The 55,058-nt window shown below is 70.1% G+C and carries 57 protein-coding genes (1 of these 57 running past the window's edge); 29 read left to right on the plus strand and 28 right to left on the minus strand.

Annotation, left to right across the window (positions count from 1 at the left end):
* Positions 1-79: 79 nt before the first annotated feature.
* The 3 genes from fbaA (at position 80) to AB0J69_RS00015 (ending at position 2,930) form a co-directional block, all read left to right on the plus strand.
* The gene (gene fbaA / locus AB0J69_RS00005) at positions 80-1,102 is read left to right on the plus strand and encodes a class II fructose-bisphosphate aldolase (protein WP_364111086.1); all 1,023 of its coding nucleotides are present in this window, start codon (positions 80-82) and stop codon (positions 1,100-1,102) included.
* A 34-nt stretch (positions 1,103-1,136) separates the two neighbouring features.
* A complete protein-coding gene (locus AB0J69_RS00010; RefSeq protein WP_364111088.1) occupies positions 1,137-1,547 on the plus strand; it encodes a DUF3151 domain-containing protein in 411 nt (136 codons plus the stop codon).
* A 99-nt stretch (positions 1,548-1,646) separates the two neighbouring features.
* Positions 1,647-2,930, plus strand: coding sequence for an adenylosuccinate synthase (locus AB0J69_RS00015; RefSeq protein WP_364111090.1), 1,284 nt, complete (start codon positions 1,647-1,649; stop codon positions 2,928-2,930).
* 10 nt (positions 2,931-2,940) lie between these two features.
* Here the strand turns inward: AB0J69_RS00015 and AB0J69_RS00020 are convergent, their stop codons facing one another.
* Complete coding sequence (locus AB0J69_RS00020) at positions 2,941-3,636, minus strand: GNAT family N-acetyltransferase (protein WP_364111092.1); 696 nt, start codon at positions 3,634-3,636, stop codon at positions 2,941-2,943.
* A gap of 109 nt (positions 3,637-3,745) precedes the next feature.
* Between AB0J69_RS00020 and AB0J69_RS00025 the strand changes: the two genes are divergently transcribed.
* Complete coding sequence (locus AB0J69_RS00025) at positions 3,746-4,651, plus strand: glycerophosphodiester phosphodiesterase family protein (RefSeq protein ID WP_364111094.1); 906 nt, start codon at positions 3,746-3,748, stop codon at positions 4,649-4,651.
* Here the strand turns inward: AB0J69_RS00025 and corA are convergent.
* Positions 4,648-5,715: a magnesium/cobalt transporter CorA gene (gene corA, locus AB0J69_RS00030; protein ID WP_364111096.1), complete on the minus strand. Its 1,068-nt coding sequence runs from the start codon at positions 5,713-5,715 to the stop codon at positions 4,648-4,650. The genes AB0J69_RS00025 and corA overlap by 4 nt on opposite strands.
* Positions 5,716-6,115: 400 nt before the next feature.
* Between corA and purD the strand changes: the two genes are divergently transcribed.
* From purD to AB0J69_RS00050, 4 genes are all read left to right on the plus strand, one after another.
* Positions 6,116-7,330 carry a phosphoribosylamine--glycine ligase gene (purD, locus tag AB0J69_RS00035; RefSeq protein ID WP_364111098.1) on the plus strand — a complete coding sequence of 405 codons (1,215 nt, stop codon included), beginning with the start codon at positions 6,116-6,118 and terminating at the stop codon, positions 7,328-7,330.
* The gene (locus AB0J69_RS00040; protein ID WP_364111100.1) at positions 7,327-8,163 is read left to right on the plus strand and encodes a phosphoribosylaminoimidazolesuccinocarboxamide synthase; all 837 of its coding nucleotides are present in this window, start codon (positions 7,327-7,329) and stop codon (positions 8,161-8,163) included. Before purD ends, AB0J69_RS00040 begins: the two co-directional genes overlap by 4 nt.
* Positions 8,164-8,240: 77 nt before the next feature.
* Complete coding sequence (murA, locus tag AB0J69_RS00045) at positions 8,241-9,506, plus strand: UDP-N-acetylglucosamine 1-carboxyvinyltransferase (RefSeq protein ID WP_364111102.1); 1,266 nt, start codon at positions 8,241-8,243, stop codon at positions 9,504-9,506.
* A gap of 201 nt (positions 9,507-9,707) precedes the next feature.
* Positions 9,708-10,997, plus strand: coding sequence for a GTP cyclohydrolase IIa (locus AB0J69_RS00050; RefSeq protein WP_364111104.1), 1,290 nt, complete (start codon positions 9,708-9,710; stop codon positions 10,995-10,997).
* Positions 10,998-11,420: 423 nt separating this feature from the next.
* On the opposite strand, the gene AB0J69_RS00055 is transcribed toward AB0J69_RS00050, so the two are convergent.
* Complete coding sequence (locus tag AB0J69_RS00055; protein WP_364111106.1) at positions 11,421-11,888, minus strand: rhodanese-like domain-containing protein; 468 nt, start codon at positions 11,886-11,888, stop codon at positions 11,421-11,423.
* Positions 11,889-12,092: 204 nt separating this feature from the next.
* Between AB0J69_RS00055 and AB0J69_RS00060 the strand changes: the two genes are divergently transcribed.
* A complete protein-coding gene (locus tag AB0J69_RS00060) occupies positions 12,093-13,001 on the plus strand; it encodes an EamA family transporter (RefSeq protein ID WP_364111108.1) in 909 nt (302 codons plus the stop codon).
* A 64-nt stretch (positions 13,002-13,065) separates the two neighbouring features.
* Here AB0J69_RS00060 and hisC read toward each other — a convergent pair whose 3' ends face one another.
* Both hisC and AB0J69_RS00070 read right to left on the minus strand, forming a co-directional pair.
* Positions 13,066-14,124 (minus strand): histidinol-phosphate transaminase, encoded by a 1,059-nt coding sequence (gene hisC, locus AB0J69_RS00065; RefSeq protein WP_364111110.1) that lies wholly within the window; start codon positions 14,122-14,124, stop codon positions 13,066-13,068.
* A gap of 57 nt (positions 14,125-14,181) precedes the next feature.
* The gene (locus tag AB0J69_RS00070; RefSeq protein WP_364111112.1) at positions 14,182-15,300 is read right to left on the minus strand and encodes an alpha/beta hydrolase; all 1,119 of its coding nucleotides are present in this window, start codon (positions 15,298-15,300) and stop codon (positions 14,182-14,184) included.
* Positions 15,301-15,414: 114 nt separating this feature from the next.
* Between AB0J69_RS00070 and AB0J69_RS00075 the strand changes: the two genes are divergently transcribed.
* The gene (locus AB0J69_RS00075; protein WP_364111114.1) at positions 15,415-16,095 is read left to right on the plus strand and encodes a hypothetical protein; all 681 of its coding nucleotides are present in this window, start codon (positions 15,415-15,417) and stop codon (positions 16,093-16,095) included.
* Between the two features lie 228 nt (positions 16,096-16,323).
* Positions 16,324-16,860, plus strand: a complete 537-nt coding sequence (gene cpt, locus AB0J69_RS00080) for a chloramphenicol phosphotransferase CPT (RefSeq protein ID WP_364111116.1) — start codon at positions 16,324-16,326, stop codon at positions 16,858-16,860.
* Here the strand turns inward: cpt and AB0J69_RS00085 are convergent.
* The 5 genes from AB0J69_RS00085 to AB0J69_RS00105 all read right to left on the minus strand — a co-directional run bounded on the left by AB0J69_RS00085 (position 16,850) and on the right by AB0J69_RS00105 (position 23,547).
* Positions 16,850-17,515, minus strand: a complete 666-nt coding sequence (locus AB0J69_RS00085) for an NUDIX domain-containing protein (RefSeq protein WP_364111118.1) — start codon at positions 17,513-17,515, stop codon at positions 16,850-16,852. The genes cpt and AB0J69_RS00085 overlap by 11 nt on opposite strands.
* Before the next feature lie 39 nt (positions 17,516-17,554).
* Entirely contained in the window at positions 17,555-19,348 is a 1,794-nt protein-coding gene (locus AB0J69_RS00090) for a DUF4434 domain-containing protein (RefSeq protein ID WP_364111120.1), read from the minus strand.
* A 27-nt stretch (positions 19,349-19,375) separates the two neighbouring features.
* The gene (locus AB0J69_RS00095) at positions 19,376-20,464 is read right to left on the minus strand and encodes a glycosyltransferase (RefSeq protein ID WP_364111122.1); all 1,089 of its coding nucleotides are present in this window, start codon (positions 20,462-20,464) and stop codon (positions 19,376-19,378) included.
* Between the two features lie 19 nt (positions 20,465-20,483).
* On the minus strand, positions 20,484-21,731 hold the full coding sequence (locus tag AB0J69_RS00100; protein ID WP_364111124.1) for a nucleotide sugar dehydrogenase: 1,248 nt from the start codon (positions 21,729-21,731) through the stop codon (positions 20,484-20,486).
* A 133-nt stretch (positions 21,732-21,864) separates the two neighbouring features.
* Complete coding sequence (locus AB0J69_RS00105) at positions 21,865-23,547, minus strand: glycosyltransferase family 4 protein (RefSeq protein WP_364111126.1); 1,683 nt, start codon at positions 23,545-23,547, stop codon at positions 21,865-21,867.
* Between the two features lie 56 nt (positions 23,548-23,603).
* On the opposite strand from AB0J69_RS00105, the gene wecB reads away from it, so the two are divergent.
* Together wecB and AB0J69_RS00115 are read left to right on the plus strand one after the other, a co-directional pair.
* Positions 23,604-24,734, plus strand: a complete 1,131-nt coding sequence (gene wecB, locus AB0J69_RS00110) for a UDP-N-acetylglucosamine 2-epimerase (non-hydrolyzing) (RefSeq protein ID WP_364111128.1) — start codon at positions 23,604-23,606, stop codon at positions 24,732-24,734.
* Positions 24,735-24,788: 54 nt separating this feature from the next.
* Complete coding sequence (locus AB0J69_RS00115) at positions 24,789-26,825, plus strand: glycosyltransferase (protein WP_364111130.1); 2,037 nt, start codon at positions 24,789-24,791, stop codon at positions 26,823-26,825.
* Between the two features lie 62 nt (positions 26,826-26,887).
* Here AB0J69_RS00115 and AB0J69_RS00120 read toward each other — a convergent pair whose 3' ends face one another.
* From AB0J69_RS00120 to AB0J69_RS00130, 3 genes are all read right to left on the minus strand, one after another.
* Entirely contained in the window at positions 26,888-27,562 is a 675-nt protein-coding gene (locus AB0J69_RS00120; RefSeq protein WP_364111132.1) for a hypothetical protein, read from the minus strand.
* Positions 27,563-27,637: 75 nt separating this feature from the next.
* Positions 27,638-29,125, minus strand: a complete 1,488-nt coding sequence (locus AB0J69_RS00125; protein WP_364111134.1) for an SPFH domain-containing protein — start codon at positions 29,123-29,125, stop codon at positions 27,638-27,640.
* Between the two features lie 10 nt (positions 29,126-29,135).
* Positions 29,136-29,336: a hypothetical protein gene (locus AB0J69_RS00130; RefSeq protein WP_364111136.1), complete on the minus strand. Its 201-nt coding sequence runs from the start codon at positions 29,334-29,336 to the stop codon at positions 29,136-29,138.
* A gap of 132 nt (positions 29,337-29,468) precedes the next feature.
* Between AB0J69_RS00130 and AB0J69_RS00135 the strand changes: the two genes are divergently transcribed.
* From AB0J69_RS00135 to AB0J69_RS00160, 6 genes are all read left to right on the plus strand, one after another.
* Positions 29,469-31,001, plus strand: a complete 1,533-nt coding sequence (locus AB0J69_RS00135) for an FAD-dependent oxidoreductase (protein ID WP_364111138.1) — start codon at positions 29,469-29,471, stop codon at positions 30,999-31,001.
* Positions 30,998-31,855, plus strand: a complete 858-nt coding sequence (locus AB0J69_RS00140) for a PrsW family glutamic-type intramembrane protease (RefSeq protein WP_364111140.1) — start codon at positions 30,998-31,000, stop codon at positions 31,853-31,855. Before AB0J69_RS00135 ends, AB0J69_RS00140 begins: the two co-directional genes overlap by 4 nt.
* Before the next feature lie 164 nt (positions 31,856-32,019).
* Complete coding sequence (locus AB0J69_RS00145; RefSeq protein ID WP_364111142.1) at positions 32,020-34,125, plus strand: nitrate- and nitrite sensing domain-containing protein; 2,106 nt, start codon at positions 32,020-32,022, stop codon at positions 34,123-34,125.
* A gap of 13 nt (positions 34,126-34,138) precedes the next feature.
* A complete protein-coding gene (locus AB0J69_RS00150) occupies positions 34,139-34,546 on the plus strand; it encodes a roadblock/LC7 domain-containing protein (RefSeq protein WP_364111144.1) in 408 nt (135 codons plus the stop codon).
* A complete protein-coding gene (locus AB0J69_RS00155) occupies positions 34,543-34,905 on the plus strand; it encodes a DUF742 domain-containing protein (protein ID WP_364111146.1) in 363 nt (120 codons plus the stop codon). The genes AB0J69_RS00150 and AB0J69_RS00155 overlap by 4 nt, the downstream gene beginning before the upstream one ends.
* Positions 34,886-35,458 carry an ATP/GTP-binding protein gene (locus AB0J69_RS00160; RefSeq protein ID WP_364111148.1) on the plus strand — a complete coding sequence of 191 codons (573 nt, stop codon included), beginning with the start codon at positions 34,886-34,888 and terminating at the stop codon, positions 35,456-35,458. The genes AB0J69_RS00155 and AB0J69_RS00160 overlap by 20 nt, the downstream gene beginning before the upstream one ends.
* A 16-nt stretch (positions 35,459-35,474) precedes the next feature.
* Here AB0J69_RS00160 and AB0J69_RS00165 read toward each other — a convergent pair whose 3' ends face one another.
* The 7 genes from AB0J69_RS00165 to AB0J69_RS00195 form a co-directional block, all read right to left on the minus strand.
* Entirely contained in the window at positions 35,475-35,849 is a 375-nt protein-coding gene (locus AB0J69_RS00165) for a DUF742 domain-containing protein (protein ID WP_364111150.1), read from the minus strand.
* Positions 35,846-38,125 carry a nitrate- and nitrite sensing domain-containing protein gene (locus tag AB0J69_RS00170; protein ID WP_364111152.1) on the minus strand — a complete coding sequence of 760 codons (2,280 nt, stop codon included), beginning with the start codon at positions 38,123-38,125 and terminating at the stop codon, positions 35,846-35,848. Before AB0J69_RS00170 ends, AB0J69_RS00165 begins: the two co-directional genes overlap by 4 nt.
* A gap of 56 nt (positions 38,126-38,181) precedes the next feature.
* On the minus strand, positions 38,182-38,856 hold the full coding sequence (locus AB0J69_RS00175; protein ID WP_364111154.1) for a DUF998 domain-containing protein: 675 nt from the start codon (positions 38,854-38,856) through the stop codon (positions 38,182-38,184).
* Between the two features lie 210 nt (positions 38,857-39,066).
* Complete coding sequence (locus AB0J69_RS00180) at positions 39,067-40,482, minus strand: FGGY family carbohydrate kinase (protein WP_364111156.1); 1,416 nt, start codon at positions 40,480-40,482, stop codon at positions 39,067-39,069.
* The gene (gene xylA, locus AB0J69_RS00185) at positions 40,479-41,624 is read right to left on the minus strand and encodes a xylose isomerase (protein WP_364111158.1); all 1,146 of its coding nucleotides are present in this window, start codon (positions 41,622-41,624) and stop codon (positions 40,479-40,481) included. The genes AB0J69_RS00180 and xylA overlap by 4 nt, the downstream gene beginning before the upstream one ends.
* A gap of 43 nt (positions 41,625-41,667) precedes the next feature.
* Complete coding sequence (locus AB0J69_RS00190) at positions 41,668-41,856, minus strand: hypothetical protein (RefSeq protein WP_043619667.1); 189 nt, start codon at positions 41,854-41,856, stop codon at positions 41,668-41,670.
* Between the two features lie 60 nt (positions 41,857-41,916).
* Positions 41,917-42,366 (minus strand): MarR family transcriptional regulator, encoded by a 450-nt coding sequence (locus tag AB0J69_RS00195; RefSeq protein WP_364111160.1) that lies wholly within the window; start codon positions 42,364-42,366, stop codon positions 41,917-41,919.
* Between the two features lie 62 nt (positions 42,367-42,428).
* Here AB0J69_RS00195 and AB0J69_RS00200 point away from each other — a divergent pair, with 62 nt between their 5' ends.
* The gene (locus AB0J69_RS00200; protein ID WP_364111162.1) at positions 42,429-42,938 is read left to right on the plus strand and encodes a VOC family protein; all 510 of its coding nucleotides are present in this window, start codon (positions 42,429-42,431) and stop codon (positions 42,936-42,938) included.
* 89 nt (positions 42,939-43,027) lie between these two features.
* Positions 43,028-43,249: a hypothetical protein gene (locus tag AB0J69_RS00205; RefSeq protein WP_364111164.1), complete on the plus strand. Its 222-nt coding sequence runs from the start codon at positions 43,028-43,030 to the stop codon at positions 43,247-43,249.
* 286 nt (positions 43,250-43,535) lie between these two features.
* Here AB0J69_RS00205 and AB0J69_RS00210 read toward each other — a convergent pair whose 3' ends face one another.
* Positions 43,536-44,816, minus strand: coding sequence for a TIGR04013 family B12-binding domain/radical SAM domain-containing protein (locus AB0J69_RS00210; RefSeq protein ID WP_364111166.1), 1,281 nt, complete (start codon positions 44,814-44,816; stop codon positions 43,536-43,538).
* A gap of 15 nt (positions 44,817-44,831) precedes the next feature.
* Positions 44,832-45,410, minus strand: a complete 579-nt coding sequence (locus tag AB0J69_RS00215; RefSeq protein WP_364111168.1) for an NAD(P)H-dependent oxidoreductase — start codon at positions 45,408-45,410, stop codon at positions 44,832-44,834.
* 84 nt (positions 45,411-45,494) lie between these two features.
* Between AB0J69_RS00215 and AB0J69_RS00220 the strand changes: the two genes are divergently transcribed.
* The 3 genes from AB0J69_RS00220 to AB0J69_RS00230 all read left to right on the plus strand — a co-directional run bounded on the left by AB0J69_RS00220 (position 45,495) and on the right by AB0J69_RS00230 (position 47,573).
* Positions 45,495-45,827 carry a helix-turn-helix domain-containing protein gene (locus AB0J69_RS00220; RefSeq protein WP_364111170.1) on the plus strand — a complete coding sequence of 111 codons (333 nt, stop codon included), beginning with the start codon at positions 45,495-45,497 and terminating at the stop codon, positions 45,825-45,827.
* A 27-nt stretch (positions 45,828-45,854) separates the two neighbouring features.
* A complete protein-coding gene (locus AB0J69_RS00225) occupies positions 45,855-46,307 on the plus strand; it encodes a MarR family transcriptional regulator (protein WP_364111172.1) in 453 nt (150 codons plus the stop codon).
* Between the two features lie 114 nt (positions 46,308-46,421).
* Complete coding sequence (locus AB0J69_RS00230) at positions 46,422-47,573, plus strand: MFS transporter (RefSeq protein WP_364111174.1); 1,152 nt, start codon at positions 46,422-46,424, stop codon at positions 47,571-47,573.
* On the opposite strand, the gene AB0J69_RS00235 is transcribed toward AB0J69_RS00230, so the two are convergent.
* Positions 47,567-48,031: a hypothetical protein gene (locus AB0J69_RS00235; protein ID WP_364111176.1), complete on the minus strand. Its 465-nt coding sequence runs from the start codon at positions 48,029-48,031 to the stop codon at positions 47,567-47,569. The two genes, AB0J69_RS00230 and AB0J69_RS00235, sit on opposite strands and share 7 nt — an antisense overlap.
* Positions 48,032-48,214: 183 nt before the next feature.
* On the opposite strand from AB0J69_RS00235, the gene AB0J69_RS00240 reads away from it, so the two are divergent.
* The 3 genes from AB0J69_RS00240 to AB0J69_RS00250 all read left to right on the plus strand — a co-directional run bounded on the left by AB0J69_RS00240 (position 48,215) and on the right by AB0J69_RS00250 (position 50,224).
* Positions 48,215-49,339: a S1 family peptidase gene (locus tag AB0J69_RS00240; RefSeq protein WP_364111178.1), complete on the plus strand. Its 1,125-nt coding sequence runs from the start codon at positions 48,215-48,217 to the stop codon at positions 49,337-49,339.
* A 133-nt stretch (positions 49,340-49,472) separates the two neighbouring features.
* Positions 49,473-49,850 (plus strand): VOC family protein, encoded by a 378-nt coding sequence (locus AB0J69_RS00245; protein ID WP_364111180.1) that lies wholly within the window; start codon positions 49,473-49,475, stop codon positions 49,848-49,850.
* 2 nt (positions 49,851-49,852) lie between these two features.
* The gene (locus AB0J69_RS00250) at positions 49,853-50,224 is read left to right on the plus strand and encodes a VOC family protein (RefSeq protein ID WP_364111182.1); all 372 of its coding nucleotides are present in this window, start codon (positions 49,853-49,855) and stop codon (positions 50,222-50,224) included.
* 81 nt (positions 50,225-50,305) lie between these two features.
* Here AB0J69_RS00250 and AB0J69_RS00255 read toward each other — a convergent pair whose 3' ends face one another.
* Positions 50,306-51,085, minus strand: coding sequence for a helix-turn-helix domain-containing protein (locus AB0J69_RS00255; protein ID WP_364111184.1), 780 nt, complete (start codon positions 51,083-51,085; stop codon positions 50,306-50,308).
* A gap of 145 nt (positions 51,086-51,230) precedes the next feature.
* Here AB0J69_RS00255 and AB0J69_RS00260 point away from each other — a divergent pair, with 145 nt between their 5' ends.
* On the plus strand, positions 51,231-51,716 hold the full coding sequence (locus AB0J69_RS00260; RefSeq protein ID WP_364111186.1) for a hypothetical protein: 486 nt from the start codon (positions 51,231-51,233) through the stop codon (positions 51,714-51,716).
* A gap of 39 nt (positions 51,717-51,755) precedes the next feature.
* On the opposite strand, the gene AB0J69_RS00265 is transcribed toward AB0J69_RS00260, so the two are convergent.
* Positions 51,756-52,700, minus strand: a complete 945-nt coding sequence (locus tag AB0J69_RS00265; RefSeq protein WP_364111188.1) for a hypothetical protein — start codon at positions 52,698-52,700, stop codon at positions 51,756-51,758.
* Positions 52,701-52,783: 83 nt separating this feature from the next.
* On the opposite strand from AB0J69_RS00265, the gene AB0J69_RS00270 reads away from it, so the two are divergent.
* Positions 52,784-53,215 carry a DUF6086 family protein gene (locus tag AB0J69_RS00270; RefSeq protein ID WP_364111190.1) on the plus strand — a complete coding sequence of 144 codons (432 nt, stop codon included), beginning with the start codon at positions 52,784-52,786 and terminating at the stop codon, positions 53,213-53,215.
* Positions 53,216-53,420: 205 nt separating this feature from the next.
* Here AB0J69_RS00270 and AB0J69_RS00275 read toward each other — a convergent pair whose 3' ends face one another.
* The 3 genes from AB0J69_RS00275 to AB0J69_RS00285 all read right to left on the minus strand — a co-directional run.
* Positions 53,421-53,858 carry a hypothetical protein gene (locus AB0J69_RS00275; protein ID WP_364111192.1) on the minus strand — a complete coding sequence of 146 codons (438 nt, stop codon included), beginning with the start codon at positions 53,856-53,858 and terminating at the stop codon, positions 53,421-53,423.
* A gap of 90 nt (positions 53,859-53,948) precedes the next feature.
* Positions 53,949-54,485 carry a hypothetical protein gene (locus AB0J69_RS00280; protein WP_364111194.1) on the minus strand — a complete coding sequence of 179 codons (537 nt, stop codon included), beginning with the start codon at positions 54,483-54,485 and terminating at the stop codon, positions 53,949-53,951.
* Positions 54,486-54,887: 402 nt separating this feature from the next.
* On the minus strand, positions 54,888-55,058 hold the final stretch of the coding sequence (locus tag AB0J69_RS00285) for a hypothetical protein (protein WP_364111196.1). Its footprint extends 426 nt past the window's final position; 171 of the gene's 597 nt are visible here — the last part of the coding sequence; its start codon lies off the right edge, out of view; the stop codon is at positions 54,888-54,890.

Raw genomic sequence — 55,058 nt, forward strand, 5'->3', positions numbered from 1 at the left:
CGTTGTCTCTACCACAGCGGGTAGTGAGCCGGGATACTGGGCCCTGGCGCGAAGCCGTAACTTCTCAGGGAGATGAATCATGCCTATTGCGACTCCAGAGGTCTACGCTGAGATGCTCGACCGGGCGAAGGCCGGCGGATTCGCCTACCCGGCGATCAACGTGACGTCCTCGCAGACGCTGAACGCCGCCCTGCGCGGCTTCGCCGAGGCCGAGAGCGACGGCATCGTGCAGGTATCCACCGGCGGTGCCGAGTTCCTCTCGGGGGCCACGGTCAAGGACATGGTCACGGGCGCGACGGCGCTGGCCGAGTACGCGAGGGTGGTGGCCGCCAAATATCCGGTCACGATCGCGCTGCACACCGACCACTGCCCGAAGGACAAGCTCGACGGCTTCATGCGGCCGTTGATCGACATCTCCCTGGAGCGGGTCGCCAAGGGCCTCGACCCGCTCTTCCAGTCGCACATGTGGGACGGCTCCGCCGTGCCGCTCGAGGAGAACCTGGAGATCGCCAAGGAGCTCATCGAGAAGTGCGCCAGGGCGCGGATCATCATGGAGATGGAGATCGGCGTGGTCGGCGGCGAGGAGGACGGCGTCGTCGGCGAGATCAACGAGAAGCTCTACACGACCGCCGAGGACGCGCTGGCCACGGCCGAGGCCGTGGGCATCGGCGACAAGGGCCGCTACATGCTGGCGGCCACGTTCGGCAACGTGCACGGCGTCTACAAGCCGGGTCACGTGAAGCTGCGGCCGAGCGTGCTGAAGGAGATCCAGGACGCGGTGGGCGCCAAGTACGGCAAGGACAAGCCGTTCGACCTGGTCTTCCACGGCGGCTCCGGCTCGCTGCTCGACGAGATCCACGAGGCCATCTCCTACGGCGTCGTCAAGATGAACGTCGACACCGACACGCAGTACGCCTTCACCCGCCCGATCGCGGAGCACATGTTCAAGAACTACGACGGCGTGCTCAAGGTGGACGGCGACGTGGGCAACAAGAAGACCTACGACCCGCGCTCCTACGGCAAGGCCGCGGAGGCCGGGATGGCCGCCCGCGTCGTGGAGGCATGCCAGAGCCTCAAGAGCGCTGGGACGAAGATCTCCTAGCCACTTCGGCGGCTCGGCGGGTATGACTTGTCCTATGGATAACCTTCTCGCCGGGCCGCCCCCGACTCACCTGCCGGACCTGCCCGAGGCCAGGGAGGCGCTCGAAGCCGGGGCCAAGGCCGCCGACGTGGCCGCCCGTTTCCCCGCCTACCCGACGGCGTGGGCCGTGCTCGCGGAGGAATACTTCGCCCAGGGGCACGCCGTGACCTCCTACGCCTTCGCCCGTACCGGCTACCACCGCGGGCTCGACCAGCTGCGGCGCAGCGGCTGGAAGGGGCACGGGCCCATCCCGTGGGAGCACGAGCCGAACCGGGGGTTCCTGCGCTGCCTCTACTCGCTGTCCAGGGCCGCCCAGGCGATCGGCGAGAAGGACGAGGCCGAGCGGTGCCTGCAGTTCCTCAAGGACAGCACGGAATCGGGCTACGACGCGCTGACCAAGGGCTAGCCCTTGGGACGAATAGGCACGTTCGGGTAGTCTCTCTACGCAAGAGCCCCTGTCGCGCTTGCGTCAGGGGTTTTCGTTTTGTGCTCGGGAGACTGAACCATGCCGGCTGCCGTTCTCGTTGGTGCCCAGTGGGGCGATGAGGGCAAGGGCAAGGCCACCGACCTGCTCGGTGGCGACGTCGACTACGTCGTCCGCTATCAGGGGGGCAACAACGCGGGACACACCGTGGTCATCGGTGATCAGAAATACGCGCTGCACCTGCTCCCCACGGGGATCCTGTCGCCGGAGGTGGTGCCGGTCATCGGCAACGGCGTGGTGATCGACCCGGGCGTGCTGCTCAGCGAGATCGACGGGCTGGCCGCGCGGGGCATCTCCGCCGAACGCCTGCTGATCTCGTCGAACGCGCACCTGATCATGCCGCACCACAAGGCCCTCGACAAGGTGACCGAACGCTACCTGGGCAAGGCCAGGATCGGCACCACGGGCCGCGGCATCGGGCCCGCGTACGGCGACAAGATCGCCCGTATGGGCGTGCGCGTGCAGGACCTGCTCGACCCCGGCATCCTGGCGAAGAAGATCGAGGTCGCGCTGACCGAGAAGAACCAGGTGCTGACCAAGGTCTACAACCGGCGCGGGATCGACCCCGCGGCGGTCCTGGACGAGTACCTGGCCTACGCCGAGCGCCTCAAGCCGCACATCGCCGACACCTCGCTGGTGCTGGCGAAGGCGCTGGACGAGGACAAGTTCGTGCTGCTTGAGGGCGGGCAGGGAACGCTGCTCGACATCGACCACGGCACCTACCCGTTCGTGACGTCGTCGTCGCCCACGGCGGGCGGCGCGTGCGCGGGGGCCGGCATCCCGCCGAACCGGCTCACGAAGATCATCGGGATCCTGAAGGCGTACACCACCCGTGTCGGTTCGGGCCCGTTCCCGACCGAGCTGACGGACGAGATGGGCGAGTGGCTGCGCCAGACCGGCGGCGAGTACGGCGTCACGACCGGCCGCAACCGGCGCTGCGGCTGGTTCGACGCGGTGATCGCCCGCTACGCCACCCGGATCAACGGCATCACCGACTACTTCCTGACCAAGCTCGACGTGCTGTCCGGCCTGGAGCGGATCCCGGTGTGCGTGGCCTACGAGGTCGACGGCGTGCGTCACGACGAGATCCCCATGACGCAGACCGACTTCCACCACGCCAAGCCGATCTACGAGGAGTTCCCCGGCTGGCAGGAGGACATCTCCAGCGCCAAGTCGTTCGAGGACCTGCCGCCGAACGCGCAGGCGTACGTGCGGACGCTGGAGGAGATGAGCGGGGCGCCGATCTCGGCCATCGGCGTCGGCCCGGGCCGCGACCAGACCATCGTGGTGCGCCCCCTGGTCTAGAGGCCACCGGTCAAGAGGTCAAGACGGCCGCCGTCATCGGGGTGTGCAGGGTCCAGCCCAGCGTCTCGTACAGGGCCTGGCCCTGGGCGGTGGCCACCAGGACGCCTGTGCGCGCCCCCATCGAGGCGGCCCCGGCCGCGATCGTCCTCATGACGACCGTGCCGAGGCCGCGGCGGCGGTGGTTGCCCGCCGTCTCGACCTGGTCCACGACCGCCGTCCGGCCCGCGACCGCGTACTGTCCCCGCGCCGCGACCTCGCCCGCCGCCGTGAGCAGCCGCACCGCCGTGACGCCCGACCGGGTGGTGACGGCCAGGGTGTAGCCGGACGGTGCCCCGGCGGTGGCCGCCGCGGCGGCTGACGTGTCGGCTGCTGGGGCGGCTGTCGTGGCGGCGCGGGTCAGGGGCGCGGTCATCATGAACTCCGGGTCCTGGACGGCCCAGCGCGGCGGCAGCAGCGGCGCGACGGCCTCGGGCGGCGCGCACAGCTTGAGCCAGGTGCCCGGGGTGGTGAGCGTGGCCGTCAGGTGCTGAAGGGTCTCGGGGGTGGGGGCGGCCACGACGTGGCGGGCCACGTGGCCGGGCAGGCCGACGTCCACGCGCAGGCCCCAGGGCTCGCGTACGGGGCTGGGAGCGTTGCGGGAGATGACCCATCCTTCGACCCATGCCCGAACTGTTGCGGAATGGGCCGTTTTGAGAACCTCCGTCATGGAGAACAGCCTATTGTCTGGCTGGAACCACACGACCGGGCGTAGCAGGATAAAAAGGACACGGCGTGGCACCGCCTAGACGTGCCTCCCGCCAGGTAGGGTCCCGGTTGTGCGCGTTGAGATTCATGGTCACCGAGGGGCTCGCGGCCTCTGGCCGGAGAACACCCTGCCGGGGATGAGCCGCACGATGGAGCTCGGCGTGCACGCGCTCGAGCTCGACGTCGCGCTCACCGCCGACCGCCGGCTCGTGCTCACGCACGATCTCACGGTCTCCGCCGTGACGAGCGCCGACAGGCGGCCGCTGCACGCCGGCGACCCGCTCTACCCGTATGTCGGCAAGCCGATCAACGCGCTGACCCTGGCGCAGCTGCGCACGCTCGACGTGGGCGTGCGGCTGCCTCGGCACCCAGACGACCCGTTCGCGCTGACACAGGTGCCCATGCCCGAGACCCGGATGCCGACGCTCGGCGCCGTGCTCGGACTGGTGAACGCCTACGAGGCGGAGGACGTCCGGCTGCACGTCGAGCTGAAGTCCGACCCGACGCGGCCGAAGCTCACGGCCGATCCCCGGCTCTTCACCGAGTTGGTCGTCGAGGAGCTCGACCGGCACGGCCGGCTCGGCAACGTGGCCATCCTCAGCTTCGACTGGCGCGTCATCACGCACGCCGCCGAGCTGGCCCCCGGCACGCGGCGCTTCGCGCTGATCGAGCTGGACACCCTGCACTGGAACGAGGGTGTGGACGACGACGTGCCCGCCGCGGCGCGCGACGCCGGTGCGACCACGCTCTCGCCCGAGCACGTCATGGTGGACGAGGCGCTGATGGCGCAGGCGGCGGCCGCCGGGCTCGACGTGGCGGTGTGGACCGTCAACGAGCCCGGGCTCGCGGCCAGGATGCTGGATCTGGGGGCGGCGGGGATCGTCACCGACTACCCCGACAGGATGCGGGAGCTGTGGCGGGAGCGGGGGCTGGACCTGCCCGAGCCGGTCGGCCCGCTCAGGCCCGTGGGGGTCTAGAGCCAGCCGTTGCGGCGGAAGCCACGATGCAGCAGGACACAGGCCGTGACCATGACGGCCAGCACCGCCGGATAGCCCCAGACCTGCTTGGTCTCCGGCATGAAGTCGAAGTTCATCCCGTAGATGCCGGCGATCATCGTGGGCACGGCCAGGATGGCCACCCAGGACGAGATCTTGCGCATGTCCTCGTTGGCCAGGGCGTTCGAGCGGGCCAGCGCAGCCTGCAGTATCGAGCTGCACAGCTCGTTGGAGGACTCGACCTGCTCGCACACGCGCGACAGGTGGTCGCCGACGTCACGGAAATACTCGCGCATCTCCGAGGGGATGACGCGGCGCTGGGGCAGCGCGGACAGCGGGGCCTGCAGCGGCATGATCCCCCGCTTCATCTCCAGCATCTCCCGCTTGAGCTGGTAGATCCGGTTGATGTCGCGGGAGCTGACGTCCGCGAACACCGTCGCCTCGACCTCTTCCAGCTCCAGCTGCATGAGGTCGGCCACCTGCAGGTACTGGTCGACCACGTGGTCGGAGATGGCGTGCAGGACACCCGCGGGGCCGCGGTTCATCAGCTTGGGCTTGTCCTCGAGGCGCTCGCGGACCACGGTGAGCGGGCAGTGCTCGCCGTGCCGCACGGTCACCACGAAGTCCACGCCGAGGAACACCATGATCTCGCCGGTGGCGGTGATCTCGCTGTTGGCGGTCAGCTCGTCGTGGTCGAGGTAGGCGATGGTCTTGAGCACCATGAACAGCGACTCGCCGTACCGCTCGACCTTGGGGCGCTGGTGGGCCTTGACGGCGTCCTCGACGGCCAGCGGGTGCAGGCCGAAGACCTCGGAGAGCCACTCCACCTCGGGGGCCGCCGGCTCGTGCAGGCCGACCCAGACGAAGGCGTTGGCGCCGTCGGAAGTCCTGTTGTGCTCGCGTACGAGGTCGAGCGCCTCGGTGATGCCCGACGCGGAGACCTTCTTGCCGAGGACGTAGGCGCCGAACTCGACTATGGAGTCCACGGGCGGCACGCAGACCTCACGCACCGGCTTCGGGAGCGAGTGCGCGACGCGCGGCTGCACAGGGTGACGGTTGATGCGACGGAAAAGCGTGGACGAGCGCATGGAAGTCCCTTTCCGCCCGACCTGGCACGCTCCACGCGCGACGAAAAGTCACCTCAATCAACATGCAAACGTGGAGGCACGATCAGGCTGCCGGATTGGAGTGGTCGGGGGTACGCAGGCCGTACGTGTGGAAGCACGTACTGCTGGGATCACCAGGATTCATCCCGGACCACCTCCAATCACAAGGGACGCCGCAAAGCCGCCCTAACTTACCACAGGCGGGTGAACCTTTCCGACCATACTCGTCCGGCGGCCTCGAGCTCAGGTAGAACTCCACAAAGTTTCCTGCCTGTTCCGGCATTTGGTGTCCTGGCCACCGGCGCCTGCGCCAGGCGGCGGGCCTGCGACAATGGAGCGCGTGCGCGTTCTAGTCATTGGTTCCGGAGGGCGTGAGCACGCCCTGTGCCGGTCACTCAGCCTCGATCCCCAGGTCAGCGAGCTCCACTGTGCGCCAGGCAACCCTGGCATAGAGGAGGTCGCGACCACCCACCCCGTCGACCCCCTCGACCCCGGCGAGGTGGCCGAGCTGGCCGAGCGCCTGCGGGTCGACCTCGTGGTGGTGGGTCCCGAGGCGCCCCTCGTGGCGGGGGTGAGCGACGCGGTGCGCGAGGCGGGCTTCGCCTGCTTCGGGCCGTCCCGCGACGCGGCCATGATCGAGGGGTCCAAGGCGTTCGCCAAGGAGATCATGCGCGCCGCCGACGTGCCGACCGCGCGGGCCAGGACGTGCGAGACCGAGGAGGAGGCCGCGGCGGCACTCGACGAGTTCGGAGCGCCCTACGTGGTCAAGGACGACGGGCTGGCCGCGGGTAAGGGCGTCGTCGTCACCGAGGACCGGGAGCAGGCGCTCGCGCACGCGCGGGCGTGCGATCGGGTGGTGATCGAGGAGTTCCTCGACGGGCCCGAGGTGTCGCTGTTCGCGCTGTGCGACGGGAGCACCGCCGTGCCGCTGCAATTGGCGCAGGACTTCAAGCGGGCCCACGACGGCGACGAGGGGCCCAACACCGGCGGCATGGGCTCCTACACGCCGCTCCCGTGGGCGCCCGAAGGGCTGACCGAGCAGGTCATGCGGGAGGTCGTGCACCCGACGATCGGTGAGCTGGCGCGGCGCGGGCTGCCGTACCAGGGGGTGCTCTACGTGGGGCTGGCCCTGACGACGAAGGGGCCGAAGGTCATCGAGTTCAACGCGCGGTTCGGCGACCCGGAGACGCAGGTGCTGCTCGACCGGCTGGAGACGCCGCTGGGCGGGCTGCTGATGGCCAGCGCGACCGGTGAGCTGGGGCTCGACCCGGTGTTCAAGGGCGGCTCGGCCGTGTGCGTGGTGATCGCCTCCGAGGGCTATCCGGAGTCGCCGGTCAAGGGCGACGTGATCACCGGGCTGCAGGAGACCGAGCACGCCTACGTGCTGCACGCCGGCACGAAGCGAGCCGGTGACGACGTGGTGTCCAGCGGCGGGCGGGTGCTCAGCGTGATCGGGCACGGGCCCGACCAGGAGAGCGCGCGCCGGGCGGCCTACGACCTCGCCGGCCGGATCGAGCTGCGCGGCTCCCACTACAGGACGGACATCGCCCCATGAAGCACGTTCACTCCGGCAAGGTCCGGGATCTGTACGAGACCGACGAGGGCCTGCTGCTCATGGTCGCCTCCGACCGGATCTCGGCCTTCGACTACGTCATGGAGCCTGACATCCCCGACAAGGGGGCCATCCTCACGCAGATGTCGCTGTGGTGGTTCGACCAGCTCAAGGACATCGTGCCCAACCACATCGTGGCGCGCGGCGACGACTCCCGCAGCGTGCTGTGCAAGCCGCTGCGGATGGTCCAGGTCGAGTGCGTGGCCAGGGGTTACCTGGCGGGCGGCGGGCTGAACGAATACCGCGCCGACGGCACGGTGTCCGGGGTCGCGCTGCCTCCGGGGCTGGAGGACGGGTCGCGGCTGCCCGAGCCGATCTTCACGCCGTCCTCCAAGGCGCCCGCGGGGCAGCACGACGAGCCGATCTCGTACGAGCAGGTCGTGGCCGAGGTCGGCGCGGAGACCGCGGCGGAGCTGCGGCGGATCACGCTGGCCGTCTACACGCGCGGCGCGGAGATCGCCCGCGAGCGGGGCATCATCCTGGCCGACACGAAAATCGAGCTGGGCTGGGACGCCGACGGCGTGCTGACGCTGGGGGACGAGGTGCTCACGCCCGACTCGTCGCGTTTCTGGCCGGCCGACGAATGGCAGCCGGGCCGTTCACAGACTTCTTTTGACAAGCAATTTGTACGCGATTGGTTGTTGTCGCCCGAATCCGGATGGGACAAATCCTCCGGAAACCCCCCACCTCGGCTTCCCGACGAGGTGGTCGAGCGCACCAGGCAGCGATACCTAGAAGCGTATGAGCGCGTCACGGGGGTTCCCTTTAGCGGATGATTCGGCTGGGTCATGTGGTGTGAGCGACTACTGTTGGCCCGATCGAGCCTCACCGTTGATTTCAAGGAGCCGCACGAATGGTCCGTTACCGCGTGCGCGGTGGCAACGCACTGCGTGGAACCGCGTTCATCCAGGGCGCGAAGAACGCCGTGCTGCCCATGATCGGTGCGGCTCTGCTCGCCCCGAAGGGCCGCACCGTCCTGCGCAACGTGCCGATCATCGAAGACGTCCGCCGCGCGGTCGAGCTGGCCGAGGCGATCGGGGCGTACGTCGAGCTGCACGAGTCCGAGCGCACGCTGGTCATCGACGCCTCCAGGGTGAACAGCCCCGTGCTGCCCGCCGAGATCGCCAGGCGGTTCCGCGGTTCGGTCCTGTTCACCCCCGCGCTGCTGCACCGCCTCGGCGAGGCGGTCGTGGAAGGGGTCGGCGGCTGCAACCTCGGCAGCCGCAACCTCGACTTCCACTACCTCGGCTACAAGCGGCTGGGCGCGATCGTGGACGAGGGCGAGACCGTCATCCACGTCAAGGCGTCCGGGCTGACCGGCGCCACGCTCTATCTCGACACCCCGTCCCACACCGGCACCGAGAACCTCATCATGGCCGCCGCCCTGGCCAAGGGCACCACCGTGATCGAGAACGCGGCGCTGGAGCCCGAGGTGCTCGACGTCATCGACATGCTCACCAAGATGGGCGCGCGCATCAGCGGCGGCGGCACCGGTTTCATCACCGTGGAAGGCGTCGAGGAGCTGCACGCGGTCGAGCACACGGTGATGCCCGACCGGCTCGACGCGGGCGTGTTCGCGATGGCGGCGGCGATCACCGGGGGCGAGGTCAGCCTCGTGGGCACCGGCCTCGACCTGGGCGTCGTCCGCTACAAGCTGGAGCAGATGGGCGTCGAGTTCCACCGCCAGGGCGCGGTGCTGCATGTGCGCTGCGAGGGCCCGCTGCGGCCGATCAACATCATCACCGACACCTATCCCGGGTTCGCCACCGACCTGCAGTCGCCGATGATGACCGTCGCGGCGCTCGCCGACGGCACCAGCTACATCCACGAGCGCATCTTCGACGGCCGGTTCGCGCTGGCCGGCGAGCTGAACAAGATGGGCGCGAACGTGGAGGTGGACGACAGCCGGGCGATCGTACGCGGCCGCACGCCGCTCACCGGCACCGAGGTGACGGCCCACGACCTTCGCTCGGGGATCGCGCTCGTGCTCGCCGGACTGGCGGCCGAAGGCGAGACCGTGATCGACTCGGGATACCTCATCGATCGCGGCCACGCGCATCTCGCCGCTCGAATGCGTGCGCTCGGCGCGGACATTACACGAGAGATTTCCGAGCGCTAAAAAACGCGAAGAATACCGCGTTGAGCTGCTAAGACATCTTGTCGGGCGGTCAACCAGAACGGCTTTCCGGAAAAGTCGGGCGTGACATTACGGCCCCCGCGAGCGATCGTTCCAAAAGAGAGCACTGCAACGGACGGCAGGATGGGACGAACATTGGTCGAGAGGGCCGAAGAAACTCCCCGAGTGTCACGCCCGGGCGCCATGACACCGGACCTCACCATCGGCGTGGTCGGACCCCACGACCTGGTCGAGCGAGTCATGCTGATGGGTCACGCCGCGGCACCGCTGCCGTGTCGCTTGGTGGCGGCCGCCTACCGCGATGAGCAGGAGGCGCCCGACAAGGTGACGAGGCTCGGTCCCGGTGTCGACGCATGCCTGTTCGCCAGCCCGGTTCCCTATGACCTGGCCAGGCGTTCCGGCGTGCTGACGATGCCCGCGACGTACGTGCAGCTCGGTGGAGCAGCACTGGTGGCGGCGCTGGCCAAGGCCGCGCTGGACACCCGCATGGATCCCCAGAAGGTCAGCATCGACGTGGTCAGCAGGGCCGATGTCGAGGAGGCGTACACCGACCTCGGCATCCCCGCCGCGGACGTGCACAGCCGCGACGAGCCGGGAGCCACCGGCACGATCGCGGCCTACCACGAACGCCTGGCCCGTCAGGGTGCGACCACGGGGGCTCTGACGTGCCTGCCCGCGGTGGCCGAACGCCTGCATGCCGCGGGCGTACCGGTCATCAGGATCAGGCCGACCTCGGGGGCGGTCCGTACGGCGCTGCACACAGCGGCGCTGCTCGGGGCGCACCACCGGCTGGAGGAGTCACAGCTCACCGTGGTGCTGGTGGAGGTGCCGACGCTGCGCGAACCCGTGCGCCGCGCCGCGCCCCGCTACTGGCGCGACGAGCTGCGGCTGTCGCTGCACCGGCTCCTGGTCCAGGAGGCGAACCGGATCAACGCCACCGTCTGGCCCATCGACGATCACAGCTACCTGGTGACGGCCACCAGGGGCTCGATCGCGGCGGCGACGGACGGGTTCAGGGTGTTGCCGTTCGCGGCCAGGATCAGGGACGAGCTGGGGCTGGCGGTCGAGGTCGGTGTGGGGATGGGACGCACGACGCACGACGCCGAGTCGCACGCCAGGGCCGCACTCGCCCGCACGCAGGCGGGCAAGCAGGCACAGGGATTCGCGGTGGACCGCGAGGGCCGGGCACTCATCCCGGCTCCGCGCATGCCGCCCACCGGGGCCACCGCCCTCAAGCCGAAGGGGGTGGAGGTGCTGGCCCGGCTGGCGGCCAAGCTCGAAGGAGGCGACACGGTCGTCGACGCGGAGGGCGCGGGCAAGATGCTCGGGGTCACACCGCGTACGGCCCGGCGGTTGCTGCGCACGTTGGTTGACGAGGGACTCGCGTGGCCGCTACCGCCGAACCGTACGCCTCAGCCCGGGCGACCACGGCAGCTCTACCGGCTGATCGTGGAGAAGCTCGGACCCCGCTGACCTGGCGGGGAAGGGACAGGCCCGCCGTGCTCGGCGCGGTGGGTCTGCCTCGGCGTGACGTTGGCATTGACCGAAGGTGTCAGCTTCGCGAACTTGAGCATTGACTCTTGTGAACTAATTGGTTGACCCGTGTAGATGGGGGTATGTTCACGGACGCCCCCGATCGATGGGATTCGGACGGGGGCACCAAATTTTCCGGCGCCAGCTCTCCGCCTGGGGTGCGTTGAGAGATGGCGTTCTTGATTGAACGGTTCCGTTGGGTTCCGGGCCGTTTCGAGCAGCCGGACCGCGTTCTTGGTACTGATCGATCGGGTTTCGGGCTGATTCGCGGGATATAGCGGGTCGTGTCCCCGTAGGAGAAGGGGGCTACGCGGGGCTGTAGGGGTGCAGGAAGCGTCTTTCGCGCAAGGGTGGAGCACCGGGTCAGCAGGCGCAGGCGATGCCGGATGTCGGAGCCGTGAGCGCGTCCACCTGGTGGCGGGTGACGCCCGACGCGGTCTCCACCGGGAACCCCTCCCTGGCCCAGTACTCGAAGCCGCCGATCATCTCCTTGACCCGGTAACCCAGCCTGGCGAACTCCAGGGCGGCCCGGGTGGCGCCGTTGCAGCCGGGACCCCAGCAGTACGTGACGACCATGGCGTCCGCGGGAACCGTCGTGGCGGCCCTGGCCGCGATCTCGGCCGTCGGGAGGTGTACTGCGCCCTGGACGTGGCCCTGGTCCCAGCTCTCCCGGCTGCGCGAGTCGACGACGACCAGGCCCGGGGTGGCGGCGGCCAGGTCGGCGGCCACGTCGGAGACGTCGGTCTCAAAAGACAGGCGGGCGGCGAAGTGCGCGACGGCGGCGGCGGGGTCAGCGGCCGGGGCCGACATGACGGCGGATGAGTGTGACATATCAGGCGTCTCCTTGAACGTCGGGATGACCGTGGGGATGCCGAGCATCCTGCCAAGCGCGCCCGGGGACCCGACAGCGGCGTGAAAGCCGCCTATCGATAATATCCCGCCATATCTCGAAGTCTGATACCCGCAGGCTTTTGTCGGAGTCGCCCGGTAGGGTCATGAGCCATGAGTGCAAACGCTACTGACAATCGTTCCCCCTTGTTGGTCTGGGGCGCTCTGGCGATCGTCTATGTGGTGTGGGGCTCGACGTACCTCGGCATCAGGATCGCCATCGAGACCATGCCGCCGCTGCTGCACGGCGCCTTCCGGTTCGTCACGGCCGCCCTGCTGCTCGCCGGTTTCCTGCTGATCAGGAAGGGGACGGCGGCGTTCCGGATGTCGCCGCGCCAGTTCGGTGGCGCCGCGCTCGTCGGGCTGCTGTTGCTGACCGGCGGGAACGGCATGGTCGCCGTGGCCGAGCAGCACATCTCCAGCGGCCTGGCCGCGCTGCTCGTGGCGTCGGTGCCGCTGTGGCTGGTGATCTTCAGGATCGCCGTCAGGGACCGGCCCGCCGTGCTGACGCTGGCCGGGGTGCTGGTCGGGTTCGGCGGTGTGGCGGCTTTGTCGCTGAACGGCGGGGGCGAGAGCGCCGGCACGACCGGCATCGTGGTGATCCTGGTGGCCTCGCTGTCGTGGTCGATCGGCTCGTTCCTGTCGGCGCGGATCCCGATGCCGCCCAACGTGTGGGCGGCCAGCACCGTCGAGATGCTGGTCGGCGGGGCCGGGCTGGCCCTGGTCGGCACCACGATCGGGGAGCGGGTCGACCTGGCCGCCATCTCGGGGCGGTCGTGGGCGGCGCTGGCGTACCTGGTGCTGGTGGGCTCGCTGGTCGGGTTCACCGCGTACACGTGGTTGCTGGGCAACGCGCCGATCTCGCTGGTGTCGACGTACGCGTACGTCAACCCGGTCGTGGCCGTGCTGCTCGGCGTGCTCGTGGTGAACGAGCACGTCACGGTGCAGATCATCCTCGGCGGGCTGGTGATCCTGGTCGGCGTCGCCCTGGTGGTGTCCACCGAGCGACGCGCGAAGTCCAGGGCTCCCGTCCCTGAAGAGGTCACGGTCTCCTAGCCCCGCTCCCCTCCCACCGCACTTCGGTGCGGTCCTTCGAGGAGGGACGCGGCGGGGAACGGGTCTAGTGAGGGAACTCCTTGGCGGCGGCCAGGAAGGCGTCGTTGGCCTCGGGTGAGCCGATCGACACGCGCACACCCTCCGGCGAGAACGGCCGCACGGCCACGCCCTCCACCGCGCAGGCGGCGGCGAAGTCGAGGGTGCGCTCACCGAGCCTGAGCCAGACGAAGTTCGCCTCGGTCGGCGGCACCGTCCAGCCCTGGGCGATGAGCGCCTCGCGGACGCGGGTGCGCTCCTTGACCACCCGCTCGACCCGCTCCAGCAGCTCGTCCTCGGCCTTCAGCGAGGCGATGGCCGCGACCTGGGCGAGGTGGTTGACCGCGAACGGGATGATCGTCTTGCGGACGGCGGTCGCCACCGGCTCGGGCGCGATCAGGTAGCCGACGCGCAGGCCCGCCAGCCCGTACGCCTTGGAGAAGGTGCGCAGGACGCAGACGTTGGGCCGGTCGCGGTAGAGGGTGAGGCCGTCGGGGACGTCCTCGTCGCGCACGTATTCGCGGTAGGCCTCGTCCAGCACCACCAGCACGTCCTCGGGCACCCGCGCCAGGAACGCCTCCAGCGCCCCCCGCCGGACGGCGGTGCTCGTGGGGTTGTTCGGGTTGCACACGAACACCATGCGGGTGCGATCGGTGATCGCGTCGGCCATGGCGTCCAGGTCGTGGTCCTCGCCCGCCAGGGGCACCATGACCGACTTCACACCGGCCAGGTCGGCGAGCAGCGGGTAGGCCTCGAAGGACCGCCAGGCGTAGACGACCTCGGCCCCCGGCTCCCCCACCGCCTCGAACAGCTGCTGCGCCACCGTGACCGACCCGGCCCCGAGCGCGACGTGCTCGGCCGGCACGCCGAAGCGCCCCGCGATGGCCTCGGTGAGCTGGACGGCGCCGGGGTCGGGATAGCGGTTGATCTGCCGCGCGCCCTCGGCGATGGCCTCGACCACGGAGGGCAGCGGGTCGTACGGGGATTCGTTGGACGACAGCTTGTACGACCGCCCGTCGGGGCCGGCGACCGCCTTGCCCGGCTTGTAGGCAGCCATGGTGTCCAGGATCTGGCGGAAACAAGGCATGCCATCACCTTAGAAGGCGCGGCGGGGTGAAGCATCACCCGGGAGCCCGCGTGGAGCTCACTTCCAGAACGCGACCTCGGGGAAGGCGGCGGAGGGCCCGTCCAGCAGCGGCTGGGCGCGGTCGCGCAGGTGCCGGTCCATGAAGGCGGCCACGTACGCACGGGTGATCTCCAGGTCCCTGGCCGACTGGTCGGTGAGCAGCGGGTAGTCCGTGAAGGAGGCGTGGTCACCGCCCTCCAGCGTGAGCCAGCGCTTCCAGTCCGTCATGCGCGCCCAGTCGCGGCCCCAGGTGAAGTCCTGGCCGCCCGGCTCGTGCACCTTGCCCGCGCCCATCACCATGAACGGCCGCGCCAGCCCCTGCTCGGGGACGGGCACGAAGAAGGTGCCGTCCATGTTGACGCCGGCCCGCACGCGCGAATCCTTCAGCATCGTCCACGACGTGCCGGCACCGCCGAGCGAGTGACCGGCCATGCCGACGCGCGAGCGGTCGATGAGCCTGGCACCCTGCCATACCGGGTGCCTCCCGAGCAACCGGTCGAGCACGAACGACACGTCCGCCTGCCGCCCCTTGACCGCCTTGGCGCCGAACGCCCACGGGTCGGCCTCCTGCTCCGCGCAGGCCGCGCAACCGGCCAGCCGGTCGCCGGGCAGGCTCGTCCCGTACGACTCGTGGACGTGGTCGATGCCGGCGGCCACGTAACCCCGGCTGGCCAGCTCCTCGGCGAGGCCGGTCAATGACGAGCGCGACATCGTGAACCCGGGTGAGAGCACGACCAGCGGCAGCGAGCCCTTGCGCCCGGCCGGACGGGCCCCGGTGACGGCGTGTGTCCTGGTGCCGCTGACCGCCTCCGCCGGGACGCCGGTCACGTTCTGGCCTTCCAGCAGGGCCGCGGCCTCCTCGCGGGTCATGTACGGAGCGGCCGGGCCGGTCCCCTTCCTCGCCGGGTACCACAGCGAGACCATGAGCTCCCTGGCCTTCGCCGCGGGCACCCAGGGGTCGGGGCGGTCGCGATCCACCAGGTGCAGGCTGACCGTACCCACGGGCCGGGAACCGGTCGGCGCGGGGAGCGCCAGGGCCTGGCCGGGAGCGGGTTCGGTGTGTGCCTGGGCCGGCGCGGTCGTGAGGAGGGCGAGCAGGCCGGCGACGCCGACGGCGTACATGATCTTGAATTTCATGCCGCCCATGCTCCCGGCACCCGCCCGGGTCCCGCCTCGGTCGAACGTCCAGCGTTCGTGTGCGACTTTCGGACAACCGGGTCCGCCTGGGGTCGCAATGACATGATCAGCTACGTGAGCACTGAGGTTTGGGACCCCTTCGGCACGCTTCGCCGGGTGTTGTGGATCGGTGGCGGGCAGTGGGCCGGGAAGTCCACCGTCGCCCGGCTGCTGGCCGTACGGTACGGGCTGACCGCCTACCACTACGACTACCACGACGCCCGCGGCCACAACGACCGCCGGATCGCCCGTCGCGTCGAGCTCGGCCGGCCACCCGAAGGCCCGGACCTCGAACAGGTCTGGGTGGACACCACTCCGGCGGACATGGCCGAGGAGACGCTGGCCGGCTTCCCCGTCCGGTTCGAATGGGCCCTGGACGATCTGCGCGCCCTGGTCTCCGGGCGGCCCGTCATCGCCGAGGGCTGGGGGCTGCGCCCCGAGCTGGTGGCCCCGATCGCCGGCTCGCTCGGGCAGATGGTCGTCATGGTGCCCGCCCCGGCCTTCCGCGACCGCCAGCTCCGCGAGCTCTCCCGGACCGCCTTCGGCCATGAGGTCAGCGACCCGGCCCGGGCCCAGCGCAACCGGCTGGAGCGGGACCGTCTCGTCGCCGAGGACGCCGTCCGCTCCGCCCGCCGCCTGGGCATCCGGGTGATCGAGGTCGACGGCTCCCAGGACGCCGGCGCCGTGGCCGACCTCGTGGCCGACCACTTCAGGCCCTACCTGCCCCCGCCGGAGGTCCACGACGGCATGTCATGATCCCTCCGTGGAACGGACGTGGACGCGTGTCCGCCTACCTGCGCGGGCAGAGCGTCCGCCGAGCGCGCGGGACGGCCCGCGCCGGAGGTCGTACGGCTGCCCGGCTCCGATCACACGCCGGTCCTCCGCGTGGGGGGCACCAGCCGCGTCCACCCGCTCTACGAGGAGACGCCGGTCGACTGGCGGACCCGGCCCGGGCTCCTCTCTCACCGTGGCTAGGGTGGTGCGGTGACAACTCAGGTGATCGTGCTGAATGGCGGGTCGAGCTCGGGCAAGTCGGGAATCCTGCGCTGCCTGCAGGCCGTCCTGCCGGACCCGTGGCTGGCCGCCGCGATCGACGCGTTCGTCGACTCGTTGCCCGCGTCCATGCGGAACTCGGACGGTGGGATCGAGTTCGCCCCGGACGGTGGGGTGAACGTCGGTCCGGAGTTCCGGACGCTGCAGAAGGCGTGGATGGAGGGCACGGCCGCGATGGTCCGAGCGGGCGCCCGGGTGATCATCGATGACGTCTTCCTCGGTGGAGCGCACTCCCAGGAGGGGTGGCAGAAGGTGCTCGCCGGGCTGGACGTGCTGTGGGTCGGCGTCCGGTGCGACGGGGCGGTGGCGGCGGGCCGCGAGATCGCCCGGGGCGACCGGGTCGCCGGGATGGCCGAGTCGCAGGCCGAGCTGGTGCACCGGGGCGTGTTCTACGACGTGGAGGTGGACACCACGCGCACCGAGTCCTTGGAGTGCGCGCGGATCATCGCCGGCCGGGTCACTCCTTGAGGCTGCGGAGCATGGGCGGGTGGAGCAGCTCGGCCGGGCCCCGGCAGTAGAGCTTGGCCGGGCGCCCGCCGTCCCTCGTCGTCGTGCCGCCGGTCTCCAGCAGGAAGCCCTCGGCCTTGGTGACCTTCCGGTGGAAGTTGCGCGGGTCCAGCGGCCGGCCCCACACGATCTCGTAGACCCGGCGCAGATCGGCCACGGTGAACTCCGGGGGGCAGAAGGCCGCGCCGAGCGAGGTGTATTCCAGCTTCGCCCTCGCCCGCTCGATCCCGTCCAGCATGATGCGCCGGTGGTCGAAGGCCATGGCGGCGAGCGCGCCGATCGGCTGCCAGCTCATGTGGGCCTTCTCCGAGGCCGGCAGGTCGGGGGCGAGGCCGAGGTAGGCGACGCTGAGCACGCGCTGCCTGGGGTCGCGGTCGGGGTAGCCGTACGTCTGGAGCTGCTCCAGGTGCACCGGCGCACCAGGGAGACCGGCCCGCTCGCCGAGGATGCGGTGGGCGGCGGCCGGGAGGTCCTCGTCGAGCTGGATGAACCCGCCGGGCAGCGACCAGCGGCGCAGGAACGGCGGGTTGTCGCGACGCCAGACGAGGGCGCACAACGCCTGGTTGCGTACGGTGAGCACGACCAGGTCGACACTGACCGGGACGCTCGGGACCATGGAGGGCACGTTACACGCAGTCGTACGCGCCCAGCGAACCTACGTGACGATGCGTACGTGGAGCGGCTCCGTCGTCGCCTTCCCCGAAGGCACCTTGACGCCGATCCTGACCCATTCCCCCGCCGGCACCAGGCTCCAGTCGAACGGCACCCACGCCGTCGCCATCCCCTCCGGCAGCTCCTCCTCGATCGGAGCCTCGTCCAGCGTCCCCACGGCCGACACCACCATCTCCTTGGTGCCCCCCGACCACTGGACGGTCACGGTGCCGTCCTTCAGGTTGTAGCCGCGCACCTCCAGCCCGTCCTGGACGTCGCGCGGCCGCCGGATCGCGTCCACCGCGATCGGCCGTTGCCAGTCCTGAGATATCTCCGTTTCGAGCGACGGCTGTCCACATGTCATGAAGTCGCTCCACATGTAGGAGACGATCTTCTGAACGTAACGGCCGGCCATCGTCACCGCCTGGTCCAGGCGCTCCTTGTCCGTCTTGCCGCGCGTGCCCTGTGGCGCGCAGGGCTCCTTGCCCGACGGCTCGAACGCCTCCACGTTCGCCCAGAGCTGCACCTGATGGCCGGATTCGAGCATCTCCTGCCGGGCCGCCGCCATCTCGCGGTAGTAGTCGCGCGTGGACCCGTGGTACGCCGTGTCGTACGTCGACTCGCCCACCACCGGCCGCAGCCGCTCGTCCACCTCGCTCTCACGCTCGTCCGGCCAGAACAGGCCGACCTTGCCCGTCCCCCGGCTGTCCTGCGGCGCGATGATCCCCACCCCGGTCTTCACCAGGGCCTTGAACCCCTCCGCCACCTGCTTCGGCGTCTGCCCGAACGCCACCCGCTTGCGCGCGTCGAGGTACGGGCTGATCAGGATGGGCTTGCCGGGCAACTCCTGCTCGACGATCGTGTGCTGGTCGGCGTACACCTCCAGCGTCGGGTTCGTGGCCAGCGTGGCGGCCATCTGGACCTCGAACGGCTGGTAGACGCCGCCGAGCGACTCCCGTTCGGCGAAGCGCACGCCGTAGTCCTGCAGGATGCGCCGCGTCAGCGTGGTCAGCGTGCCGAGGTGGCGCCGCTCGGCCCTGATCGGGGTCTTGGAGTCACGCGGGGCCAGCGGCAGCGCCGGGAAGACCCGCATGCCGAACTGGTCGCCCAGGTCGAGCAGCTCGCTCAGGCTGTCCTTGTCCGAGCCGGCCACCAGGATCATGTCGTACGACGTGGCCTTCCTGGTGAAGTCGCAGGTGGCGTCGTCGGAGCCGTCGGCCTGGGTGATGAGCCGGTAGTAGATCCGGTTGCCGGCCTCGATGGGGTGCTCCATCTCGGGGCACCGGAACAGGTTCGGGCCGAACGACTCGTCGGTCCGGTAGACGTACGTGCGGCCGATCCGGTTGCCGGGATGGGCCGCGCGCAGGTCCCGCTCGGCGGCGTCGTGGCAGGTGAGGCCGTCCTCCTCGCACGCCTTGTAGAGCGGGTCAAGGGTGCCGTCCTTGCCCAGGATCTCCCCGTCCTCGGAGACGGTGCGGAACTGCAGGCCGTAGCCGATCCTGATGATCGTGTCGCCGCCGACGCGGTGGATCTCCTGGAGCTGCTTGCGCCAGGTGCAGGGGTTCGACTTGGGGGTGATCCAGTAGCCGGTGACCGCGTAGGGGGCCGCCTCGCCGGTGTCGAACGTTCCACAGGGATCGGTGAACTCGCTGACCTTCGGCGTCGGCTCCGTGCTCGACGGCTTCGGCACGGGTGACTTGACGGCCACCGGGTCGGAGTCGCCGGACGGCAGCACGATGATCACCGTCGCGGCTATGGCCAGGATGGCTGCGCCCACGACCAGAAAGAGCCAGCGCACGTTCAGGAACCTACCCGCCCTCGAGAATTACGGCTTGACCCCGGCCCAGGACTCCAGCTGTGAGACGAACCGCTTGGCCGAGTTGGGCCAGTGGTGGTTCGCGCGGGCGGCGGCATAACCGCGCGCGCCCTGCGCCCGCCGCTCGCGTACGTCGTCCCGCAGGGTCAGTACGGCCTGCGCGACCGCCTTGGGATCCTCCCAGGGCACCACGACGCCGCTGTCATAACGCTCCACCAGTTCGACCGCCCGCGGCGACGGGGTCGTGATGACCGGGATGCCGTGCGCCATGTACTCGACGATCTTCGTGGGCATCGAATGCCGGTAGTTCGGCTCGTCGTGCAGCAGCGACAACCCGGCCAGCGCGCCGTCGAGCCGCTTGAGCGCCTCGTCGTTGGGCATGAAGTCGCGCCACTCCAGCAGGCCCTCGGTGACGGCCTGGTTGAGCATGGGGCGACTCTGCGGGTCGGCGTACCCGATCAGCTCCACGGCCACCCGGTACGGCTGCAGCAGCTTGGCCACCTCGACCGCCTCGTACACGCCCCGGGCCCTGGACAGCCACCCCAGATAGACCACCCGGTCGTCGCCGGGCGGCGTCACGGAGTCGGGCACCCAGGTCTCGTTCGGCACGATCAGGTGGGCGTCCTTGAACCTGCCCGCGTACGCCGTCTCGGCCAGCAGCAGGTGCATGTGCCGCTCGGCGGTGCCCTCCAGCATGCGTGCCAGGAAGCGCGCCGGCGGCCGCAGCGGAGCCGGGAGCCACGGCTTGAGCGACAGCGTGGCCGGGGTGTCCTCGTGCACGTCCCAGACCACGGGGGGCCTGTTGCGGACGCCCCACACGGCGAACAGCAGCTCGGGGTCGTGGATGAGGACGAGGTCGACCTTGTCGCGCATGCGCTTGAACAGCCGGCGCGCGGCCCACACCGCGGCCACCCGCTTGCGCTGGGCGGCGCGCGGAAGGTCCACGCCGGTGACCCAAGGTCTGGGGACGACGCCGTGCGCGGTGAACGAGGCGGCGTACGTGACCTCATGACCGGCATCCACAAGGGCACGGATCTGCCGATGCAGGATCCTCGCGTCCTCGGGGTTATGCACCACCGTCATGACGAGCACGTGCACTGCGCGCAGCCCTCCGTCGCTACAGCCGCTCGACGCGTTCACCCTCGGCGAGCACGCCTCGGGTGTCCAGCACGAGCCTGGCCTTCGCCTCGACCATGCCGAGGTCGAACGCGGCGTGCTGCTGCATGAGCAGCGTCACGTCCGCGTTGATCACGGCCTCGGCCAGATCCTCTTCACGCGGCACCGGGGTGCCGTCTACCGACCACTCCTTGACGTACGGGTCCGCGAACGAGAGCTCGGCACCCAGCTCCAGCAGCGCACGCGCCACCGGCAGGGCCGGAGTCTCACGCTCGTCTGCGATATCCGGTTTGTAGGTGACGCCGAGCATAACCACTCTGGCGCCGTTTACGGGCTTCTTATGCCTGTTCAGCAGTCGCTGCACGCGGGCCACCACGTACGACGGCATCCGCTCGTTGATCTCCTGCGCCAGCTCCACGAACCGGAACGGGTAACCGAGCTTGCGCACCGTGTACGACAGGTACGAGGGGTCGACGGGGATGCAGTGCCCGCCCACGCCCGGACCCGGCAGGAACTTCTGGAAGCCGAACGGCTTGGTGGCCGCCGCCTCGATGGCCTCCCACAGGTCGATCCCGAGCTCGTCGCAGAAGATCGCCATCTCGTTGACGAGGGCGATGTTGACGTGCCGGTAGGTGTTCTCCAGCAGCTTGGCCATCTCGGCCTCGCGGGTGCCGCTGACGGGCACCACCTGCTCGATGAACTGACCGTAGAACGCCGTCGCCCGGTCGCGGCAGGTCGGCGTGTAGCCGCCCACCACCTTGGGGGTGTTGCGCAGGCCGAACTTGGGGTTGCCCGGGTCGATGCGCTCGGGCGAGAAGGCCAGGTGGAAGCCGTCGCCCGCGACCAGCCCCGAGGTCTCCAGCAGCGGCCTGGCCACCTCGTCGGTGGTGCCGGGCCACGTGGTGGACTCGAGGACGACGAGCGTGCCCTTGCTGAGGTTGCGGGCGACGGTCCTGGTCGCACCCTCCACCGCGGACAGGTCCGGGCGGTGGTCCTCGTCCAGCGGCGTCGGCACGCATATGACGATCGTGTTGCTCCTGGCCAGCACGGTCTCGTCGAGCGTGGCGCTGAACCCGTTGGCCAGCATGTGCTCGAGGTCGGCGTCGGTCAGGTCGTCGATGTAGGACTGCCCGGAGTTGAGCGCGTCGACCTTGGCGGAGTCGACGTCCACGCCCACCACCCGCAGGCCGGCGGCCACCGCCTCCTTGGCGAGCGGCATGCCGACGTAGCCCAGACCGATGACAGCCAAGTCGATTTCTGTCACAGCTGTGCCTTTGGGAGCCGGAAACAACACTTCATGGTCGCAAAGGTTATCTCAAGTCCACCTAGCTCACGCCTAATGCGACCGAACCCGTCAGAAGAGACAGCCAACGTGAAGGTCATCATTCGGCAAGCGATCGGTATAGAGCTTGATAAGTCTCGGCAACGCGGCTCCAAGTGCGCTTGGCAGCCACTTCCGCCCGTCCTGCCTCACCCATCTCAGCACGCCTGGCCGGGTCCTCACGGAGCCCGGCGATCGCCTTGGCCAGCTCAGCCGGGTCGCCCGGCGGCACCAGCAGCCCGGCGCCGTCGGAGCCCACGAGCTCGGACAGCGCGGGCAGATCGCTGAGCACGACGGGCTTGCCGAGCGCCATCGCCTCGACGGGTTTCAATGGCGTAACAAGTCGGCAAACGCGCAGGTCCTCCCGCGGGCAGGCGAAGATGTCGATGGCGTCCTGCGCCTGCAGCGCCTCGTCGGGGCCGACCCGGCCGGGCAGGATGGCGTCCTTCAGGCCCAGCTCGTCGACCAGCGCCAGGAGGTTGTCGCGCTCGGTGCCGTCGCCGACGATGAGCACGCGTACGGGGGTGCCGTCGTCGCGCAGCAGCGCCGCGGCCCGCAGCAGGGTGGCGAAGCCCTCGTAGGCCACGATGCTGGACACCGAGCCGACGACGATCTCGCCGTCGGCGATACCGTACCGGTGCCGGAAGGAGGCCCCGTCGTAGTGGACCGACAGCAGCGAGTCGTCCACCGCGTTGGGCGCCAGGTGGATCTTCTCCCTGGGCACTCCGCGCTCGACGATCTCGGTGGCCATCGTCTCGGCCAGCGTGACGACCGCGTCCGCCGCACGCATGAGGAACGCCTCGCGGTCGCGCTGGAGCACGTGACGCTGGCTGCCGATGCGGATCGGGTCGCGCGAGGCCCAGGTCTCCTCCAGGAAGCCGCGCACCTCGTAGACGAACGGCGTGCCCGTCCTGTCGCGCACGGCGTGCGCGATCGAGCCGTTGCGGTGGTCGGTGGCGGCGTGCACGATCTGCGGCCGCAGCTGCGTCACCAGCTCGGTGACCCGGTCGGCGCCCCTGATGATGCGCCCCTGGGTCTCGAACGGCATCTCGCCGTGGCCGTCCGGCAGCAGCCGGTGGTAGGGGATGCCGTCGATCTCCTCGTACGGCGCCGCGTCCGCGTGCCCCTGCAACATCGGCCAGCCCCAGCTCGTGACCACGTGCGGGTCGATCCCGGCGGCCTTCTGCGAGGTGACGATGCGGTGGGTGCGCACGGTGTAGCCGGCCTGCGTGTACGGCAGCGCGTTCGTGACCACGTGCAGGACCCGGTTCTGGACCCGCTCCCGGATGGCCACCTTGGGCCCCGGCGGGATCGGGTCGGGACTGATCGCGGCCAGCTCGCCCCGGTAGTAGGCGGCCCTGCGCTTGACGAACGGGTATTTGGTGTGGGCCTCGAGCACGGCGGCGGCCTCGCTGACCCGGCCGGCGTCCCAGTGTTCCTTGGCCTCGTTCCACGGCCCCTTGACCACGCGCATGCCGAACTTGCGCACGATGCGCCGGGCCCGGCGGGCGGCCGGCCAGGCCACGCTGCCCACGATGGGACGCAGCCGGGGCGGGAGCGCGTCGGCGGCGGCCTGGGCCACTCGGACCGGGTCGGACTTGACCTTTGTCGCGACGACGCGGGAAACGATGATCGGGTGCTGGACGAAGCCCTTGAGAAGTCCACCGACGCCGGCACGGGCGGACTTCGCGGAGACCCCGTCAGATCTACGGGAGGAGTCTTGACGACTGGCGTCGGATGCCACGCAGGGACCGTACCATAGGCAGCGTTTTTTCCCTTCCGCTATGAAAGGCGAGGTCAATGAGGGAGAACCCCCTGGTCCTGCACGTATTGGGTGCTCGTCCCAATTTCGTGAAAGCGGCCCCGGTGGTGCGGGCACTCGGCGAGCTCGGTGTGCGGCAGGGCATCATCCACACTGGTCAGCACTATGACGCACTGATGTCCGACGTCTTCTTCGCCGATCTGGGCCTGCCCGAGCCGGTGGCGAACCTGGGGGTCGGCTCCGGCAGCCACGCCAAGCAGACGGCGGCCCTGCTCGTCGGCCTGGAGGAGGTCGTCCAGGAGCAGGAGCCCGACCTGGTCGTGGTGTACGGCGACGTCAACTCCACGCTGGCGGCGATCCTGGTCTGCGCCAAGCTCGGCGTGCCCACCGCGCACGTGGAGGCGGGGCTGCGCTCGTTCGACCGCGGCATGCCCGAGGAGGTCAACCGGGTCGTCACCGACGCGCTGGCCGACCTGCTCTTCGCCACCTCGCCGGAGGCGCTGGCGTTCCTGGCGAACGAGGGCGTGCCCGCGTCCAAGGTGCACCTGGTGGGCAACCCCATGATCGACAGCCTCTTCTCGGCGCTGCCGGCGCTGGACCCGGCGCCCGTGGTGGCGCGGCTTGGCCTGCCCGAGCGCTACGCGGTGGCCACCCTGCACCGCCCGGCGAACGTGGACACCCCCGAGGCCGCCAAGGAACTGGTCGACGCGGTGCTGGAGGTCTCCCGGCAGATCCCGATCGTGGTGCCGATCCACCCGCGCGGCAAGGCGCGGCTGGCCGAGGCCGGTCTCGTGGACGGCGGTCCGGTCCGGGTGGTGGACCCGCTGGGCTATGTGGACTTCCTCTCACTCGTACGCGGTGCCGCGCTGGTCGTCACGGACTCCGGCGGCGTCCAGGAGGAGACGACCATGCTGGGCGTCCCCTGCCTGACCGTCAGGCCCAACACCGAGCGGCCGATCACGATCACGCACGGCACGAACCGCCTGGTCACCCCGGCCCTGTTGCCCGCCGCGGCGGAGAAGGCGCTGGCCGACGGAGCCGCCACGCCGGCCGGCGAGCTGCCGGTGCTCTGGGACGGCAAGGCCGGGCCGCGGATCGCCACGGTGATCGCCGCCTGGCTGAAGGGCGACAACCTGGCCCCTGCCTCTCACGGCAAACGCCCCGAATAGCGGCTGTAATCGCCGTACTATGACATACCTCCGCTGAGCGATAGGCGTACCACCATGGCCGAAACCCCCGAAGAGCCCACCTTCCAGCGACTCGGGCCCGTCAACTGGCTGCCCGAGGAGCGCAAGCTCGTCGAGCGGTACGAGGCGGAGGTCACGGAGCTGCGCCGCCGCCTGGAGATCGCCGAGGCCAAGGCCGCGTACGCGAGCTGGAAGCTGGAGGCCACCCAGGCCAAGCGCACGTTCAAGCTGGGCGAGGCCCTGGGCTCGAAGAGCCCGGGGAAGATCGTCGAGGCGGTCCGGTCGAGGGAGCGGGCGCCCAAGCCGCCGACTCCGGTGAGCGAGGCCACGGAGCTGGCGAACCACCGGCCGCCGCGGGTCGAGGTGCCGCCGGCGAAGTGGCCGACCGGCCCGGTGAACAGGCCGGACCTGAAGGTCGCGGTGATCCTGGACGACTTCTCCAGGGCGGCCTTCCGCTACGAGTGGGACCAGATCGAGTTCGGGCTCAAGGACTGGCCGGAGATCTTCGCGGAGAAGCGGCCTGACCTGCTGTTCTGCGAGTCGGCCTGGCACGGGAACCAGGGCCGCTGGCGCTACCAGATGACCGGCACGAACGCTCCCAAGGAGCCGCTGCGCGACCTGGTGGCCTGGTGCCGGCAGGAGGGCATCCCGACGGTCTTCTGGAACAAGGAGGACCCGCCGAACTTCGACTTCTTCATCGACACGGCCAAGCTGTTCGACTACGTGTTCACCTGCGACGGTGACATGCTGCCGAAGTATCGGGAAATTTTGGGACACGACCGGGTGGACGTGCTGCAGTTCGCCGCCCAGCCCCGCGTGCACAACCCGATCCAGCAGAACAAGGGCCGCCTGCACGACGTGGTCTTCGCCGGGATGTACTTCCGGGACAAGCACCCCGAGCGCCGCGAGCAGATGGAGACCGTGCTCGACCCGGTCAGGGAGCTGGGCCTGCACATCTTCGCGCGCAACGGCGAGGTGGACGAGAAGTACGCCTGGCCGGAGAAGTACCGGCCGCACATCGTGGGCGAGCTGCCCTACGACCAGATGCTGGCCGCGTACCGGATGTACAAGGTCTTCCTCAACGTCAACTCCGTGCTCGACTCGCCGACCATGTGCGCCCGGCGCGTCTTCGAGCTGTCCGCCTGCGCGACCCCCGTCGTGTCGGGGTGGTCGCGGGCGATCGAGGAGACGTTCGGCGAGCTCGTCCCGATCGCGCGCGAGCCGATCGAGTCGTACAACCAGGTCCTGCACCTGATCAACAGCCCCGAGCTGCGGGCCAGGATGGGCCATCTGGCGATGCGCGAGGTGTTCGACAAGCACCTGTTCTCGCACCGCGTGGACCAGATCCTCCAGGACCTCGGGCACCACGTGACGCCCAGGTCCCGCTCGATCTCCGTCGTGCTGCCCACCAACCGCGCCGCGCAGATCGAGCACGCGATCTCCTCGGTGGCCAAGCAGATCCACCGCCCGCTGCAGCTCGTCATGGTGCTGCACGGCCTGGACATCGACCCGGTCGTAGTGGCCGACAAGGCTCGCATGGCGGGCATCACGGACGTCGTGGTCCTGCCCGCCGACGCCTCGCTGTCGCTCGGCGCGTGCATGAACCTGGGCATCGCCGCCGCGGAGGGCGAGCTGATCGCCAAGATGGACGACGACAACCTGTACGGGGAGCACTACCTGTCGGACCTGGTCCGCGCGTTCGACTACTCCGACGCCGAGCTGACCGGCAAGGGCGCGCACTACGCGTACTTCGAGGGCAGCAACACCACCATGCTCCGCCTGCCCGGCCTGGAGCACCGCTACTCGTGGCTGGTCCAGGGCGGCACGTTCCTCGGCAAGGCGGACCTCTTCCGCTCGTACCGCTTCGCCGACATCACCCGGGGCGAGGACACCCACCTCGTACGGCGGCTGAAGGAGGACTCCGTCAAGATCTACTCGGCGGACCGCTTCAACTTCGTCTACTGGCGCAGCGCCGACACCTCGATGCACACCTGGCAGGCCGACCACATCAAGCTGACCAGGAACGCCCAGTTCGCCTTCGTCGGCCGCCCCGACGACCACGTCCTCATCTGAGCGGTCCGGAGTGGCGCCCCGCCGGGGCGGGCCAGGGGCGCCCCGAGCCGTCGTGAAACGACCTATCCCTTGACCCGCGCCAGGTTCTGGTCGGCGAGGTTCGCCAGCGCGTACAGGCCCTGGGGCTTGACCCGCTGGCCGACCACGAGCATCGACATGATCAGCGTGCCCCGCCTGATCATCACCGAGCCGATCTGCGCATTGTTCTTGTCGCCCACGGCCGTGGTGAGGTAGGCCCGCGACTGGTCGCCCTTGGCCGGCATGTCCAGGGTGCGCGTCTTGTAGGTGACCTGGCTGCCGCCGACGTCGGCCGTGTAGGAGGCGCACTGCCGCGGCAGCGGCGCGGGGAAGGCGGCGGACGGCAGCGACACGACCGCCTGCGTGATCGAGCCGCGGGCCGCGGAGAAGGCGATCACCGCGGCGGGCGACTTGGCGACCTCCGGCTTGGCGGCGTCGAGCTGGGCGGCCCCCGCGCACTCGGGGCGCTGCACCTTGGCCTGGCGGACCGCCGCCAGGCCCTGCTGGGTGGACTTGAGCGTGCCGAAGGCCCCCAGCTCGGGCCCGTAGGCGACGCTCATGCCCTTGGGCACCGGCAGCAGGGCGGCGCGCAGCCGGGCGGTGTCGGCGGCGGACGCGGACGGGGGCGCCGAGGCGGCGGGCGCCGTGGGCTCCTCTCCTGACGAGCATCCGGCAATGACCAGAGTGGTGACAAATACGGCGGAAATTGCTTTATGCATGGGGTCTCCATTTCACTCCAGCGACATTGTTCAAAACGCTAGAGGAAGCGGAGAGTAAGGGGCCGAGTAACGTCGCTATTCGCGGGATTCAGTGGCTTTACGAGGGATTTCCGGTTCGCCGCCGTTCGGGGACGGGCTGTTGAGCAGCGACCTGGCCAGGCCCAGGCCGGTGCCGCCCAGCGTGAGGGCCTTCGCCAGCAGTTCCTCCACTCCCTGGGCGCCGTTCAGGACCACCATGTGGTCCACGTTGGCGAACGCCTTCGCGCCCGCCTCGACGATTTCCGGCCAGTTCTCGGCGAGTTGCTGGGCGATGACCGCCTCCTGGTTCTCCTTCAGCGCCTGGGCCCGCGCCCGGATCGCCTGCGCCTCCGCCAGGCCCTTGGCCTGTGACGCCTCGGCCTCGGCCAGGCCCTGCGCCTTGGTCGCCTCGGCGTGGGCCAGCCCGCGGGCCTGGGCGGCCTGGGCCTCGGCCTCGCCGGCGACCTTGGTGGCGGCTCCGGCGGCCTCGCCGCGCAGCCGTACGGACTCGGCCTCCGCGGCGGCGGCCAGCTTGACCTGGCTGGCCTGCGCGGCGGCACGCAGCTCCGTCTCCCTGGCCTCGGCCTCCGCCTGGGCGATGCGGGCGTCGCGCTCGGCCTGGGAGAGGGTGACGGTCTCGTACGCCCTGGCGTCGGCGGGCTTGCGCACCTGGGACTGGAGCCGCTGCTCGGCGAGCTGGGCCTCCAGCTCGGCGGCCCTGGTCTCCTGGACCACCACCTCCTGGCGGGCGCTGGCCTCCGACAGCGGCCCCGCCTGGCGCGCCGTGGCCTGGGCGCGGTCGATCTCGGCCTGGTACGCGGCCTCCTTGATCCGGGCGTCGCGGCGGGCCGCGGCCATGTGCGCGGCGGCCACCTGCTCGGCCTCGGTGGCCTCCTGGTCGCGCTGCGCCTGGGCGATGCGGGCGGTGGCGGCGACCTTGGCGGCGTGCGGCTTGCCCAGGTTGACGATGTAGCCGGTCTCGTCGTCGATCTCCTGGATCTGCAGCGAGTCCACGATCAGGCCCAGCTTGCTCATCTCGTCGGCCGCCGACGCCCTGGTCTCGCTGGTCAGGCGCTCGCGGTTGAGGATCAGGTCCTCGATGGTGAGGTTGCCGATGATCGAGCGCAGGTGCCCCGTGAACAGCTCGTGGATCGCGCTGGTCATGAAGTCCTGCTGGTCCAGGAAGCGGCGGGCGGCGTTCGCGATGGAGGCGAGGTCGTCGCCGACCTTATAGATCACCACGCCGCGGATGTGCACGGGGATGCCCTGCTGGGTGACGCAGGAGACCTGGAGGTTGGCGGCCCTGGTGTCCAGGCGCAGGCGCCTGGACGTCTGGAAGCCGGGCAGCACCGCGGCGCCCTTGCCCGTGATGATCTTGAAGCCCAGGCTGTCGATGCCGGCCTCGCCGCGGCGGCGGGCGCCGAGGCCGGAGATGATCAGGGCCTCGTTGGGTTCGGCGACCCGCCACACGGCCTTGAACAGCAGGATGAGGACGACGGCCGCGACGATGACGCCGCCGGCCAGGACGTAGAGCTCGGGGGTCATCGAGGCCTCCCTAGACGAGTGCTCTGGCCACGTACACGGTCCTCGGGGGGAAGTACTCGACCACGACCACGATGGTGCCGGTGGGGAACTCCTCGTCGGAGACGCTGGGATGGGCGTAGAACGCCTCCACCCCGCCCCTGATCGGGATCATGACCTCGCCGACGAGTCCAGGGCCGACTCTTCCCGTGACCCTGCCCTGCTTGCCGATCACCGGACTCCCCCCGTCGTGATATTCCGGACGCTACTCCAAACGTGCATTCGCGGTAATAGGGCGCGCAAAATGTTTCTCGAGGCGCTGCGCGCCCCTGTGCGGCTTTTCTGCGGGCTGCTGATGATCGGCGCCATGAGCTTGACTCCGCGCGACCTCGGGATGGATCTGCCCATTTCCCGCCGGGACTTCTTCGACGGCATCGCCGTGGGTTGCGTGATGGCGAGCGGCGCCTCCGGAAGAGCCGAGGCGGCCCAGGAGACCCCGGACCCTTCCGAACTGTTCAAAGTGCGCGGGGACACCGGTGCGGCGCTCAGCGTGCCGCACGCGCTGCGGGACGGCCGCTTCTGGGAGCATGCGGGCCCGTTCGTCCCCACGGGGGAGAGTTACGACCTGGTGGTGGTCGGCGGCGGGCGGGGCGGGATGGGCGCGGCCTCCGAGTGGCTGCGGCGCCGCCCCCGGGACCGCGTCCTGGTGCTCGACAACCGCGACGAGCCGGGCGGGCCCGAGCCGTTGCGGCGAGGGGACCGGGCCGGCGCCGTGATGTGCGACGCGGAGAGCTTCGGCGCGGACACGCTGGTCGAGGTCTCCTCCCCCGGCTGGGTCGAGCGGCTGCCGGTCGCCGGGGCGGCACGGCGGGACCTGCGCCTGCTGCACGGCGGGCCGCCCGACTGGTTCGCCGGGCAGCCGGCGGAGGCCAAGCAGGAGCGGCTGGCGGGGCTGACGTACGCGCAGTTCCTGCGGGAGGTGTGCGGGGTCCATCCGGACGTGGAGCGGTTCTGCCGGACGATGTCCTGCCCCGAGTGGGGGTACGACACCCGGGCGTTCGGCGCGATCGACGCCTGGGGCACCGGGTATCCGGGACTTTCCGGGCTGGGGCTCGACCGGGACAAGCCGTCCAGGTACAACTCGCCCACCGTGCGGCGGGAGTGGCACGGGCCCGTGGCCCCGGCCGCCGTGCCCCCGCCCGACGGCCGGGTGCGGCTGCGGACGTCCAGCCCGGTGGTGTCGGTACGCGACGGGGCCGGGGCGGCGACCGTGGGCTACTTCGACGGCCACCAGGTCCTGACCGTCGATGCCGGGGCGGTGATCCTGGCCTGCTGGAGCGCGGTCGTGCCGCACCTCGTGCCGGACCTGCCCGCCGAGCGGCTGCGGGAGCTGCGCCGGGCCGTGCGGGTGCCGCTGCTGCGGGCCACCGTGCGGCTGCGCGACCCCGGGGCCTGGCGGCGGCTGGGGGTGCGCCGGGTGCGGTGGACGGGGGCGTACTGGTGCGAGTCGGCGTTCGCGCCGCCGGACATCGTGCGGTTGCTGGCCACGCCGTGCCGGTCGGAGCTGGGGCCGGACGCTGGCTCGGCGGCGGGGCGGGCGGAGCTGCTCGCGACGCCGTACGACGTGCTGGAGCGGACCGTCCGCGACCAGCTCGCCCGGCTGCTCGGCCCGTTCGGCTTCGATCCCGGCCACGACATCACGGCGATCACCGTCCACCGGTGGGGCCACGCGCTCCCGCCGGAGTACTGCCGGCCGTGGCACGCGTTCTACCCCGACGGGCCGTTCCCCGCCGACGCGGTGCGCGGGCGGTTCGGCAGGATCGCGATCGCGGGTTCCGACGCCGAGCCCGCCGCCCGCGGCGAGGCCGCGGTCCGAGCCGTGGAGGAGCTGTTCCGGTGAAGCGGCTCTGGTTGCGGATCTTCCTGACGGGGTTCGTCCTGTGGCTGGCCACCGTGGTCGTCACCTCCTGGACCGGCAACTCCAACCTCGTGCCCACCGTGGTGCTGTTCGGCAGCTTCCTGGTGCCGGTGACGTTCGTGGTCTGGGCGTACGGGCGGGGCCGCTCGCCAGCGGTGACGGTCGAGCTGCTGTTCATGGCGTTCGTGGTGGGCGGCGTGCTCGGCGTGCTCGGCGCCTCGCTGCTGGAGAGCCGGCTGCGGCCGTCGATCATCATGTACGTGCTCGTCGGCCTGATCGAGGAGGGCGTCAAGCTGGCCGCCCTCGTCTTCGTCACCCGCCACTCCGTCAGGCGCGTGACCAGGGACGGCGTGGTGCTGGGCGCGACCGTCGGCTTCGGCTTCGCCGCCTTCGAGAGCGCCGGGTACGCCTTCAACGCCCTGTTCACCGCCGACGGCCTGTCGCTGGCCCAGCTCGTGGAGACCGAGGTGCTGCGCGGCATCCTGACGCCCGTCGGGCACGGCCTGTGGACCGCGATCGCCGGCGGGGTGCTGTTCGCGGCGGGCGGCCGGATCACCGGCCACGTCGTGCTCGCCTATCTCGGCGTCTCGCTGCTGCACGCGCTCTGGGACTCGATGAGCGCCATCGCCATCGCCATCACGCTGGTGCTGACCGGCCGGCCGTGGCAGTTCGCGCTGCTGCGCATCGGCCGGGTGCCGAACGTGTCGCAGTGGCAGGTGCATGTGTACACGCTGCTGAACTGGGCGGGCCTCATCCTGATCTCGCTGGTGGCGCTGGCGTGGCTGTGGACGCTCCTCGGCCCGAGCCGTCGCGAACGCAGGATCTTGTCCCAATAATCACGGTAATGAACGTCTTCCCCCCACTGCGCCGGAAGCATAAACGGTGCTAGTCTCCTGTGCGATCTTCCGGAGGTGTATTTACACAAGGTGTGGAAATGCCCCCGACTCGAGGTTGGGACATGGGCTCGCGAAACCGGTCAATTCGGTTCAAGATCTTCTTATTGCTGCTGCTACCCCTCCTGTCTCTGAGCGCGCTCTGGGGTTTCGTCCTCAACCTCACCATGGGCGACGCCCAGTCACTGCTCCGCGCGAACACCCTTTACCAGACTCTCGGCGTCACCTCCACCGACCTGGGATTACAGCTCCAGGCCGAGCGCGTACGCTCCTCGGAAGCGCTCACTACGCGTGAGCTCACGGAGGTCCTCGGCGCCCAGCGCGCCCGCACCGACAGATCGGTCACCGAGTTCAGGCAGGCCGTCACCGAGGCCGGCAGCGCCGCCGAAGGCGATCTGCGCCTGCCGCTCAGCACCCTCGACGCGGCCCTCGACCGCCTCGGAACGATCAGGTCGGCCATCGACGGCGGTGCCAGCTCCCGCCTGACCGGGCTGAACGAGTACAACCGCATCCTCGACACGATCTTCCTGCTCTACGACCACCTGGTCTCCGTCTCCGACCTGGCCATCTTCCAGCAGGCCTCGTCGCTGCAGGCCATGGGCATGGCCAGGGAGCACATCGCCCGGGAGCACGCCCTCATCATCGGCGCCCTGGCCGACGGCCGGCTCAGCGAGCCGGAGACGGCGGCCTTCACCGAGTACGCGGCCTCCAGGAAGTTCCTGCACTCACGCGGCCTGGCCGGGCTCGACGTGTCGCTGCGCAGGCCGTACGAGCAGGTCTTCGCCACCGAGCCGTTCCTCACCTTCGCCACCATGGAAGCGCGGATCATCAAGACCGGCGCGCCGCCCCCCGACGGCGAGTCCTGGCACGAGACCGTCGACAAGCTCACCGCCCGGCTCGACAAGCTCGGCGTGAGCGCCGCCGACACCCTGGCCGCCCGTACGTCGGGGGCCGCCACCGCCACCGTGGTCGAGATCTCCATCGCCGGCGGCCTCGGCTTGATCGCCGTGCTCGCGTCGATCATCATCTCTGTACGCTTCGGTCGTCGCCTGGCCGGCGAGCTGGCCGGGCTGCGCTCCGCCGCGGTCGAGCTGTCGCAGCAGGGGCTGCCCGACCTCGTGGCGCGGCTGCGCCGGGGCGAGGACGTCGACGTGCGGAAGGAGGCCAAGGCGATCAAGGTGAGCGGTTCCGCTGAGATCACCGACGTGGCCAGGGCCTTCGGTTCCGTGCAGCGCACCGCCGTGACGGCGGCGGTCGGCCAGGCCGCGCTGCGGCGCGGGATCGGCCAGGTCTTCCTCAACCTCGCCCGGCGCAAGCAGGGCCTGCTGCACCGCCAGCTCGCGCTGCTGGACGGCATGCAGCGCCGTACGCACGACCCCGACAGGCTGGAGGAGCTCTTCCGCCTGGACCACCTGACCACCCGGATGCGGCGGCACGCCGAGAGCCTGATGGTGCTGTCCGGCGCCGCGCCGGGACGCGCCTGGCGCAAGCCGGTGCCCGTGATCGACATCGTCCGGGCCGCGGTCGCCGAGGTCGAGGACTACACCCGGGTCGCCGTGGAGGCGATGCCGGTCAGCGCGATCGACGGGAGCGCCGCCGCCGACCTCACCCACCTGGTGGCCGAGCTGGTCGAGAACGCCACCATCTACTCGCCCCCTGACACGACGGTCCAGGTGCGCGGCGACCTGGTGAGCAACGGCTACGCCATCGAGGTCGAGGACAGGGGCCTCGGGCTGTCGCCCGGCGAGTACGCGCGGTTCAACGCGCTGCTGGCCGCGCCGCCGGAGTTCGACCTGGCCGACAGCGACCGGCTGGGCATGTTCGTGGTGGCGAAGCTGTCCGAACGGCACGGGATCAAGGTCATGCTGCGCCGCTCGCCCTTCGGCGGCAGCACGGCCATCGTGCTGGTGCCGCGCTCGATGGTGACCGAGCAGACCGCGCTGGAGGCGGCCGGCGGTGACGGCAAGGCCGCGCTGCCCAGCCGTACGCGGAAGAAGGCGCTCGCGGTCGTGACCTCCGGCACCTCGGGCACACACGCCGGGCTGCCCAGACGAGTGCGCCAGGCCAACCTGGCGCCACAGCTCAAGGAAGAACCACCGCCTGAGCCGGAGCAGCAGGCCGAACGCTCTCCTGATGAGGTACGCGACCTGTTCTCCGCATTCCAGCGGGGAACCCAACGCGCCAGAGAAGAAGCCTCTGAGGAGGGGCCATGAGTAAGGGGGATGCATGAGTGTGCCTACCACCAACACCGGTGAGCTGAACTGGCTGCTGGACGACCTGGCCACCAGGGTCGCGGCGGTGCGCCAGGCGGTCATCCTGTCGACCGACGGCCTGGCGGTGGGTTACTCCAAGGGTCTGACCCGTGAGGACGCCGAGCACCTGTCGGCGGTGGCGGCCGGGTTCCAGAGCCTGGCCCGCGGCACCGGACGCCATTTCGGCGGCGGTGACGTGCGCCAGACCATCGTGGAGATGGAGTCGGCGTTCCTGTTCGTCACCGCGGCGGGCCAGGGCACCTGCCTGGCCGTGATCGCCGAGGCGAACGTGGACGTCGGCCAGATCGCTTACGAGATGGCGATGCTGGTCAAGCGGGTGGGCCAGCACATCACCACCAACCCGCGCGCTGGGGCGTCATGAGCGATGGCCCGCAGTGGTTCGATGAGGAGGCGGGGCCCGTCGTCCGGCCCTATGCTCTCATCCGCGGCCGCACGCGCTCTTCCGGGGACGCGTTCGACCTCGTGGCGACCGTGCGCGTCGTCGGCGACCCGCCGGACACGCCCGGTCCCGAGCAACAGCTCATCCTGCGGGCGGCACGTAACCCGATCTCGCTGGCCGACCTGGCCGTCGAGCTCGACCTGCCCGTCGGCGTCGTCCGGGTCCTGCTCGGCGACATGCGTGACCACGGCCTCATCTCGGTGACGTCGCCCTCCGCCGGAGGGTCGCGGTCGAATGAGCGCATTCTCAAGGAAGTGATCAATGGACTCCGTGCTCTCTGAGGACCCCGTCGCGCTCAAGATCCTGATCGCAGGGGGGTTCGGCGTCGGCAAGACCACCCTGGTCGGGTCGATCAGCGAGATCAAGCCGCTGCGCACGGAGGAGGTGCTCTCCGACCGCGGGATCGGGGTCGACGACCTCGACGGTGTGGAGGCCAAGACCACCACCACCGTGGCGATGGACTTCGGCCGCATCACGATCCGCGAAGGGCTGGTCGTCTACCTGTTCGGCACGCCGGGGCAGGAGCGGTTCTGGTTCATGTGGGACGAGCTGTCCTACGGCGCGCTGGGCGCGGTCGTGATCGCCGACACCCGGCGGCTGACCGACTGCTTCCCGTCCGTCGACTACTTCGAGCAGCGCGGCACGCCGTTCGTGGTGGCCGTCAACTGCTTCGACGGCGCGAACCAGCACAGCGTGGACGACGTGCGCATCGCGCTCGACCTGGACGACGACGTCCCGGTCATGCTCTGCGACGTACGGCGGCGGACCTCGGCCAAGGAGGTCATGATCACGCTGGTGGAGCACTCCCTGAGGACGCTCACCTCGGCCAACTAGCGGCCCGCAGGCCGTTCTAGAGGGCCCGCAGGCCGTTGATCACCTCGCGGAGCAGACTCTCCGACGGGGTGGCGGCCTTGTCGCGCGACTGGCGCACGGTCACCAGTTCGTGTTCGAGCAGGTCCCCCAGCAGCACCCGTACGACGCCGATGGGCAGGCCGAGATCCGAGGCGACCTCGGCGACGGGCTTGGACCGCCCCGCCACGCTGCTCAGCAGCCGCCGGTGCGGCACGCTCAGCTCGGCCTTGGCCGGGGCGGGCAGCCCCGTCGAGACGACGGTCGCCAGCAGGTCGACCTCGGAGGAGGCCGACCTGGTGCGTCCGCGTGCGACCGCGTACGGCCGCACGACGGGCCCCGCCTCCTCGTCGACCCACTCGTGCTCGCGGCTCACGACTGAGATCCCCCATCCTGATCACTTTCCTGCCGCCCGCGCTGCCAGCCGGACTGGAGCGAGGAGAGCAGCGCCCTGGTCTCCTCGGGCGAACGCTCCTCGGCCGGTGACACGGGAGGCGGCGCCTGCTTGAGCCGCTGCGGCAGGCCGGCCTGCCGTTCCCGCTGCGGCAGACCCGTGGGCCGCTCCCGCTGGGGCAGACCCTGGGTCCGCTCGCGGCGCGGGAGCTGCTGCTGCGGCATCGGGTCGTCCTGTTGCAGGGCCGGCTGCGGCACGTTCCCGTTCCCGTTGGCGGGGGCCCGCTTGCTGGTGCGGACCCGGCGCGGCAGCTCGCCCGGCCCCGTGGTGTCCGTCCGGACGACCGACACCGAGACGGACTCGAACTCCAGCGGCTGCACCGGGGTCGCCAGGGGCTCGACCAGCGTCGCCGGGATGAGCACGATCGCGGTCGTGCCACCGTACGGGGAGGGTTTGAGCGTCACCCGGACGCCGTGCCTGGCCGCGAGCATGCCGACCACCGCGAACCCCAGCCGCTCCGTCTGCGAGGGGTCGAACTCCGGCGGGCTGGCCAGGCGCTCGTTGATGGCCCGGCGCGTCTCCTCGTCCATGCCCAGGCCGCGGTCCTCGACCTCGACGGCGAAGCCCCGGCCGACCGTCTCGCCGTGCACGGCCACCTCGTTGCCGGGCGAGGAGAAGGCGGTGGCGTTCTCGATCAGCTCGGCGAACAGGTGCATGAGGTCGGCCACCGCCGCCCCGGAGACGCCGCACTCGGGCATCGGGTAGACGCGAACCCGCGTGTACTCCTCCACCTGGGCGGCCGCGCCGCTCAGCACGTCCTCCATCGGGATGACGCCGCGCCACCTGCGGCCCGCCGCACCGCCCGAGAGCAGCACCAGGCCCTCGGCGTGGCGGCGCATGCGGGTGGTCAGGTGGTCGAGCTTGAACAGCCGCTCCAGCGCCTCCGGCTCCTCCGTCTGGCGCTGCATCTCGTCGAGCAGCTTGAGCTGGCGCTGCAGCAGCGACTGGCTGCGCCGGGCCAGGTTGCGCAGCGCCTCGGAGACGCCCTCGCGCAGCCTGGCCTGCTCGACGGCCGCGTCCACGGCCGTGCTCTGCACGCTGTCGAACGCCGCCGCCAGGTCGCTGACCTCGCTGGTCGACTTCTGGCCGACCGTGATGGGCGGGGCCTCGGCCGCGATGTCCACGCTCTCGCCCTTGCGCAGCTTGGCCACCACGTCCGGCAGCCTGATCTCCGCCAGGTCCAGCGCGGTACGGCGCAGCGCGCCCATCTCGCGGGTGAGCCGGCGGCCGACCCTGATCGAGACGACGACGGAGAACACGACCGCGATCAGGCCGAGCGCGCCGGCCACGGCGGCCCGTACCACGATGCCCACGCCCGCCGGCTCCATCCGGGCCAGCAGCTTGTCACCGGTGCGCCAGATGGCCTCGCGGTACTCCGTCTGCACCTGCTCGGCGATGCCCCGCCAGAGGTCCACGTCCAGCGGCTGGCCGCTGATGTAGCCCTCCAGGAGGTTCTCCATGGTGATGTAGCGCGGGGAGTAGAACAGCTTCTCGAACGGGGCCCGCAGCTCGGTGTCGAGGTTGGCCAGGGCCTTGGGGAAGAGGTACGTCCGGCTGCCGTCGATGCCGGCCAGCAGGTGGACGTCGTGCATGCTCGCCCGGCCGTTCGAGGCGATGATCAGGGCGTGCTCGCGGGCCAGCAGCTCGCGCACCTCGTCGGCGGCGATCAGGCCCTGCGACTGCAGCGCCAGCTCCAGGTCGGTGCTGACCGTCATGCGGGAGTACAGCAGGTGGACCTCGTCGGAGATCTTCGCGTACTCGGTGACGAGGCCGCCCGGGGTGAGCCGGCGCTGGTCCACCTTCTGCCTGATGTCGGGGAGCCGGTCGATCGCCTCGAAGACGGTCTGGAGCTGCGTCTTCATGTCCTGGCTGAGCGCCGACTGAGTGTCCTCGGCCAGCGCCCGCTGCCGCAGCGTCTTGTTGTTGGTGTCCACCTTGGCCCGGGCCTTGGCCAGCGCCTCGGGGTCCTTCACCGCGCCCGCGATCAGTTCGGCGGAGGCCAGGCGCTCGGTCTGCAGGTTGCCGATGAGGCCGTCGGTGTGGTTGATCACACCGGTCCAGATGGTCTCGACCTTGAGCAGGTTGAGAGCCTCCCCCGACGTGGTGCTCGCGGCGAAGCCCCAGAGAGCCACCAGGGAGATCAAGGGGATGACGAGCAGCGTCGAGATCTTGAATCTGATGGATCTGCCCGATGCCATGACACCTGCTCCCGGATAGAAGATCGCGGGAGAGAATAGCACCGAAACAGATGGTTTTAAGATCGACTAGCGATAAATCTGTGATATGTCGGGAAATTTACGGCCGGCGAGACGCTCCGCCGCCACGCCACCCGCACCAGCCATACCGCCAGCACTCCCAGCAAGGCCACCTCGGCACCCAGGAGCAGCCGCTCGACGAGCCCGATCAGCACCCGCTCGCCCGGCATGGCCACGTACGTGATCGCCAGCAGCCCGAACCCGCCCGCCAGCGCCACCCACTCCACGACCCGCGCCACGGGCTTCCAGGCGGCGTCCGCGGCCAGCCTCGGGACCAGCAGCGCGCCGGCGGCCGGCAGGCTCACGAAGGCGGCGATGGAGACGTACCGGTGGATCTGGGCCGCCAGGTCCAGGTCGTGACCGATGGGTGTGGTCGGGATCACCGCGGCGATCACCAGGGCGCCCGACCACACCATCAGCAACCGCTCCGGCATCCCCCGCACGGGCGCCCCCGCGGCCCGCAGCCCCGCCAGCAACGCCAGCGACCCGATGCCCAGCACCGCCATCGCGACCTCCGTGACGCCCCCGCGGTCGGACACGGCGTACTCGCTGATGGTGACGTTCATGGGGTCGAGGTAGGGGTCGGGGCCGAACTGGCCCACCACCACGGCGACCACCGAGAACAGGATCGAGGCACAGGCGATCAGGGGGTAGAGCCTCTTTGCTGCGGTCATGGCACCACTCTCGCGTCCGCGGGGCATCCCCCACATCCGGCCCCGGCCCCGACCCGACCCTGATCCACCCCTGAGCCGTGGGCCGCCGCACGGGGCCACCCGAGTCGCCGCGCGCGGACTGACCCGCCGAGAAGCCGCACCTCCGCCGGAAAAGCCGCACCCCCGAAGGCGGCTCAGGGCCCTCGGGGGTGCGTCAGGGGATCAGGGGTCTCAGTCGAGGATGTGCCCCGTGGCGCGGGCGTAGCGCTCGCGGATCCCCGGGACCGCCTCGCCGTCGTAGGTCGACGTGTCCTCGGAGCGCCAGTCGGGCGTGGCCACCAGGGTCGCCGCCTGGTACGCGGCCCCGTTGGCGACGTACTCGGCGGGCGGGGGCACCGCGATCGAGACGCCGAAGATCGTCGGAGCGATGCGGCGCACCGCCTCCGAGCGGGCCGCCCCGCCGATCAGCAGCACCCGCTCCGGCCGCAGGGCCAGTGCGTCCAGCGCGTCGGCCAGGCCGCACAACATGCCCTCGATGGCCGCCCGCGCCAGATGGGCCGGGGTCGAGGTGGCCAGGGTCAGCCCGTGGAGGGAGCCGGTCGCCGTCGGCCGGTTGGGCGTGCGCTCCCCCTCCAGGTACGGCACCAGCGTCAGCCCGTCGGCCCCCGCGGGCGCCTGGAGGGCCAGGTCGCTCAGCTCGTCGAGCCCGACCCCGGCGATCCGCGCGGCGGCGTCCATGACGCGGGCGGCGTTGAGCGTGCACACCAGCGGCAGGAAGCGCCCCGTCGCGTCGGCGAAGCCGGCGACCAGGCCCGCGGGGTCGGCGCTGGGCGTCTCCGCGACCGCGAACACGGTGCCGGACGTCCCGAGCGACACCACCACGTCACCCGGCCGGGCCCCGACGCCGAGCGCGGCGGCCATGTTGTCACCCGTGCCGGGCCCGATCAGCATCGCGCCCGCCGTGACGCCCTCCGCCGGACCCAGCACGCGGGGCAGCAGCGGGACCGCGCCGAAGGCGGCCTTGAGCAGGTCGGTACGGTAGGCGCCGGTCGCCGGCGACCAGTAACCCGTGCCCGAGGCGTCACCCCGGTCCGTGACCAGCTCGTCGAGGCCGAGCAACGGCGCGTCCTCCCAGGCCGTCACCCCGAAGGGCACCCCGGAGGCCAGCGCCCCCCGCAGCCGCCAGGTGAGCCAGTCGTGCGGCAGGCAGACCGCCGCGGTGCGCCGGGCGTTGTCCGGCTCGTGCTCGGCCAGCCAGCGCAGCTTGGTCACGGTGAACGAGGCCACCGGCACCGAGCCCACACCCTCGGCCCACGCCTGCGGCCCGCCCAGCTCCGCCGTCAGGTCGGTGGCGGCCTGCGCGGAACGGGTGTCGTTCCACAGCAGGGCATCGCGTACGACATTTCCGGATTCGTCGAGGCAGACCATGCCGTGCTGCTGACCGCCCACGCTGATGGCGGCCACGCCGTCCAGCCCGCCGGCCTCCTCGATGGCTTGCAGCAACGCGGTCCACCAGTGGGACGGGTGCACCTCGGTGCCCGCGGGGTGCGCCGCGCGGCCCTGCCGCACCAGCTCACCCGTCTTTGCGTCACGAATGACGACCTTGCAACTCTGCGTGGAGGAATCGACCCCAGCGACCAGCGTCACCCACGAACTCCTAACAAGTGCTCCAGCGCAAGCTGGTTCAGATGGGTGAAATGGTATCCGCGTCCGGCGGCCACCTCGGGATCGAAGTCGTCCCCGGCGAGATCGGCCAGGGTCTCGCCGCGGTTGAGGGTGGGCAGCGCGAGCTCCTCGACCCGGGAGGCACGCAGCGCCTCCCGAACCTCCGGATCAGCCCGGAAATTTCGGGCCTTATCCCGAAGTATCAGGTATGTCCGCATATTGGCGGCGGCCGAAACCCACACGTCCGAAGGGTCCTCCGTCCGCAGGGGCTTGTAGTCGAAGTGCCGCGGCCCGTCGTATCCGCCGTGTTCCAGCAGGTCGACCAGGAAGAACGCGCTCATCACGTCACCGTGGCCGAACACCAGGTCCTGGTCGAAGCGCGGCCCGTGCTGGCCGTTGAGGTCGATGTGGAACAGCTTGCCGTGCCACAGCGCCTGGGCGATGCCGTGCACGAAATTGAGCCCGGCCATCTGCTCGTGGCCCACCTCGGGGTTGAGGCCGACCATCTCCGGATGCTCCAGCTCGCTGATGAACGCCAGCGCGTGGCCGATGGTCGGCAGCAGGATGTCGCCGCGGGGCTCGTTCGGCTTGGGCTCGATGGCGAAGCGGATGGCGTAGCCGCGCTCGCGCACGTAGCCGCAGAGCAGGTCGAGAGCCTCCTTGTAGCGCCCGAGCGCGGAGCGTACGTCCTTGGCCGCGTCCGACTCGGCCCCCTCGCGGCCGCCCCAGCACACGTAGGTGGAGGCGCCCAGCGAGGCGGCCAGGTCGAGGTTGCGCGTGACCTTGCGCAGGGCGTATCGCCGCACGTCACGGTCGTTGCTGGTGAAGGCGCCGTCGCGGAAGACGGGGTGCGTGAACAGGTTCGTGGTGGCCATGGGCACTTTCAGCCCGGTTTCGGCAAGCGCTTTCCGGAAGGCCGCGATCGCCCGGTCGCGGTCGGGTTCGACGGCCAGCAGGTCGTCGTCGTGGAAAGTGACGCCGTAGGCCCCCAGCTCGGCCAGGCGATGCACGCTCTCGACGGGATCAAGGGGCGCCCGAGCGGCGTCCCCGAACGGATCGCGCGCCTGCCAGCCGACCGTCCACAGACCGAACGTGAATCGATCGTCAGGGGTTGGCTCGTACATGGTTCGATGCTCCCCTGGCGATCAGTTGTTCACAAGCACTTGTTCACAAGCCCGAGGGATCGCGCCCCACGCTGATCTCCTCCGCGATCTTGCGGATCTCCGCCACCTCGAGGCCGGGAGCCTTGGGCAGGTGGCGCAGCAACGCGTCCATCACCACGGGCACCGGCTGGCCGGCGAACCGGCCCGCAATCCCGTGGACCGCCCTGAACAGCGCCTCTTCGGTGTCGTGCATCGGCCTCTCCTCGGTCGGGTACCCGGAGAACGCTACGGCCTCGGCACGACAGTTTGCGCGCTAACCCTCCAGCGTGTTCCTGACCGCCGAGCAAATCTCGTCCAACCGCCGCACCTGCTCGGATGTGAGGACGTCGAACAGGCTCCGCCGTACCTCCTCGACGTGTCCGGGGGCGGCGGCGGCCAGCGCGGCGTACCCCTCGCCGGTGAGCACGGCGAAGTTGCTGCGGCGGTCGGAGGGGCAGGGCTCGCGGCGTACCCATCCGCGCTCCTCCAGGCGGTTCACGGCGTGCGAGAGGCGGCTCTGGGAGCTCTGGGCCCGGGCGGCCAGCTCGTTCATCCGCATCGCGCGTCCGGGCGCCTCGGAGAGGGCCACCAGGATCATGTAGTACGCGTGGGGCATGCCCGCGTCCCGCTGCAGCTGTCGGTCGAGCGCCTCGTCGATGAGCTGGGTCGCGGCCAGGAAGTTCCGCCAGGCGTGCTGTTCGTCCTCATCCAGCCATCGGGTCACTCCCCCAATTTAGTTGAACTCTCATATACTTGGTGCCGAGAGACAGTCGAGAGGGGCGAACCATGCCGGTCCAGAGGCTCAATCACGCGGTTCTTTACGTCCGCGACGTGGAGCGCAGTGTCGCCTTCTACCAGGAGGCCCTGAGCTTCGAGGTGGTCATGGGCATGCGCGGCGCCGCCTTCCTGCAGGCCCCGGGCTCGACCAACGACCACGACCTGGGCCTGTTCCAGATCGGCCCGGACGCGGCCCCGTCCCCGGCCGGCCGCACGTCCGTCGGCCTCTACCACCTGGCGTGGGAGGTCGACACCCTCGACGAGCTGGAGCGCGTGCAGGCCAAGCTGACCGAGCTGGGCGCGCTGGTCGGCGCCTCCGACCACAGCACGACCAAGGCGCTGTACGCGCGTGACCCGGACGGGCTGGAGTTCGAGGTGTCGTGGCTGGTGCCGGCCTCGCTGCTCACCGACGAGATCCTCGCCGGCCGCAGCAGCATCCGCCCCCTCGACCTGAACGCCGACAAGCAGCGGTACGGCGCACAGACCCGAGGCGGCGTGGGCGTGTCCATCCCCGCCTGAAGTACCGTGGTCTTATCGACCCCTCCCGCCACGGAGGACTCCACGGCTGACTTCCACGGAGAACGGTCATGCCAAGCGACCCTGACCACGTGCTCGACGCCATCGACGGCGTCGTCGACGAGTGGGAGACACTGAGCGCGGACGCCATGCGCTGGGCGCCTCCCGAAAGCAAGAGTCCCGATTTCATGACTGAGATGACCGAGATCTTCGGTCCGCTCGTCAACGCGTTCTCGCAGGCGCTGCGCCCGGTTAGCGACGCCTTCGACCGCGTGCTGTCCTCGATGGAGGAACGCGACGACCACCGCGACTGACCTGCCTCTTCCACCCGTCCCCACGCCTTACCCGCCCTCTCCCTCGGCTCGGGTCCTTTGAGGGAGGAGCGGTGAGGCCCGCGCGCCGCCGACCGGCGTGCGCCCCGACGGGAGACGTACTCCCAAGCGGGCATCCCGCCCGAGCAGGGCGTCGCTCAAGCAGGGGTGTCCCGGAATTGAACCCAGCAGATCCGCCAGGCCTCTCTCAGCCCTCCCCGGGACCCCGAAGGAGAACGGCGGGATCACAGGCCCGCCGGGCGGCGGATCCCTCAACCCCTCCAAGGACCTAGGTGGTGCGCCGGCGGGGGGTTCGGCGGGGGTAGGCCTTGGCGGTCTCCGCCAGCCGAGCGGCGTGCTCGGCCTGCTTGCGCCAGTGCCCGTAGGCGTCGCCCCGCTGGGCCAGCCGATCGAGCTCGCTCATCGTCGCCAGCGGGATGAACGCGGGCTCGGCGTCGCGCCACGGCGTGCCGGGCAGCGGCATGAACGTGTGCGTGTGGATGCGGGCCCCAAGGTCGGCCAGGTCGCCGGCGAGCTTCAGGGACAGCGCCTGGTCCGCCTCCGACTCCCCGGGCATGCCGAAGATGAAGTCGACGTTGGGCCGGAACCCGTGCTCGACCGCGATCCGCACGGCATCGCGCACGGGTGAGGTGTCGTGGCCCCGCCCCGAGGCCGCCAGCACCCGGTCGGACCCCGACTGGGCACCGATGATCAGGTTGTCGTTGGCCACGTAACGCTTGAGCAGCCGCATGGCCTCGGGCGTGACGTGCTCCGGCCGCACCTCGGAGGGGAAGCTGCCGAAGAAGACCCGCCCGTGCGGCGGCAGCTCCTCCTTGACCCCGGCCAGCAGCTCCTCCACCGCGTCCAGGTCGGGATCGGGCCCGGGGGAGCCGTAGGAGAGCGAGGTCGGCGTGATGAACCGCACGTCGCGCAGCCCTCTGGCGACCATGCCGCGCACGTGCTCGCGCACGCTGGCGACCGAGCGGTGCCGGAACTGGCCGCCGAACATGAACGGCGTCTGGCAGAAGCGGCACGTGTAGCGGCAACCACGGGTGATCTCGATCGGCCCGTTCCTGCCCGCGAACGAGGGAAACGCGTCGAGCGGGAGCTGCGGCGCCGGCCGGGTGCGCAGCGCGACGCCGTCGGCGTCCTTGATCGCCAGACCGGGGACCGAGGCCAGCGGCTCGTCCCCCTGCAGCGCCCGGACCAGGGAGATGATCGTGGACTCGCCCTCACCGATGCCCGCCAGGTCCCAGCCGGCGTCGATGACCTGCTGCGGCTCGGCGGTGGCGTGCACGCCGCCCGCGATGTGCAGCCCGCGCCCGCCGCTCAGCGACCTGACCGTGGCCAGCTCGGCGGCCATGGCCTCGGCGTCGGGCGAGTAGAACGACCAGAGCACCAGCACCCGGTCGGCGTCACTGGCCAGGATGTGCTCGGCGGTCTCCTCCGGGGTGGTGCCGAGCCGCAGCTCGTGCTCGACCCCGGCGGTCTCCAAGGCGGCGAGCAGCGCGTGCACGCCGTACGTCACCGCCTTGCGATATCGGACCACCACGCTCACTGCCAGTGCCACGTCCGGCAGCGTAGCTCAGCCTTCCGACAGCCGCATCGTGCGCAGCGGGCCCGTGAGCTTGGCCAGCTCGGCGAGCATGGCGTCGGCGCCGGCGTCCATCGCGTCGTTGTGGCGCAACGTGCCGTCCTCGCCCAGCAGCTCCCACACGAACGGGATGTGCACCGCCTCCAGCACCGGGACCATCTTCAGTGTGCTGACCACCTGGCGCAGGCCGTTGGCGGCGCGGGTGCCGCCGGAGACCCCGCCGTAGCTGACGAACCCGGCCGGCTTGTGCTGCCACTCGTAGTGCAGGAAGTCCAGGGCGTTCTTGAGCACGCCGGAGAAGCTGTGGTTGTACTCGGGCGTCACGAACGCGTACGCGTCCGCCCGGTCCACGAGGGCGCTCCACTCCTTGGTGTGCGCGTTCACGTACTGCTTCTGCTTGGGGTGGTGGGGCTCGTCGAGGAACGGCAGGTTCACCTCCGCCAGGTCGACCAGCTCCACCTCGAAAGCGCCTGAGTCCACGGCCCGGCCGTGGAACCAGTCGGCGACCGCGCGCCCGGTGCGACCCTGACGGGTGCTTCCGACGATGACCTGCAGAACGGGCTTGTCCATGACTGCTCCTAGAGATCTCGCGAGTTGAGCAACTCAACTTTATTGAGTAGCTCAATATTTCTTATCACACGCTAGGATGTCCTCATGAGCCTGGACCAGGTGTGCACGCGCTTCCACACCGCCTTGGAGCTGATCGGCGCCCGCTGGTCAGGCGCGGTGATCCAGATGATCTTCACGGGCGCCCACCGCTACGCCGACCTCAAGTCGGCCATCCCCGGCATCAACGACACGATGCTGGCCAGGCGCCTGCGCGAGCTGGAGTCGGCCGGCCTCATCGAGCGACGGGTGCTGCCCACGTCGCCGGTGCGCGTCGAATACCACCTGACCGAGATGGGCAAGGAGCTGCGCCCGGTGCTGGACGAGCTGATGGCCTGGTCGCACAAGTGGATCCCGCTGCCCGACGCCGAGTCCGCCTGATTCGACAGCGCTGTTACATTGGTCTCCGTGATCGGACTGGGGACCCTGATGCGTCACGTCCACGAGCTGATGGACGGCGCCGTCGCCGACGTCTACAGCGAGCACGGCCTGCCCGAATACCGGCCCCGCTTCTCCCCCGTCGTGCGCACGCTGGTCGAGGAGGGGCCGATGGCCATCCGCGACCTGGCCAGGGCGATCGGCGTGACCCACTCGGCGGCCAGCCAGACCGTGGTCCAGATGCGCCACGCCGGTTTCGTCACCCTGGAGAAGGGCTCCGACGCCCGCCACCGCATCGTGCACCTCACCGACCGGGCCCGCGCCGCGCTCCCCCTGGTCGAGGCCGAGTGGGCAGCCACCGAGCGGGCCGTGGCGGAGCTGGACGCCGAGCTGCCGGTGCCGCTGGAGCAGGTGATGACGGCCGCGCTGCGCGCGCTGGAGCGCCGTGATTTCCGCGAGCGCATCGGGGACATCTCCGTCTAGAATCGCTCACATGACCTGGCGACATTGATCCATAACCAGGGGCCGGCGCGGGACGCGCGGGCCTCCGGGGCACCACAGCCCCCGGAGTCCCTACTCGTCCCCCTGGAAGGCCTCATGCTTGTCGCATCGCTGTACGCCTACGCGTTCCTGAGCGAATTCATCCTGATCTACCCGGTCTACACACTGCTGTTCGACGACACCGGGATGTCCGTCGCCCAGACGTCCTCCCTGTTCGTCATCTGGTCGCTCACGGGCATGGTGCTGGAGGTGCCCTCCGGCGCCTGGGCCGACACCGTGTCCCGGCGGCTGCTGCTGTGCCTCGGCCCGCTGCTGGCCGGGCTGGGCTTCGCCCTGTGGGTGCTCTTTCCCTCCTACTGGGTGTTCGCGGCCGGGTTCGTGCTGTGGGGCGCGGCGGAGGCGCTCGGCTCGGGCTCGTACGAGGCCCTGGCGTACGAGGAGCTGGAGCGGCGCGGCCAGGCGGGCCGGTACGCGGGCGTCATGGGCCGGGCCACCTCGCTCGGCCTGGCCGGCGCCGCGTCGGCGATCGGCCTGGCCGTACCCGTCTTCGGGGCCGGCGGCTACCCCGCCGTGGGCGTGGCCAGCGTGCTGGCCTGCGTCCTGTGCGCGGCCACGGCCCTGACGCTCCCCGAGCACAGGTCCCGCGGCGACGCCGGTGACCGGCGTTACCTGGCGGTGCTGATGGAGGGCGTCACCCTGGCCCGCGCGGATCGGGGCGTGCTGCGCGCGGTCCTGCTGGTCTCGTTCGTGACGGCGATCTGGGGGGCGCTGGAGGAGTACGTGCCGTTCCTCGGGACCGAGACGGGCGTGGCCAAGGCCGCCATCCCGCTGGTGGTCCTCCTGGTCTGGGTCGGAGCCACGGCGGGCGGCCTGCTGGCGGGGCCCGCCGAGCGCATGCCGGTCCGCGCGTACGCCCTGATGCTCGCGCTGGCCGCGCTGGCCATGGCCGCGGGGGCGATGAGCGGGCACCCGGCCGGGTTCGTGCTGATCGCCCTGGCCTTCGGGGCGTTCCAGCTGGCCGGGGTGCTGGCCGACGTACGCCTGCAGGAGCGGATCACGGGGCCGGCGCGGGCCACCGTGACCTCGGTCGCCGGTCTGGGCACGAACGTGGTGACGCTCGGCGTCTACGCCGCGTACGGGGCGGCTTCGCCGTACGCGTCGCACGGGGTGACGTTCGCGCTCCTGACGCTTCCGTACGTGCTCGTCGCCCTCCTGACGGCTCGGTCGCGGGTGCCCGCGGGTCAGTAGCGGGACGGGATCCGCCTGGGCAACGGTGGTGGCGGCGGGTCCGCCGGAGCCTCCTCCTCGGGGGGCTGCGGCGGCTCCGCCCGTACGGCGCCCCGCCAGCGGGAGGGGAAGACCGAGGCGGCCAGCAGCACGCATCCCGCGACCAGGGCCCAGGTCTCGGCCAGCTCCGCGTACGCCCGCGCGTACCCGGCCGGGATCAGGGCGGGCGCCACCACCCCCGGCACCCGCGCCAGCGCCGCCGCGGCCAGCCCCGCGAGGACCAGGCCCGGCACCAGCGACGCGATCGGCGAGATCCGCGACCCCGCCAGCAGGCCGGCGACGATCATGGTGGCCGCGAGCACGCCCACGGCGACCCATCCGCCGCCCAGGCTCGCATAGTAGAGAAATCCCGCCGCGATCAGCGGCGTGGCCAGCAATCCCGTGCCGGCGCCGAGCAAATGACGAACACCATTGCGCACAGAGAACACCTCCAGCAACGGGACCCTACCGACCCATCACGGCCTTCGCCTTAAAGGCGGCAAATTTCATATTCGGGGCCATGGCCAAAAAGCCCCCATAACACCGAAATAGAGCCTGTTTGGTATCTAAGCAGGACTCGAAGCAACCGTTAGCTTGACAGCACCCCCACCCGAGGAGTGCACATGTTGAGTAAACGCTGTGCGCTGACAGGCGCGATCATCCTCGCCGCCTGCCTGGCCACCCCCCTCAGCCCAGCAGCAGCTGACCCGGCACCTCAATCCGCCTCCCCCGCACCACCCGCGATGATCGACGCGCTCGAACGCGACCTCGGCCTCTCCGAGGCACAGGTCGTCGCCCGCCTGGCGAACGAGGAGCGCGCCATGGCCGTCGAGTCGAACCTGACCACCGCACTGGGCGGTTCGTACGGCGGCGCCTGGCTGAACGCCGACGCCTCCAAGCTCATGGTCGCCACCACGGACCCGGCGACCGCCCCCACCATCGAGGCGCAGGGCGCGCAGCCCGTCGTCGTAGCGCGCTCGCTGGCCCAGCTCAACGGCGTCATGACGCAGGTCGACCAGGCTCCCAGGCGGGCCAAGGCCGCGGCCGCCCTCTGGTACGTCGACGTGACGACCAACACCGTCTCCGTCCAGGCTCCCACCGTCGAGGCCGCCGAGGCACTCGCCGCGGCCGCGGGCGTGGACAGGAGCGCGGTCACCGTGTCGGCGACCGCCGAGCGGCCGACGACGTTCATCAACATCATCGGCGGCGCGGCGTACTACATCGGCTCCAGCCGCTGCAGCGTCGGCTTCGCCGTCACCCGCGGCAGCACCCCCGGCTTCACCACCGCGGGTCACTGCGGCCGGACCGGCTCCAGGACCACCAACCCGACGGGCACCTTCCAGGGCTCGTCCTTCCCGGGCAACGACTACGCCTGGGTCGCCGCTCCCGGCAACACCGCCACCCCGTACGTACGCGGCTCCGGCGGCGCGAACGTGACCGTCCGCGGCTCCACCCAGGCCTCGGTCGGCTCGTCCATCTGCCGCTCCGGTTCGACCACCGGCTGGCGTTGCGGCACCATCCAGCAGCACAACGCCAGCGTCACCTACCCGCAGGGCACGGTCAGCGGCCTGACCAGGACCAGCGCGTGCGCACAGCCCGGCGACTCCGGCGGCTCGTTCATCTCGGGCAGCCAGGCGCAGGGCATGACCTCCGGTGGCTCGGGCAACTGCTCCATCGGCGGCACCACGTACCACCAGCCGGTCAATGAGGCCTTGAGCGTGTACGGGCTCACCCTCCGTACCGGCTGATCTCCCTGAAGACCGCGCGGCGTGCCCTTCCCCGGGCGCGCCGCGCTTTTCATATTTTGGGAGCTGTGCCGATGACTTCTCGGGGGCCGGCCGGTCTGTACATCGACCCGTCAGAAAGAGAAGGGACCTCGCCATGAAGAGACCCGTTCTGGGCAGCCTGCTGCTGTCCAGCACCGACCCCGACCGGCTGCGCTCCTGGTACGTCTCCTCGCTCGACCCGGAGGAGAACACCGACGTCAACGGATACCGGGTGCTCAAGTTCGGGGAGTTCTTCCTGTTCATCGACTCGCGGGCGGACGTGGCCGACAAGAACCCGGAGCCCGGCAGGATGATCCTCAACTTCGACGTGGAGGACGCCCGGGCCGTCACGGCACGCATGGAGCAGGCCGGCGCGCAGTGGCTGGCCGAGCTCGAGGACCGCGACGGCAGCCTGTTCGCCACGGCGATCGACCCGGACGGCAACTACGTCCAGATCATTCAGCTCAGCGAGGAACACCGCAAGGGGATGTAGAGATGCTCGGCACGACCAAGGCGTTCAGCGGATTCTCGGTCAACGACACCGGGGCCGCGAAGAAGTTCTACGGCGAGACCCTGGGGATCCGGGTCACGGAGGAGAACGGGCTCCTGACGCTGCACCTCGGGGGCGGCACGGAGGTGCTGGCCTACCCGAAGGGGGACGGCCACGTACCGGCCACCTTCACGATCCTCAACTTCCCCGTCGAGGACATCGACAAGGCGGTCGACGAGCTGACGGCCCGGGGGGTGCGGTTCGAACGCTATGAGGGCCTCGGCCAGGACGAGCGCGGCGTGGCCCGCGGCGAGGGCCCGCCGATCGCCTGGTTCACCGACCCGGCCGGGAACATCCTGTCGATCCTGCAGCTGTAGGACTGTGGGGCAGCGAGGGAGAGAGCGCACACCCCTGCGCTCCTCCCCTGCCTCCTCAGCCTGCTGCCTCCCCCTGCCTCCTCAACCTGAGGGCGACGCCTTGGGCTGCTCGACGATCGGCGTGCTCGCCCGAAGCGCTCCCACCCCGCTCAGCGCCTGACCGTCGGCGTCCTTCCACACCTCGAAGTGGTGGTTCCCCGGCGGGACCCGCTCCCACCGGTGGTGCTGCCAGGAGCCGCACGTGAACCGCACCGCCTCGCCCTCCGGCCGCAGGGCGATCCAGTACGGGGCCGCGCTCCGCGGGCAGGCCAGGTCGGCCCAGATCTCGATGCTTCCCTCGGCCCTCTGGGACCAGGTGCGGGAGGTGAGGCGCGTGGACATGCGATCGATCCGCCAGGGGAACCCCGTACCCCTCTGCGGGGGCTCGGGACTGGTGGTCGGGACGGAGACGGCGGACGGCTCGGAACCGGACGGCCGTAGCAGCACAACCGCGAGAACCACGATGCCCGCCGCGACAACCACCACCGTCACCGCGCCGAGGACGATCCAGCGCCGCCGCGGGCGACGTACCGGCCCGTTCGGAGCCTGCTGCTCGGGCAGCTCCTCGGTGAGCCCCCGCCACCGCTCCTCCCACGGACCGGGATCGGCCCCGCAGGCCGTGACGTAGGCCCGGACGAAGTCCAGCGGAGGCGGCTCGTCCGGATTCAGCCGTCTCGACACCGTGCTCGAGTGGTACCCCATCCGGGTGCCGATCTCCTGCAACGACATCGCGCCCCGCAGGCGCCGCAGGTCGTCGACGAAACTGGCTGACGGCCCGGAGTGCCGATCGATCGGGCGATCTCTGCGTCCACCGCGTGCCACAGCATCCTCCGCCGGCGTCGGGGATTGTTGCGGTTGTTGCAGCCATTAATGCGCAACGTCGGTGCCTGTTCAAGGCCATCGGGGTGCCGTGACCCTCGGAGGCGGAGCATCCGCTCCCCGTCTCGTCCCACGATGAGGAGGCACCATGAACAGAGCCATCGGCACCCTGGCCGCCCTGTCCGCCGCGGCCACCCTGAGCCCCTTGCTCGCCACGACCCCCGCCAACGCCGCCGCACCTGCTCCGGCCACCGTGGTGACACAGGCGTCCGCCGCATCAGCCGCTTCGGCCGCTTCAGCGGCTTCGGCCACGGCGGCCGCTGCGGGCGCTTCCGCCTGCCGCCTGGCCGCCAACATCTACCGGCGAGGCAACACCCGTTACCAGATCGGCGCCGGCGCGTCCGGCTGCGGTCGCGGCCTCTACGCCATCACCTGCCGCCCGCTGCACCGCCACGGCTTCCCGCTCCCGCGCTGGCACCAGCACGGGATCTACAGCAAGCACCAGAACAACGCGATCCTGTTCCTGACCGCACGAATCCGCGGCACCAACGGCGACCACTACAAGGCCAAGTGCTGGTTCTACCGCGACAACCGGCTCCTCGGAACCCGGACCACGCACACCATCGAACTCTGACGGCTCAGGGGAGGCGGCCCGGCGCGAGGCCGCCTCCCGCTACTGGATGGCCAGACGGTAGCCATGTTCGCTGGACCGGGGGCAGACGAAGATGTACAGGGATGCGAACCGGCCGAGTTCTAGGGTGGTGGGTTCGAGCGCCTCCCAGCATTCGGGCGTGGCGAATCGGAGGTGGCGATCTTCCAGGGGCCGCCATCGGGGTTCGCTACCGCTGTCCCATTCGCTGCTGTCCAGTTGGAGCAGCGGCTCGGTCTCGGTGCCGCAGACCTCGCAGGGGAGCTCGTACATGTCGGTGAGGTGCCAGGACTCCCATCCACCGATCTTGCAGCCCGGCGCGATGGACAGCAGGTACTGGTAGTCGGCCTCGGTCTCCTCATCCCATTTGTCGAGAGCCGCTTGGAGCTCCTCGGGTAGTTCTTCGGGATCGGGGAATTCAGTGACCCGTTCGAGGTGCAGCACACAGGGGCGCGGCAGGTAATACTCCATGCTCCGCTCGGCCGCCGGAGCGTCAGGAGGGCTGTCCGGCGTGTCGTGAGGTCGCATGGGCGGCTCGGCGAGGACGTCGGTGAGGTCCGAGGTGGTACGCCAGACCAGCAGCGGAAAGGGCACGGGATTGCCGTCCACGATGTGATCATTGGGGCACCACAGCACCTGGAGCAGATCCGTGCCCTCGGGAAAGGGGATCTCGGGGATGTCGCGCGCGTAGAACTGGGCGACGCCGACCATGGGTATCGGACTCTCCGGCGTTCGGTCCCGGGGACCTCCCGGGGTCTCATCGGTGTAGGGGATGTCCACGGAGATCGTCCGGTCGCACACCGGCCACGGCTCCGCGGCCGGCCAGATCAGCGGCCCTCCGATGTGGCTGTCGTGCATGCTCGGCTTCCCTGGTCGCGGATGCAGGCGTACGGCCGTCCTGGCGTACGCGCCCAGCTCGGGGAACAGCTGGGTGACGTCGACCGTCGGGCTGGAGGTGGTGCGGACCATGACCATGGAGCCTAGATCGGCGACACCTCCACAAAAAAGGTCAAATCGCTCCGACCCCGCCCGACGAAACTAGCCTTCGTCCGATGAGCCAATATTTCCAAATCGGTGACCAGGTCCTCTGGAACCCGTCGAACGGCGTCGCCCGCCTGTTCATGCGATCAGCGGAGGCACTCGCCCCCGAAACGGGACTGCCGACGGGCCTCGGCCCCATGGAGAACGACGAATGCGAGATCGACCTGACCGCCTTCACCGCCTTCGTCGGGGCCCTCATCGACCGCTACGAGCGTACGAACCACCCGATCCTGCACTCGCTCATGGAGGGCTTCATAGCGACGGCCCTGGTGCTCGTCGAGCGCGCCGGAGCGGAACTTCCCCCACCTGGCGCGGACGACGGCAGTCGGCGGGATATCCAGGCGAGCAAGGAGTCAACCTGGCCACCAGGCGGCGGCCACGTACGCGACGCCGAGCGATGGGCGGCCCTTTCGGCCCGACACGCTCGGGCGATGCCCCGCTGAAAGGAAGTACCCCCACAGCTCAGATCGCCGAGGCAGGGCCGGATTGGGACGATGACGACGACCCGAACTGGGAGGTACGCGAGGCGGTCGTACTGTTCGACTCTGCCATGCCCGGTGGCGAGCGGGAGCCCGGCAAATGACCTCATCAATCTCATGCCCGGCCGCATGCTCAATTTCATCAAGTGCGAGAGCCGAGCATCATTGATCAGGTCAGTTTCAGGAGGTGAGCGGTGGGACTGTAATCGATCTTCCAGTCTGCGTATACACCCAGGCTTCCGTCACTGATGCAACGCAAGCCAATGCTGACCCAGCGCACTTCACCGTCGTTGCGGAAGGCGAACCCGACTGCCACAGCGAACTCCTCGCCCCCACATGGGCAGGCACATTCACCGAGATCGGCCTCATCCACGTAGTCGGCGCTGTCTGCAACATAGGAGGCATCCCCGCATGCGACGCAGACCCGTTGTACACAACCTTCAACGTCATCGGCCATGACGTTGAAGTGCTTTCCAGCGCATCGGGCGCACACTGCCTCACTCACTCGCTGGACGGCGTAGCCACCCGGTTGGTGCTCGCGGAGAAGGTCGGCGAGATCCTCGAAGTTCTCACCCCGCCAGAGATCGCCTGACGTATTGATCGCCATGGCCGCTGAGTCTAGGGCGCTAGGTTACGGGCTTTACAGCGCGTAACTGTTGCAGCGAAGAGCCGGCCTTCCATGCCTTCTCCATGTGCTCTACGCCGCGTCTACTCGTGGCGAGCCCACGGTCTTTCCGAAGAGCAGAGCACAGAGCAGGGCCGTGAGCATGAAGCCGGTCACCGCAGGGACCGCTATCAAGAGGTAGAACGCGAGTTTCTCGTCGGACACCCAGGAGTCATAGTCGGGCTGGATGAAGACGATCGCCGACATGGCGAAGGGTGCCACCAGCCCGACGGCCGGCCAGGCGGGCAGGCGGGCAAGTAGCGCGGCCACCATGCTGAGCGGGAAGGGCGCCAGCGCGAATGCCATTGCCAGCTTGAGCTCGGAATCCGAATCACGAGTCGGCCAGTGGAGGAGGAGCAGCAGTAAGAACGCTACCCCGAACCCTGCCAGGGCCGACTTCAATAAGAGACGCACAGAGTGATTGTCACGGATCAGGGGCGGACAGGTCGATGTCCAGGACGCCGAGCATGAGAACAGTACGCGATCGAGCGCGCCGAGGACTGGAAGCTGTGGACAGCCATCCTCAAGCAAGCCGACGTCCGGGACGTCCGTATGCACGACGCCCGCCACACCGCCGCGACGCTCCTCATCGACAGGGTGTGCACAACCGCGTCGTACAGTCGTACAGGAGACCCTCGACCACACCCGAGTGACCACAGAGCGCTGCACCCACGTATCCACACCCCTCATGCGGGACGACGGCGAGCGCCTGCCCTCCAGCGCTCTGGGGTGATTCGTAGCCCCGTGGCAGCCATGAAGCCCTCAAAGATCAAAGAAGGCCCTCTCCCCACCAAGGGAAGAGGGCCTCCTACCTGCGGAGGATCGGGGATTTGAACCCCGGATGGGCGGTAAACCCAACCGCATTAGCAGCTCGGATCTTGCCCGTCCTGATCGGTTCAACCTGGACCAACGAGCGCGGCCGATCTACCTGGAACGGCATTGGAGGGCGCTGGATTGCAACTAGAACTGCAACTAAGGAGCGGTCATCACGGGGGGCATGACCTCGATGATGCGTGCCGTTCCAGAGGGTGGTCGCCTCTCATGCATGGTGATCAGGTCACCCGGCTTAAGGTGCCACCAGTGCCCTGGGGTCAGAGGAACCAGTCTCACCAGCCCGCACCCACCCGGCTTCAGGAAGTCTCG

The organism is Nonomuraea sp. NPDC049709 (assembly GCF_040674815.1).
GTDB lineage: Bacteria > Actinomycetota > Actinomycetes > Streptosporangiales > Streptosporangiaceae > Nonomuraea.

Excerpts from the sequence above, each read along its gene's own strand:
- AB0J69_RS00150 (WP_364111144.1), top strand. The coding sequence starts at position 34,139 with ATGAGTGTGCCTACCACCAACACCGGTGAGCTGAACTGGCTGCTGGAC.
- AB0J69_RS00120 (WP_364111132.1), bottom strand. The coding sequence starts at position 27,562 with ATGCATAAAGCAATTTCCGCCGTATTTGTCACCACTCTGGTCATTGCC.
- fbaA (WP_364111086.1), top strand. The coding sequence starts at position 80 with ATGCCTATTGCGACTCCAGAGGTCTACGCTGAGATGCTCGACCGGGCG.
- AB0J69_RS00135 (WP_364111138.1), top strand. The coding sequence starts at position 29,469 with ATGAGCTTGACTCCGCGCGACCTCGGGATGGATCTGCCCATTTCCCGC.
- AB0J69_RS00175 (WP_364111154.1), bottom strand. The coding sequence starts at position 38,856 with ATGACCGCAGCAAAGAGGCTCTACCCCCTGATCGCCTGTGCCTCGATC.
- AB0J69_RS00190 (WP_043619667.1), bottom strand. The coding sequence starts at position 41,856 with ATGCACGACACCGAAGAGGCGCTGTTCAGGGCGGTCCACGGGATTGCG.
- AB0J69_RS00070 (WP_364111112.1), bottom strand. The coding sequence starts at position 15,300 with ATGAAATTCAAGATCATGTACGCCGTCGGCGTCGCCGGCCTGCTCGCC.
- murA (WP_364111102.1), top strand. The coding sequence starts at position 8,241 with ATGGTCCGTTACCGCGTGCGCGGTGGCAACGCACTGCGTGGAACCGCG.
- AB0J69_RS00155 (WP_364111146.1), top strand. The coding sequence starts at position 34,543 with ATGAGCGATGGCCCGCAGTGGTTCGATGAGGAGGCGGGGCCCGTCGTC.
- AB0J69_RS00115 (WP_364111130.1), top strand. The coding sequence starts at position 24,789 with ATGGCCGAAACCCCCGAAGAGCCCACCTTCCAGCGACTCGGGCCCGTC.
- AB0J69_RS00215 (WP_364111168.1), bottom strand. The coding sequence starts at position 45,410 with ATGGACAAGCCCGTTCTGCAGGTCATCGTCGGAAGCACCCGTCAGGGT.
- AB0J69_RS00040 (WP_364111100.1), top strand. The coding sequence starts at position 7,327 with ATGAAGCACGTTCACTCCGGCAAGGTCCGGGATCTGTACGAGACCGAC.
- AB0J69_RS00020 (WP_364111092.1), bottom strand. The coding sequence starts at position 3,636 with ATGACGGAGGTTCTCAAAACGGCCCATTCCGCAACAGTTCGGGCATGG.
- AB0J69_RS00240 (WP_364111178.1), top strand. The coding sequence starts at position 48,215 with ATGTTGAGTAAACGCTGTGCGCTGACAGGCGCGATCATCCTCGCCGCC.
- AB0J69_RS00220 (WP_364111170.1), top strand. The coding sequence starts at position 45,495 with ATGAGCCTGGACCAGGTGTGCACGCGCTTCCACACCGCCTTGGAGCTG.
- AB0J69_RS00230 (WP_364111174.1), top strand. The coding sequence starts at position 46,422 with ATGCTTGTCGCATCGCTGTACGCCTACGCGTTCCTGAGCGAATTCATC.
- xylA (WP_364111158.1), bottom strand. The coding sequence starts at position 41,624 with ATGTACGAGCCAACCCCTGACGATCGATTCACGTTCGGTCTGTGGACG.
- AB0J69_RS00170 (WP_364111152.1), bottom strand. The coding sequence starts at position 38,125 with ATGGCATCGGGCAGATCCATCAGATTCAAGATCTCGACGCTGCTCGTC.
- AB0J69_RS00245 (WP_364111180.1), top strand. The coding sequence starts at position 49,473 with ATGAAGAGACCCGTTCTGGGCAGCCTGCTGCTGTCCAGCACCGACCCC.
- AB0J69_RS00015 (WP_364111090.1), top strand. The coding sequence starts at position 1,647 with ATGCCGGCTGCCGTTCTCGTTGGTGCCCAGTGGGGCGATGAGGGCAAG.
- AB0J69_RS00260 (WP_364111186.1), top strand. The coding sequence starts at position 51,231 with ATGAACAGAGCCATCGGCACCCTGGCCGCCCTGTCCGCCGCGGCCACC.
- AB0J69_RS00050 (WP_364111104.1), top strand. The coding sequence starts at position 9,708 with ATGACACCGGACCTCACCATCGGCGTGGTCGGACCCCACGACCTGGTC.
- AB0J69_RS00125 (WP_364111134.1), bottom strand. The coding sequence starts at position 29,125 with ATGACCCCCGAGCTCTACGTCCTGGCCGGCGGCGTCATCGTCGCGGCC.
- hisC (WP_364111110.1), bottom strand. The coding sequence starts at position 14,124 with ATGCCTTGTTTCCGCCAGATCCTGGACACCATGGCTGCCTACAAGCCG.
- AB0J69_RS00055 (WP_364111106.1), bottom strand. The coding sequence starts at position 11,888 with ATGTCACACTCATCCGCCGTCATGTCGGCCCCGGCCGCTGACCCCGCC.
- AB0J69_RS00275 (WP_364111192.1), bottom strand. The coding sequence starts at position 53,858 with ATGGCGATCAATACGTCAGGCGATCTCTGGCGGGGTGAGAACTTCGAG.
- AB0J69_RS00160 (WP_364111148.1), top strand. The coding sequence starts at position 34,886 with ATGGACTCCGTGCTCTCTGAGGACCCCGTCGCGCTCAAGATCCTGATC.
- AB0J69_RS00010 (WP_364111088.1), top strand. The coding sequence starts at position 1,137 with ATGGATAACCTTCTCGCCGGGCCGCCCCCGACTCACCTGCCGGACCTG.
- AB0J69_RS00265 (WP_364111188.1), bottom strand. The coding sequence starts at position 52,700 with ATGGTCCGCACCACCTCCAGCCCGACGGTCGACGTCACCCAGCTGTTC.
- AB0J69_RS00085 (WP_364111118.1), bottom strand. The coding sequence starts at position 17,515 with ATGGTCCCGAGCGTCCCGGTCAGTGTCGACCTGGTCGTGCTCACCGTA.
- AB0J69_RS00200 (WP_364111162.1), top strand. The coding sequence starts at position 42,429 with ATGCCGGTCCAGAGGCTCAATCACGCGGTTCTTTACGTCCGCGACGTG.
- AB0J69_RS00250 (WP_364111182.1), top strand. The coding sequence starts at position 49,853 with ATGCTCGGCACGACCAAGGCGTTCAGCGGATTCTCGGTCAACGACACC.
- AB0J69_RS00270 (WP_364111190.1), top strand. The coding sequence starts at position 52,784 with ATGAGCCAATATTTCCAAATCGGTGACCAGGTCCTCTGGAACCCGTCG.
- wecB (WP_364111128.1), top strand. The coding sequence starts at position 23,604 with ATGAGGGAGAACCCCCTGGTCCTGCACGTATTGGGTGCTCGTCCCAAT.